Raw genomic sequence first — 57671 nt, 5'->3', positions numbered from 1 at the left:
TGTCCGATGCCATTCGCCGGTCTCGGGCTGGCCTGTCCGACCCCAACAAACCACTGGGCTCATTTCTGTTCCTCGGCCCCACGGGTGTGGGCAAAACCGAGTTGTGTAAGGCACTGGCGGGTTTTTTGTTTGACTCGGAAGATCACCTGATTCGCATCGACATGAGCGAATTCATGGAAAAGCACAGCGTGAGCCGTTTGGTGGGTGCGCCCCCAGGGTATGTCGGTTACGACGAAGGCGGCTACCTCACCGAGGCTGTGCGCCGCAAACCCTACAGCGTGATTTTGCTGGATGAGGTGGAGAAGGCCCACCCGGATGTGTTCAACATTCTGCTTCAGGTGCTGGACGATGGGCGACTGACGGATGGGCAGGGCCGAACTGTGGATTTCAAAAACACCGTGGTGGTGATGACGTCCAACCTCGGTTCCCATGAAATTCAGCGCTTGGCGGGGGAAGAGCCCGAAGTGATCAAGGACGCCGTGATGAACGAGGTTAAGCAGCACTTCCGCCCCGAGTTCATCAACCGTGTGGATGAGTTGGTGGTGTTTCATGCACTGGGCAATGCCCACATTGCCAACATCGCACGTATCCAACTTGAACGCCTGCAGGCCCGCTTGGCCGCGCGTGACATGCGGCTGGAAGTCAGCGATGCGGCCATCAATGAAGTGGTGAAGGCCGGTTTCGACCCGTTGTATGGTGCGCGGCCGCTGAAGCGGGCCATTCAACAGTTGATTGAAAACCCGGTGTCTCGCCTGATTCTGGAAGGCCGGTTTGGGCCCAATGATGTGGTGCCGGTGGATTTCAAAGAGGGTGCATTCACGTTCGAGCGTGTGGTGCATTGAGGACCTTTTTTGCCCAAGGTTGGCCGCTACAGCCCGAACGCCCTCCGAAAGGAAAGGGTTGCCCCGCGCGTATCGAACCGGCCAGACAACTCGCCACTGCGTGGCTCAAACAAGTCTGTCCGTGTGTTCGAACGCTGTGCGGGTCAAACCGATCGGAGGGCTGAACGTTCGGGCAGCAGCGGCCCACCTCGGGCGTCGCTCATCCTCCCCTTAGCGAGGGGAAAACCAATGGGCCGTCGCCAAGGGAGGTGACGGCGCCAAGCGACGCAAGGTCGATTAATGCGCCGCTGCGTACATGGCCTCACCCGCAGCCAGTGCATTGCCACCGGTCTCGTTGAAGGTGTTCAACCAAGCCTTGTAGTTGTGAACGGTTGGGTCCTGCCAAGGGTGGAACCCAGGCTTGTAGTAACTCAACAGTTTGGGGAACAGGCGGGTATACAAGCCACGTGGGCCAATTAGCCACCACAGGCCCTTGAAATACATCTTTGTGCGTGTCCAGCCCTTGAAGCCGTCTGTGCCCAGAATCACCCAAGTGAAAATCAGGGTGTGCATGGTGAAGTTGAAAGTGGCGTGGGCCATGGCCAGGCAACGCTTGAAGTAGCCCACCTTGGCCACTTTCTGCATCACGTCAAAAGCAACCGCTTTGTGTTCCATTTCTTCCACCGCATGCCACGCCAGCATGGCGCGCACTCGGGGGTCGGCGTCGGCCATCACTTCTTTGCGGGCGAAGAACATCTCCGCCATCATCGCGGTGAAGTGCTCAAGCGCGGCGGTCATGGCCACGTTGTACTCCTGAGACATGTTTTGCAGGCGGCCGTTCATGATCTTGTTGATCACGGCCAGCATTTTGTCCACGGGCACGCCTTGCTCTTTCAAGCGTTTGTTGAAATCGGTGTGCACCTTGCCGTGCTGGCCTTCCTGAAAGGAAAAATCCTTCACCGCTTTTTGCAGCTCAGGGTCAGTGATGCGGTCCTTGAAAAAGCGCACACTGGAAATGAAGTAGCGTTCCCCATCCGGGAAGCTCATTTGCACGCCATCAAACACGCGTGTCTTGAAGGGGTCTCCGCCCATCCAGTAACGGGGCAAATCAGCAGCGTCCAGACCAAAGTCCAGGTCTTTGCGCACCACGATCTCTTCTTTGTGTTCTTTCTTGCTCATGGGGTCCTCCTTGTACGGCTGGCTGCACTTTACCTCGGCAGCATGTGAACCAATGTACAAAAGTCAGGCGGGATCATCTATGATCGTGCATGACAAAAAAGGAATAGATCGCGACAACTGTCAGAATCGCGACACTCAGGGGACACCATGGAAACCATCAACTTTCAGATGCTTGCAAGCATGGCCAATGCCGCGCGCCGATGCGACATCGACTTGAACGAGGTGATGCAGGCGCTGAAGCTGGACATTGACATGACCGGCGACCCTCGCCGGCGGATGTCATTGCCCTGTTTTCGGGCCTTGTTTGAGCAGGTGCAGATGCGCAACCCGCGTTTGCATTTCCCCTTGGTGTTTGGCGACTCTTTCAATTTTGATGGCCTGCCTGAATTGGCCACCTTTGTCACCAGTGCCTCAACGCCGCAGGAAGCCATGCGGGTGTTGGAGTGGTCCCCCAAGCTGCTGCACCCCACCTTGTATTTCACCCCCGGCAACGACGGTGAGTTTGTCACCTTGGTGATTGATGTTCGTGACCCCACAGGCCAGCACAGCAACCTGCCGGGGTTTGTCGAGGCCACCACGGCGTCCGTGTTGAAGTTTGTCCGCCTGCTCAGCCCCATGGCCCACATGGTTGACCGGGTGGAATTCCAGCACAGCCCGTTGACCGAACCTGCCATGTATGAGGAGTTGCTCAACACCCGCGTGCTGTTCAACTGCCCCGTCAATCGCATTCTGGTGGATGCAAAAGCCATGGATGCGCCCTTGCCTGGAGGCATCCCATCGGCTCACCTGAAGGCACAAGCGGTGATTCTGTCGCGCTTGCTGCCCCAGGTTGAAGAGCAAACCTTGAACCGACAAATTGAGCGCCTGATGAAGTCTCGATTGAGTTTGCTTTCGGCCCCGCTGGAGGCCATTGCGTCCGAGATGAACCTGCACCCCAGAACCTTGCAGCGCAGGTTGAAGGACGAGGGGGTCAGTTTCGGGGATGTGCTGGTCCGCGTACGCCATGAGTTGGCTTGCGAAATGCTGACCGGCTCGGTGATGGACATTGAAACCATCGCGGACAAACTCGGCTTTTCAGACCGCCGAAGTTTCACCAGCGCCTTTCAACGCTGGGAAGGGGTCAGCCCGCGTGAGTTTCGACAGGCTAAAATGAAGCCCTAACCATTCAAACCATTTTTTACACATTGCTTGAGGACAACCATGAAACCGACCACTGATTTGTGCGACGCCAATGAAGACAAGATTGCCGCAGGCTCTCTGCGTGTCGTTGAACCCATGTTCAAGCCTTGGGGCAAGTCGGCTGCATTCACTGGCCAGGCCCACACCCTGAAAGTGTTTGAAGACAACACCTTGGTTCGCACCGCGCTGGAGCAACCGGGCCAGGGCAAAGTGCTGGTGATTGATGGCGGCGGCAGCAAGCGCTGCGCGCTGGTGGGTGGCAATCTGGGTGTGCTGGCCGACAAAAATGGCTGGGCTGGCATCGTGGTTTACGGCTGCGTGCGCGACACAATCGAGCTCAACGCCTGCCAGGTGGGCATTCGAGCGCTGGATTCACACCCCATGAAAAGCCAGAAACGCGGTGCGGGCCACGAGAACATTCCGGTCGCCTTGGGCCAGACGGTGGTTCGCCCCGGTGACTGGGTTTACGTGGATGAAGACGGTGTTCTGGTGTCGGACCAACCCTTGGCGTGAGTATGCCCAATACGGGTGAAACTAGCCCCTGCTCGTCAGGGGCTTTTTCGTATTCAAAATTTACCCCGCAGTGCGGGATTAGAGCACATACTCAATTTTACAAGAAGAAAATATATTTCATATCTCAAAATAAACTTCACAAGTCATTGATTTGTAAACATACTGGTTTAGGTCTTGTATAAGATATAACTCTTGTTGCCTTGCGAAATGAGTTGTACACTACGGCCATTCGCATGATCAGTCACTCTTCACAGTGAAACCCTGAACCAGCATCACCCGGGGTTTGGTCTGCTCCACCTTTTCTTTTCTACTCTCGGCTGAGGACACAACCATGAGCAAGACTTTTGAACAACAAGTTCAAGAACTGAAAAAAGACTGGGAAACCAACCCCCGCTGGAAAAACGTTAAGCGCGATTACACCGCTGAAGACGTTGTTCGCCTGCGTGGTTCCCTGGTTCCCGAGTACACATTCGCCAAGCGCGGTGCAGAAAAGCTGTGGGAAAAAGTGAACGGCTCCGCCAAGAAAGGCTACGTGAATGCCTTCGGCGCGATCACCGCTGGTCAAGCCATGCAACAAGCCAAAGCTGGCCTGGAAGCTGTGTACCTGTCTGGCTGGCAAGTTGCTGCTGACGGCAACACTTCCGAGACCATGTACCCAGACCAATCTCTGTACGCTTACGACTCAGTACCTACAATGGTTCGTCGTATCAACAACACCTTCAAGCGTGCTGACGAGATCCAGTGGAAAGCCATCTCCGAAGGCAAAATCAAGCCTGAAGATGCAATCGACTACTTCCTGCCCATCGTTGCTGACGGTGAAGCCGGTTTCGGTGGTGTTCTGAACGCCTACGAACTGATGAAGAACATGATCGCCGCTGGTGCTGCTGGCGTTCACTTCGAAGACCAACTGGCCGCTGTGAAGAAGTGTGGCCACATGGGCGGTAAAGTGCTGGTTCCTACACAGGAAGCCTGCCAAAAGCTGACCGCTGCTCGCCTGGCTGCTGACGTGATGGGTACCCCCACCATCGTTCTGGCCCGTACCGACGCTGAAGCTTCCAACCTGCTGACTTCTGACTTCGACGCCAACGACAAGCCTTTCCTGACTGGTGAGCGCACTGCCGAAGGTTTCTACCGCGTCAAGAACGGTCTGGAACAAGCCATCTCCCGCGGTATCGCCTACGCTCCTTACGCTGACCTCGTATGGTGTGAAACCGGTACGCCCGACATCGGCTTTGCCCGTGAGTTCGCGCAAGCTGTTCTGGCCAAGTGCCCAGGCAAACTGCTGTCCTACAACTGCTCGCCTTCCTTCAACTGGAAGAAGAACCTGAACGACAGCCAGATCGCTTCCTTCCAGGAAGAACTGTCCGCACTGGGCTACAAGTACCAGTTCATCACACTGGCCGGTATCCACGTCAACTGGTACAACACATTCCAGTTCGCACACGCTTACGCCCGCGGCGAAGGCATGAAGCACTACGTGAACATGGTTCAGGAACCCGAATTCGCAGCTCGCGACAAGGGTTACACTTTCGTATCTCACCAGCAGGAAGTTGGTGCAGGTTACTTCGACGACGTGACCACCGTGATTCAAGGTGGTGCTTCCTCCGTGACAGCCCTGACAGGCTCCACAGAAGAAGAGCAGTTCCACTGATTGGAACTGGCCGAGTCGAAACGGCATTGCTGACGTCGCCCCGTGCAGTCTCAAGCAACCCTTGGTGGGGTTGAGGGGCGAGTCAGTGGAAGAGGGGGAGAGGAGACAAGCTCGACAAAAAACAAATGAGTATTTTTCCCCTTGCTGAGCTTTTACAAAAGGCTCAACAGCAGGCGCTGAAACCCGATGAGAAACTCATCGGGTTTTTTATTTTGTGGGCACTTGGGTGATTTCGCGCTGAAATACTTCCGTGAATTGGGGTGGTTCGTAGTCAAACTGTAACAGTTCAAATATACTATTATTCCGTAATCATCGAAATATAAAATCATGAACACGCTTGATGTCGTCAAGTGCCTGTCTGCATTGGCTCAAGAGACCAGGCTTCAAATTTTTCGAGCCTTGGTTGTTGCGGGTCCTGACGGACTTACACCAGGGCTTATCGCCGAGCGGCTGGGTTTGCCTGCGGCAACGCTGTCGTTCCATCTCAAGGAATTGACCAATGCGGGCCTCATCGGGCAGCGACGGGAAAGCCGAAACCTGTTTTACAGCGCGAATTTCGAGCAGATGAATCACCTGCTTTCTTTCCTCACCGAGAACTGCTGCGCAGGCCAACCCTGTGCAGCCGAAGTCGCCAACCAATGCGATTGCTGAACCCAAGGAGAACCCAATGAAGCGATTTCACGTGCACATCAGCGTAGAAGACTTGGACAAGAGCATTGCCTTTTACTCAAAGCTCTTTGGCACTGAACCAACGCGCACCGAGACCGATTATGCCAAGTGGATGCTGGAAGACCCCCGGATCAACTTCGCAATCTCAACCCGCGCTGGCAAAGTGGGTTTGGACCATCTGGGCTTTCAGGTGGATGCCGAGTCTGAATTGGATGACATGAAGGAACGCGCCAAGGCCGCGGACATGGCACTGATCAACGAAGGCGAAACAACCTGCTGCTACGCCGCCAGCGACAAATATTGGCTCACCGACCCTCAGGGGATCGCGTGGGAGCAATTCCACACGCTGGGCAACATTCCGGTGTTCTCGGAAAAGCAAGCCAACAGTGCCAGCGCGTGCTGCGCACCCAAAGCGGCTGAGCCTATCAAGGTTGAGTTGCCCAAGAAGACCATCCCCATCAAAGGCAGTTGCTGCTAAGCCAAGAGGAGCGAGCCACCATGTCAGACCGCACTTTCAATATTCTGTTCATCTGCACAGGTAACTCGGCCCGGTCGATCCTTGCCGAGGCACTTTTGAATCACATGGCCCGTGGGCCGTTCAAAGCGTATTCGGCGGGAAGCCACCCTGCTGGAGTAGTCAACCCCTATGCCCTCAAGACGCTTGAGAAGTTCGGTGTTGATGCAAGCGCGGCGCGGAGCAAAAGCTGGAATGAGTTTGCCAAGCCTGATGCGCCAGCGTTGGACTTCGTGATCACGGTTTGTGACCAAGCCGCCGGCGAAGTTTGTCCCGTGTGGCCCGGTCAACCAATTTTGGCCCATTGGGGCGCACCCGATCCCGCCAAGGCAACGGGCACCGACGAGGAAATCATGTCTCAATTTGCCAAGGTGGCGGCATTGCTCCGGCACCGCATTGATCTTTTCCTTTCCTTACCAATTTCAAAACTTGAACGGCTGGCCTTGGACCAAGCTGTTAAACACATCGGACAAACTGCACCATGACAACCCGCGTACTCATTCTTTGCACCCACAACTCTGCCCGTAGCGTACTGGGCGAAACCATGCTTAATCATCTGGCAGCCAAGCTGGGTAAAGATGTCAAAGCCTACAGTGCTGGAAGCTCACCCAAAGGTCAGGTCAATCCATTCGCCTTGAAGGTGTTGGATGCAGCAGGACTTGACACGAGCTACGTTCGCAGCAAAAGCTGGGATGAGTTTTCAGCGGCAGATTCCCCCAAGATGGATATCGTCATCACGGTGTGCGACAGCGCAGCAGCAGAAACTTGCCCGTATTGGCCAGGCGCTCCTGTCAAAGCGCATTGGGGCTTTCCTGATCCATCCAACGCGGAAGGTGGCGATGCCAGCAAGGCCACTGCATTTGAAATCACCCGTCAAGCCATTGGCTACAAGCTCCTGCAGCTTTTGGCCTTGCCCTTGGAAGAACTGAACAGCAGTGAGCTGCAAGCTGCGCTGAACGAAATTTCCAAATCGTAATCACCATGAATTCTCACTTTCGGCTTCGCCTGTTGAGCGAATTGGTGGGCACCGCGCTGCTGCTGTGCATTGTGATTGGCTCAGGCATCATGGGCGTTAACCTGTCACAGGGCAATGACGCGATTGCTTTGCTGGCCAACACCATGGCCACTGTGTTTGGGCTGTATGTGCTCATTGAGCTTTTCGGGCCGATTGGCGGTGCCCACTTCAACCCGGTGGTCACTGCTATCATGGTGCTGCTCAAACGTCAGCCCAAGCCGGAGTTTCTGCCTTACCTGCTGGCGCAGTTGATTGGCGCTGCCCTGGGGGCCTGGCTGGCCAACCTGATGTTCGGCTTGGAACCGATTCAAGCATCGACGAAGGTGCGAGAGGGCTTGGGAATCTGGGTGGGCGAAGTAACGGCGACGTTCGGTCTAATCACTGTAATCCTTCTGGGCAACGCACAACGGGTTTCATCGCTGGTGGCCGCGTACATTGGCGCAGCCTACTGGTTTACCTCGTCCACGTCGTTTGCGAACCCAGCGGCCGTGTTTGGCCGTATGTTCTCCGACACCTTTGCCGGGATAGCTCCTGAAAGTTCAATGTCCTTTGTGATGGCCGAGTGTTTGGGTGGACTGCTGGCTTTGGGCTTCTTTCAGTTGATTGCCAAACCCAACGAAAAAGTGACTTAACCCGTATCGACGTCCGTTGGAGTGTGTTGGCGCTAGTGCTTGACGGCGCCAGACTCCATGGCATTGAGCGTGGCAACCATCTGCTCTGCCAGAATGTCTTCCGCCCGGTACACATGCACCTGTGGGTTGTGCGCGAGGTTGTCGGCTTCTTCTTTGGAATAGACCTGCACATGAATGTGCACAGCCGGATTCAACAGCAGGGCATGCTCGATGATTTGCGTCAATTCAGGGGTGTTGGCACTGGCAACCACCAAATGATGGGCATTGGTGATGTGGGCTTGAACCAGCACCACAGGGTCAGCCAATTCCCCGGCAATCGCCGCCTTGCCCTCGTTGCGTAACTTGGCCACCAGTTCCCGGCTGGTGTCGACCACAACCACCGCATGCTGTTGTTGTTCCAGCGCCTTGATCACCCGTCGGCCCAAGGCGGTGTAGCCCATCACCACCACGTGCAGGCCCAGAAAGCGCGAATCGGTTTGAAGCGGCAGTGCTTCGGTGACATGGCTACGCGCATTCAAGGCCCGCAGCCCTGCAAAGCGGTTCAGCAACACGTCATTCACCTTGGGAATCATGGAAAACACGACCGGGTTCAAACCGATCGACAGAATGGCCCCAGCCACAACGAGGCTTTGTACTTGCAGGTCCACCAGTTTCAGGTGCAGCCCAAGGCCAACCAGAATGAAGCTGAATTCCCCAATTTGTGCCAAGCTGGCCGCAATCACCAACGCACTTTTCAGGGGGTACTTGAACAGCAGCACCAGCGCCGCCGCCGCCAATGACTTGCCAAACACGATGATCAGTACCACGGCCAGCACGCGCAACGGGTAGTCGATCACCACCTGCGGGTCAAACAACATGCCCACTGACACAAAGAACAGCACGGCGAAGGCATCGCGCAGGGGCAGTGACTCTTCCGCAGCGCGGTGGCTGAGTTCGCTTTCCCGCATCACCATGCCGGCAAAAAACGCACCCAAGGCAAAGGACACACCAAACAGTTTGGCCGCCACAAACGCCAGTGTCACGGCCATCGCAATCACCGACAGCGTGAACAGTTCTCGCGATCCGGTCTTGGCAATCTGCCACAACACCTTGGGGAAAATCCGCTTGCCCACAATCAGCATCAGGGCCACAAAACCAGCCACTTTCAGAAGTGTCAGGCCGATCTCCAGCGCCACTTGTCTAGCCCCGCCTTCCAGCTCGCCGCCCAGCAACACGCTGGACAATGGGGGCAGCAACACCAGCACCAAGACCATGGCCAAGTCTTCAACCACCAGCCAGCCCACGGCAATTTGGCCGTTCACACTGGCCAGCATATTGCGGGCCTCAAGTGCCTTGAGCAGCACCACCGTACTGGCCACTGACAAAGCCAGGCCAAACACCAAGGCCTGTCCAATGGGCCAATTCCAGAATTGGGCCACACCCACGCCCAAAGCGGTGGCCACACCCATTTGCACCACAGCACCTGGCAGCGCGATGTTTTTGACGGCCATCAGGTCTTTCAGCGAGAAGTGCATGCCCACGCCGAACATCAACAGCATCACGCCGACTTCAGCCAACTGGTTGGTCAGTTCAGGGTCTGCCACGAATCCTGGTGTGGCAGGGCCAATACAGAAACCGGCCACCAGATAACCCAGCAGGGCAGGGGCTTTAAGCCGTTCGGCAATAAAACCGAACACCAGTGCAAGCCCAAAGCCAAAGGCCAGGGCCGCGATCAGGGAAACGTCATGGGGCATGAGAGTATTTTTGTTCTAGGTCGTAAGGACGTGTTCTATTGAAACACACTCTCAAAGCAGACCCGCATTGTGAACAAAAGTTTCGTGAAATTCACAGCCTGTGGTTTATCCCGATCACACGGCCGTTTTGCTCAAGTCTTGAAGGATCTGAAGCAGGTCTTCTTTGCGGAAGGGTTTGATGACATGGTCGCACATGCCTGCGCGGAGAATGGCTTCGCGGTCCTTGGCGGTGGCTGATGCAGTGACCGCCACAATCTTTGGGGCGCGGGTGCCATGCTCAGCCAGAATTTGCCGGGTGGCTTCGTGGCCATCCATCTCAGGCATTTGCAGGTCCATCAACACCAACTCAAAGGTTTGTTCACGGCAGGCCTCTACCGCTTCAACGCCATTGGTGGCCAAGGTCACTTCGGCGCCCCATTTGCGCAGCATTTCTTGGGCCACCATGCGGTTCAGCTTGTGGTCATCCGCCACCAGTACCCGGACACCGGCCAACGGCGCTGTATCCGTGTCGGCGTTGCCGGGGGTCGCCGGTACAGGCGCTGGCAAGGCCAACTCCGGGCGCACGGTGAAGTCGGGTTCCAGGCAGGGTAGGGTGAAATGGAAGGTAGTGCCTTCTCCCAAAGTACTTTCAACCCAGATGGTGCCGCCCATCAGCTCAACCAGGTTCTTGCAGATGGACAGGCCCAGGCCCGCGCCGCCATATCGCCGTGAAGAACTGTCGTCCACTTGTGAGAACGGCTGGAAGAGGGCGCTGCACTGGTTGGGGCTCATGCCCATGCCGGTGTCGCGAACCGAAAACAGTAAATCGTTGCCCTGCCAAGGTTTCACATTCAGGTGAATGTGGCCATGCTCAGTGAATTTCAGCGCATTGGACAACAAGTTATTCAGCACCTGCGCAAGGCGCAGCCTGTCGCCCACCAAGCTGCTTGGGCAACTTGGGTCTTTGGTACAGAACAGGCGAATCTGTTTTTCTTCAGCGCGGTAGGAGAACAGGTCCACACTTTTGCTCAGCAGCGTGTCCAGTTCAAACCTGGCCATGTCCAGTTCCAGCTTGTTCGCTTCCACGCGGGAGATGTCCAGAATGTCATTCAGCACATTCAAGAGCACATCCGCTGCTGAACCAATTTTCTGGAGGTAGTCCCGCTGCAACGCGGGCAGTTCCATGTCCTGCATCAACTGCAACAGCCCCATGATGGCGTTCATGGGGGTGCGTATCTCATGGCTCATGTTGGCCAGGAATGCGCCCTTGGCCCTGTTCGCTGATTCGGCCTGTGCAGTGCGTTCCACCAACTCCACGTTGATGCGTTCCAGCTCCCTTTGCTGCGCCTTGAAGTCGGTGATGTTGGTTGAAATGGAAAAGAAGCCCTCAACCCGCCCATACAGCACATCGGGAATCAAGTGCACCAGCACATCGGCATAGCCCCCAGTGGGCAAGGCTTTGCGCACCTCAAAACGTTGTTTGGCACCACCCAGCACCTGCTGGTAATGGTGGGCGTGGGTCTTGAAGTTCTCTTCACCAAGCACACGCTTCAGGTGCAATCCCCTGACTTTGTCGCTGGGCAGTCCAATCCATTTTTCATGATTGCGGTTGGCAAAATGGCACCGCAGGTCAGTACTCCAGTACGACACCAGCCCCGGCAGACATTCCGACAGGGTGCGCAGGAAGTGTTCCCGCTCGATCAGCGCGGCTTCTTGCCGTTTTCTTTCGGTGATGTCTTGAACCTGCGCAATGAAGTACGCCACCCGGTCCTCGGGTTCGCGCACCGCAGAGACCGACAACGTGACCCACACCACATGGCCTTCCTTGTGCCGGTACCGTTTTTCCAGTTGGTAGCTGTTGCGCTCGCGGTGAAACACGGCCTTCACCAAATGCAAGTGTTGTTGCGTGTCTTGCGGGTGAGTGATGTCTTCATAGCTCATGCTCAGCATCTCATCCCGGCTGTAGCCGACGATGCCGCACAAGGCATTGTTCACCTGAATGAAGTGGCCCTTGGCCGAGAGTATGGCCATCCCAATGGCTGCCCATTCGAACGAGGAGCGGAAGCGCTCTTCTGCATCGCGCAAAGCGCCTTCGAATTGACGCTGCTGGGTAATGTCCACACTCACGCCAATCAGGCGCAGGGCTTGTCCCTCACTGTCGGCGTGTACCTTGGCCCGGCTTTGAATGTTGCGCGTGGCTTGGTCATGCTGCCGGTGTATGTCGAAATGCAACTCCACCATGCTGTGGTGAAGTGGCGCGCGGCGAATCAACTCCTGCAGGCGGTGTTGATGCTCCGGCACAATCAAGGCCAACCATTCCCGCACATTCAATTCATGGCGCTCTTGCGGTACACCGTGAATCTGGCACATCGCACTGTCCCAGCGAATGTGGTGCGCGCTCAGGTCGTATTCCCACACTCCAATCCCCGCACTTTGGGTGGCCAGGTGAAAACGTTCTTGCTGGTAGGCCTCTTGAGCGCGGGCCTCGCGTTCCAGGTTGCTTTGTAAACGCCGCTGTTCATTGGCCTGACGAATGGCCCATGCAGCCACCAACGAGAACAGCAGAAAGCCCATGATGAGCAGCAACGTGTCGCTGACCCAGGCCGTGTGGGCTGGCGCATAGTCCACCCAAGTCACCACGTTCACGGGCCAGTGGTCCGATTTGGCTTGGGCTGGGTAAAGCGTGGTGCTGCCTTGGTAGTGGTGGGGGAAGGCCGCGTTACTGGCTGGCACAACAGTGGCTTGAGTATTGGGCGAAATGGCTTGCCGAAGCGCCGCATGGTACTGCTCATCCAGTTGCGCGTCGCTTCTGCCCGGGCTGCTGGCCAGCAGTTCGCCTAACGGGTCCACCAGTGCCGACTCCACATCCGCGCCCAAATGCAAACTGGCCAATAAGCGGGACATGTTCTGGAAGTCCATGTGCGCCATCAGCAGCCCCACCGTGCGGCCCTCAGGGGTCAGAAGGCGGTAGCGCAAGTAGAGCCCCGAAGGCCCCTCGGTATCCCGACGTGCGATTCTTTCTTCTCTGTCCGGCCAGGATTCCGGTGCTGTTGGGCCATAGTCCCGAGGGGTTTTAAGCGTTGGGCTGGCCTCGCCCCGCCTGGCTTGGGCAACAACTTGGCCTTGGGTGTTGAGCACCACCAGTTCGTCAACCGTGTTCATGGCCTGGATCAATTCACCAAGGCGACGACTTAAATCAGATTGGGTTGCACCCTGAAGCGCGTCAATCAAAAAAGAGCGGCTGGCGGTCAATGTCCGTTCTTCAGCAGCAATTTGGTCTCGAATGCCATCGTGAAGCAGTCGCAACTGCTGTTGCGTCCTGATCAGGGTCTGATCATGCATCCGCTGATAATCGAAAAAGGCTTTCCCAATCAGCAACAAGGCCAACACGCAAAGCAGACCGGAGGCCAGTCTGCGGGGTTGTTGTTCTATGGCATGGGACAGGGGCATACAAGGTGCATTGGGATGGAATGACCGCAGCAAAAGGCTGTCGCCGTGGACATGGAAACTCACGAACATTGTGCCAAGCCGCGCCTGTGTTGATTGCCGGAACAGCGCCTTGTTTGTCCCCCTTTTGTGCCGCTAAGTGTGGCCGTCTGGAGCAATTCCGTCTTTAAAAATCAGACGCTTGCAAGCCTTCCCTCCAAATGATTAGGGGAACGGAGTGGTTTTGGTGATGTGCAGTAAATGTGTCAAATTCGTGACAAATATAAGCTTATAAGCAACCTGCTGTTTCACCTCCACTCAACAGGTCCGATGGAGTAGACATTCAGTGTTCACAACCAGCGCCCTTGGCGCCAACACCGTTGGCACACCCGAAAAAGTGGATTCCACTCCGTTCAAGGAACTGGACCGCCCCTGGGATGCGACCAAAGCATGGACCTACGTCATCGGTAAGGCCGACTGCAAGTATGTGGATGGTCAAGTGGTTCGTCTTAGCCGGTGGGCCAAAATCAAGCAGGTCATTGAAGGTGGCACTGGTGTCAGGCGTTATCACAAAGCCAAGTGTGAAGGGCTTCACATTGAAGCGTCAGCAGCCATCCGCGCCAAGTACGAGGCCAAGCAGATGTATCCCTCTGCCAAGGCCGATGAATTGGACAAGATCGTCGCAACCGATGCGGCTGTGCGCAGCCATCATTCCCGAGTCGACGCGCGACGTTACAGGGCCCCCGCCAAAAACAAAGCCGATGCCACAGGTCGCTCACGCTTCGCCCGTAATCTGAGCCGCATGGCGCATCACATTGCCGGTTTTGGCGAATTGGCCGTGGCACCTACTTCGCTGGTGTTGGCCGTGTCGGAACGCGTATTCACGCCCAAGTTGCCATCCACGTCGGGTAAAGCGTTTGCAAGGGCGTTCGGAACTCTGTTCGCTGCGGGCGCCGCGGTGTACTTCTTGATTTGGGGCATTGGCAGGGCCGTCCGTGATGTCGGGCTTCACAGCGCACTGCGTTTGGTCGTGACCAACTACAGCGTCTTCACCTTGAGTTTCTACGGGGCGTCCTTGCTGGCAGAGGGCGTCGCCACCTTGGTCGATGACCAGGCCGAGCTGAGTAAAGACGACGTCAAAATCGTCAACAGCAATGCAGACATGATTGTGCGTCGGATTGCTGACATGGTGCGTGCGTCCATTGACGACCCAGTCAAGCGGCAGGTGTTGTGTGTGGCGCTGTGCCGCAAGATCGCCCCGGAGTTTTGTAACCCGGGAGTGAACGGAGGGGCACCAGAGCCCAAGTTGCTGACCTTTCTGTATGACAACATTAATGCCAAAACAAGCGACGAAGAGGCCCACGCAATCGTCGGTGAGATTCTCGGCCGATACCTGACGCAGGGTTCATTGCTTGACGAAGGCGTAACCCTGGACCTCAGCAAACCTCTAGACGACAACGACCGAGTGAAGTCCAGTGTGAATTCCCGTTCCCGCATGACTCGAGAAAAGCATGTTGCAGCGTTTGCTCAGTTGATCGACAACCACGCTCTTTACACCGAACCTGAGGCCACATTGAGCCATGGCTTGCTTCAGGATGCCCGGGCCATTATTGTCGAATCTGCAGGTCGATTGGCAGACAAAGTAGCTTACAAAATGGGCTCAAAAGCGGCCCGTCAAGCCATCGACTCCGACGAAACCCCGTTGTACAAGCGTTTGGATTTGCGCGGTGCGGAGATGAAAGACCCTGCCAGAGCCCACTTGGTTAAGGGGAGGCTTGACCATATTTTGTCTCACCACCACCAATACGGTGCGTTCACCGTGGGTTTGGCGCGCGTGTGCGAGGGGTTCCGTATTCTTAACTACTCAGGCTTTTTGTCGACCAACATGCAGGTGTGTCGGCCATTTGCGTGGGTGGCTGCCAAAGTCCGGGAGAACGCGCCAGGACAGCTCAAAGGCCACGCCTCACAAGCGGTCAGTTGGGGTGTCGGCCGGGTGATTTCCAGTGCAATATGGGCTGTTCTGGAAGTGCTGATGATTTTGCCCGCCGGAAATGGGGTGCCACAGGCCAACGTGCTCAACCTGCCGAGCACCACGACGCCAGGAACAACACCGACCTTCCCCTTGAATGGTGGTAACACCAACCTGCCATTCGGTTTGTCGTTGATTTCAACGGCCGCGCACATGTTGGTGGTTGGTATTCTGCAGGCCCCCTTCATCGCCTTGACTCAACTGGCCTTCCAAATTGAGGGCTGGCAGGGCAACACTCGTCGCCAATATTCTGCCGACAGGATTGTTGGAAGAACAGCCATTTGACCGCTGTTTGCTTCAGGTTGTTGATGAACAGGCAATAAAAAAGCCCGCTTGCGCGGGCTTTTTCACATGCAATCTGCTGAGGTATTTACAGCGCGTTCACATTTTCGGCTTGTGGGCCTTTTTGACCTTGTGTCACGGTGAACGACACTTCCTGGCCTTCGGTCAAAGTCCGGAAACCTTTTCCTTGGATGGCGCTGAAGTGTACAAACACGTCAGGACCGCCTTCGCGGGAAATGAAACCAAAACCTTTGGTTTCGTTGAAAAACTTGACTTTGCCTTTGATGGTCTCAGACATAACGAATTCCTGATCTCTTGATTAAATGAACTAGCTAAAAAACTGGAGATCGCTTGAGAAACAGACACAATGAAGAACGGAAATCGTCCTGACTTGAACTGACCTGAAGTAGCGCCAAATTTTTTTTGCTATCAGCAGTTTAGGGTATTTCCAGTATCTGTCAAGCGATCTTTTCCGATCAGGTCATTTTTTCTTCACAAAAGCGTTATTCCTCTGTCACACACGCCTCTTAGATTTCATGTCATCGAAATGAAAAGAGGACAATCCCATGCTGATGAATGCCTTGCGTGATGTACATCAAGCCCTGTATCTGAAAGCCAGTTCAAAAGACGCTGGCCCCAGTCTGGAAGTTGTACTGGCCAAAACACCCGAGGAAGTTCTGGAAGCCCAGCGTTTGCGTTTTGCCATTTTCTCGGAAGAATATGGTGCAGCCTTGGGCAATACCGGCATTGATCAGGATGTGTTTGATCGCTATTGCGACCACTTGCTGGTGCGTAATGCAGACACGGGTGAAGTGGTGGGCACTTACCGCATTCTGCCGCCCCATGCCGCGGCCCAACTGAAGTGCTGGTATTCCGAAACCGAGTTTTTCATGAACCGCATCGAACGACTGCGCAAATCGACCGTGGAAGTGGGGCGCTCGTGTGTTCACCCGGATTACCGTAACGGCTCGGCCATCATGTTGCTGTGGAGCGGTTTGGCGCAGTACATGAAATTGGGTGGGTATCAGCACCTGATTGGTTGTGCCAGCGTCAGCCTGCGCGATGGTGGGCACCAAGCGGCCAGCTTGTTCAAGCAACTGGAACCCCATCTGGCCGAGGCCAGCTTGCAGGTGTTCCCCAAGAACCGGCTGCCGATTGAAAAGCTGCAGTGCGATGTTGAAATTGAACCACCCCCTTTGGTGAAAGGTTATCTTCGCCTTGGGGCGGTGGTGTGCGGTGAGCCCGCCTGGGACCCCGACTTCAACACCGCAGACTTCATGATGTTGTTGTCCATCGACAAGATGAACCCCCGGTACGCCCGCCACTTCGGGTTCATTTGAACCAGCCGCAGGTCAGGACCGCCGGGCTTGCAACTGCAAGTCCAGGCCAATCCTGGCCCACTGGTCGACCTCTGTTTCAAGGCCGTACTGGGTGAGCGGGTGCGTTTTCAGGTAACTTTGCGGCAGGTTCAGCACCAGCCCTTTGTCTTGCAGGGTTAACCGCGCTGCGGGCAGCGCCTCAATGTCGCGCCGGCGAAGCAGCAGCGTGGCCAGCCTCAAGCACATTGGGGCAGCCCAGTGCACCGGCGTGTCAGCCAGGTTTTCCACTTTCCCCAACTTGCCGTTGTGAGCCAGCACCCACGTGGCCAATTGTTGTTGCTCGCGTTTGGAAAAGCCGGGCATGTCCGCGTTCGCCAGAATGTACGCCGCGTGCTTGTGATGGCCGTTGTGGCCAATGGACAAACCAATTTCATGCAGATTGGCTGCCCAACCCAAATGGGTGGTTTGTTCTTTCAGCACCGGTAACTGCTTCACCAGTTGCTTAAAAAGCCCCTCGGTCAGTTCACGAACGCGTTGTGCATGCACCGGGTCGATGTTGTAGCGCTTGATGAATTGGGCCACGGTGACTTCCCGCATGTCGTCTTCATGTTCACGGCCCAACAGGTCGTAAAGCAAGCCCTGTCGCAATGCGCCGTCAGTCACTTCCATCTGGGTAATGCCCAGTTCTTCAAAAACGGCAATCATCACGGCCAGCCCGCCGGGCATCATCGGCAAGCGGTCGTTTTTCAAGCCCTGAAGGGTGATGGCATCCAAATGCCCAACTTCAACCGCATGGGCCCGAATTTTTTCAAGGCCGTCGGCTGAAATGCCATGCTCAGTGAACCCGTTGCTGACGCAGATTTCGGCCAGTGCGCGGGCGGTGCCCGACGAGCCTACCGCATGTGTCCAGCCCTGAGTCATGTCCCGGCGCAGCACAGCCACCTCTTTGCGGGCGCTCAGAATGGCGCTGCGCATGGCCTTGGCCGTGATGCTGCCATCGGCAAAGTAGGCCTGTGCGGTGCTGACACAACCGATGTACAGGCTTTCCATGGCGTGGGCGTTGTAATCCTCTCCGATGATGAACTCGGTTGAGCCACCACCAATGTCCACCACCAGCCGTTTGCCCTGGTTCAAGGGCAGTTGGTGGGCCACGCCGCAATACACCAGGCGTGCTTCTTCAACGCCGGAAATGACGTCAATCGGAAAGCCCAGGGCCGCTTCGGCTTTGGCAATGAACTCTGCGCCGTTGCGGGCCACACGCACCGCGTTGGTGGCCACAGCCCGAACCTGGGCGGCATCGAAGGAGCGCAGCCGTTCACCAAAACGCTGCAAGGCGCTGATGCCCCGCTGTTGGGAGGCCTCATCCAGCATTTTGTTGCTGTCCAGGCCTGCACCCAAACGGACTGGTTCGCGCAGCGAGTCGATGATGTAAATTTGGGAGCGTCCATCCAGTTCCTCAACGCGGGCCACAATCATTCGGAAACTGGTTGAACCCATGTCGACTGAGGCGATCAGCGGGTGTTTAGTGGCCATGGCGGTGAACAGGTCTGGGTTGATGGAAGGCGCCTAGCATGCCACAAATGTGGCGCTGCATCCTGAAGATTGGCGTGGCTGTGGCTGCGGGTCCACAACGGTCACGGGAATGTCATGGAACATCACTATCATGTCAATATTTTGTCATGTTCGCGCTTGAGTGGCGCGTGGAGCCCTAATTTTGAAGACCGTTGTTGAACAGCCCCAAGTGGCCCCCAACAAAGACTTGTACCTGAACCGCGAACTCGGTGTGCTGGGCTTCAACCGACGGGTCTTGGCCATGGCAGAAGACGACACGGTGCCACTCCTTGAGCGCCTTAAGTATTTGTGCATTGTGTCCAGCAATCTGGACGAGTTTTTTGAAATCAGGGTTTCTGGCCTGAAAGAACAGATTCGCCAAACCCCGGGCTACACCGAGTGTGACGGGTTGAGTGCGCTCGAAACCATGCACCGGGTGTCGCAGGTGGCCAAAGAGTTGGTGAACCGGCAATACGAGCTGTTCAATGACGCCATACTGCCGGCCTTGCGTCAGGAAGGCATTTCCTTGCTGACCATCAATGGCTGGACTGATGAGCAGGCGCACTGGGCGCGGCAATACTTTCGAAGCGAAGTGTTACCCGTGTTGACGCCCATTGGCCTGGACCCGGCCCACCCGTTTCCCCGTGTGCTCAACAAGTCGCTGAACTTTGCGGTGGAGCTGTCAGGCCAGGATGCGTTTGGCCGCATGTCCAATGTGGCCATTGTGCAAGCGCCACGAGCCTTGCCGCGCCTGATCCGCATGCCGTCTAACCTGTCGGGTGTTGAGCATGGCTTTGTGATGTTGACCTCCATCATGCAGGCGTTCATTCCCGAGTTGTTTCCGGGGATGGAGGTGCGTGGTGTGTACCAGTTCCGCGTGACACGCAACAGTGACCTGTATGTGGACGAGGAAGAAATCACCAACCTGCGTGTGGCCTTGCAGGGCGAGCTGTCGCAACGCCACTTTGGCGATGCGGTTCGTCTGGAAGTGTCTGACCAATGCTCCGAGGTGATGATTGCCAGGTTGCTGAAGGAGTTTGGGCTGGGTGAGGATGCCTTGTACCGGGTCAATGGCCCTGTTAACTTGGTTCGCCTGATGCAGTTGCCCGACTGGGTTGAGCGTCCAGACCTGAAATTCAAGCCCTTTGTCCCCGGTTTGCCGGAGGTGTTTCGCAAAGAGCAAAACCTGTTCAAGGCCATTCAGAAGGGCGATGTCCTATTGCATCACCCCTATCAGTCGTTCAACCCGGTGCTTGATTTTCTCAAGCAGGCGGCGGCTGACCCCGATGTGGTGGCCATCAAACAAACCATTTACCGCACCGGCACCGATTCCGCGTTGATGGAAAGTCTGTTGGCTGCAGCACGCAGTGGCAAGGAAGTCACAGTGGTGCTGGAGTTGATGGCGCGTTTTGACGAAGAAGCCAATATTCAATGGGCCTCCAAACTGGAGCGGGTTGGGGCCCACGTGGTGTATGGGGTAGTGGGACAGAAAACCCACGCGAAAATGCTGTTGGTGGTTCGCCGCGAGAAAACGGAAACCGGCCGTGCGGTGCTTCGGCGATACGTGCATGTGGGCACTGGCAACTATCACCCGCGCACAGCCAAGCTGTACACCGATTTTGGTTTGTTCACGGCGGATGAGTCCCTCGGTCATGATGTGCATGAAGTGTTCAATCACTTGACCGGCTTGGGCCGTGCCCGCAAGCTCAGCAAAATCTGGAATTCGCCCTTCAACCTGCATGGCAATGTGGTGGAGGCTGTTCGCCACGAGGCTGAACTGGCGCGAGCCGGCAAGAAAACCCGAATCATGGCCCGCATGAACGCCTTGCTGGAACCCGCCCTGATTGCAGAACTGTATGCTGCCTCGCAAGCGGGTGTGCGCATCGACTTGATTGTGCGCGGGGTGTGCGCGCTTCGGCCTGGGGTACCGGGTTTGAGTGAGAACATCACCGTTCGGTCAGTGGTTGGGCGTTTGCTGGAACACAGCCGCGTGTTCTATTTTCTGAACGACGGCGCAGAGGACGTGTTCATTTCCAGTGCAGACTGGATGGACAGAAACTTTTTCCGCCGGGTCGAGTTGGCCATTCCCATCACCGACAAGAAGCTGAAAAAACGGGTGATTGACGAAGGCTTGAAGGCTTTGCTCGCTGACAACTTGTTGGCTTGGGCCATGGATTCCGACGGCCAATACACCCGCAAGCGCCCGACAGGCGCGCGGCGTGTGAATGCGCACAACCAATTGTTGAGCCAGTTGGCGGTGAATTACACGCCGGATGAACCCAGCGCATTGGTTGAGCCTGAAGAGGGCTGATGCCGCAAGTGTGCAGTTAACGGCGGCGCACTTCAAACACCCCATCAATTTCCAGAAGGTGGGTCAGGGCCTGGCGCAATTGTTCGCCATTGTTGACTTCAGCGGTGAACTGCATTTTGGCGACGCCGCGCTGGCTTTCTGTGTTCACGCCGATCACATTGATCTTGTCCCGCGAAAACACCTCGGTGATGTCTCGAAGCAGCCCTTGCCGGTCGTTGGCGGTGATCGAAATGTCCACCGGGTAATGCAAGCCACCCGATTCACCCCACGTGGTTTCAATCAGCCTTTCCGGGTGCCTGCGCATCACTTCAGCCAGGTTTGAACAACCCAGCCGATGGATGGACACCCCCTTGCCCCGGGTGACGAAACCGATGATGGGGTCGGGTGGGGCAGGGCGGCAGCAGCGGGCCAGGTTGGTCATCAGGGTGCTAACCCCGACCACCAACACCCCACTTTGCTGGGTGTCTGCGTTGCCTTTGCGGCGCTTGATGATTTCAATCTGTTCATCGTCGCCAGTCGGGGTGTCTGTGGGTGGCGCTTCCCGCAAGGCGTGTTCGATGGCCCTCGGGCGAATCTCTTCCCGCGCAAGCGCCACGTAAAGGTCTTCAGGTTTGTCGTAACCCAGTTTTTGGGCCAGCAGGTCCTGATTCTGGGAGGTTTGGCCGATGCGTTGCAACTCGCGGTCTGCAATTGCCTTGCCGCGTTCCAGCGTTTCACGGCGCTCTTGTTGCGCAAACCACTGTTTCACCTTTTGGCGGGCACGGTGGCTGACCAGATATTTCTGATGGGGGTTGAGCCAGTCGCGCGAAGGGCCGGAAGGCGCATCACCACGGGCGCTGATCACTTCCACGGTTTGGCCGTTTTCAAGCGGGGTATTCAACTGGATCATCTGGCCGTTAACCCGCGCGCCTCGGCAGCGGTGCCCCAACTCAGTGTGCACATGGTAGGCAAAGTCCAATGGGGTGCTGCCGGTGGGCAGCTCCACAATGCGGGCCTGCGGTGTAAACACATAGACATGGTCGTTCAGGGCCGACACCTTCATTTCCTGGGCCCAGTCACTGGCTTCACCCATGGTGTCAGTCACGTCTTTTTGCCAAGCCAAAAGCTGTCGCAGCAGGGCAATGCGTTCTTCAAAGTCGCCTTCGGCGCGGCTTTCTCCGCCGTACCCGTCACGCCCGGCCTCCTTGTAGCGCCAGTGCGCAGCCACACCGTATTCAGCGAACTGGTGCATTTCTTCGGTGCGAATTTGCACTTCCAGCGCTTTGCCGGTGGCGTCCTGAACCACGGTGTGCAGGCTTTGGTAGCCGTTGGGCTTGGGTTTGCTGATGTAATCGTCGAACTCTTCAGCAATGGGTTGCCACAGGCTGTGGACGATGCTCAAGGCCTGATAGCACTCAGCCACGCTGCTTACAATGACGCGGCAGGCGCGCACATCGTACAGCTTGTCAAAGCTGACCCCTTTGCCGCGCATCTTGTTCCAGATGCTGTAAATGTGTTTGGGCCGGCCACTGATTTCGCAGGCAATGCCCGCCTTGTTCAGCGCAGTACGAATGGCCTCCATGGCTGATTCGATGAACGCCTCGCGCTCAGTGCGCTTCTCGTCCAGCATCTTGGCCACGTTTTTGTACACGCCCGGTTGAAGCAGGCGAAACGACAAATCTTCCAGTTCCCACTTCAATTGCCACAAGCCCAGCCGGTTGGCCAGGGGGGCGTAGAGCTCCAATGTTTCCTGCGCGTGGGATTGGGCATACCGCCACAGCGGGCCTTCCTCACGTTTGATTTCATCCAGCGAGGTGAAATGCCGGAGGGTTTGCAGCCGTGAACACAAGCGGATCAGAATGACGCGGATGTCGGTGGCCATGGCCAGCAACATCTTGCGCAGGGTTTCCATTTGGTCCGCCAGGCGCAGGGTTTCAATGGCGGTGTTGGCCATGCTGGGGCCCACCATGGATCGCATTTTGAACAACTTGCGCAAAGCCGCCAGCATGCGGCCCACCTCGGCACCAAACCGGTTTTCCATCCGGTTTTCAAGCTGTTTGTCAAAGAACACCAAGGGGCCCAAACAACCGGCGATGCGGGTGTCTGCATCGGTGCGCAATTCAGCCAGCAGGTCCGCAACGGCCAGCATGTGCTGAAGCGCTGGTTCCTGTGTGTCCAGAACATGACCATGGGCGTGTTCGCGGGCGTAGTCCAGGGCTTGGGATACACGGCTGGCGTCACTTTTGCTCAAGAGCGCAAGTGCAGGCAATCCTGATTCGCTGTGCCCTTCCTGGGCCAATGTGGAGGTGACTGAAACCATGCGTGTAGGGTGTGTGAAACGGCTTCACCGACTGTCAAGTTTACGCCAAAAAGCGGCGGATGATGTCGATCTGGTCATCCTGCATGAATGTGGGGGCATGCCCCACGCCAGGGATTTCAACACACTCCGCTTTGGGCCCCCGGCTTTGCATCGCTTGGCAGGTGGCTTTGCTGAGCAGGTCTGAATGCTCGCCGCGGATGACCAGTGTTTTGGCGGTGATGGCATCCCAAGCAGCCCACAGCATCGCCTCGCTGGCTGCCACAGTTTCCGCCGTGATGGTTTGAAAGGCTTCACCAATTTTTGGATCGTAGTGGGTGGTCCAACCACCGTCCCGTTGCACCAACACGGAATCGCACAATTGGTTCCACTGGGCCTCGCTGTGGGGGCCAAAGGGGGTGGAAATGCTACGTATGGCTGCACGCGCGCTGGCCTTGTCCAGAAACACGGGCGATTTGCCGACGTATTGGCCGATCCGTTGAAGGGCTGCAAGGTCCAGGCTTGGGCCGACATCATTCAGCATCAGCGTTTTGATGGGGCAGCCGGGCATGCTGGCGTAGGCCATGCCAATCAAGCCACCCATCGATGTGCCCAGCCAATCCAGGTGCTCGGCATTGGCCCGTGCAACCAAGGCCACGCAAGCACTCACGTAGGTTGGCACTGCGTACAGTGCGCCTTGTTCAAGCCAGTCAGAGCGGCCACGGCCCGGCATGTCAGCGGCAATCACCCGGTGGGTCGCCGACAGGGCTTGGGCCAGGGTGTCGAAGTCCTCACTGACCCGGGTCAGGCCGTGTACACACAGTAGAACCCGTGGGTTGTCCTCGTCGCCCCATTCGCGGTAGCCTAGTTGTTTAAGCCCTGTGGGGCTTAGCCATTGAACGGTGCGCAAGCGGGCTGTCAGCATGGTCCACTAGTCTCCTTCATGAAGGTGGTCGTTGTTCTGTGACCAGTATTTCAGGTTTTTCTGACCAGATTTTTTCCTTGGGGTCTTTTTGTGAGCATTCAAAACAAAATTGCTTTGGTCACCGGGTCCACCAGTGGCATTGGTTTGGGTGTGGCCCAGCGCTTGGCCGCCCAAGGTTGTCACATCATGCTCAATGGTTTTGGAACACCAGAGCAGATTGATGCTGCCAAGGCGGCTGTGGCGGCTTTTGGGGTGAAGGTGGGATATCACGGCGCTGATTTGTCCAAACCGGAGGAGGTGCAGGCCTTGGTGTCGGCCACTGAGGCACAACTCGGCTCGGTCGATATTCTGGTGAACAATGCAGGCATTCAGCATGTGTCGCCCGTGGAGTCGTTTGATGTGGCCCGTTGGGATGCGGTGATCGCCATCAACCTGTCAGCAGCGTTCCACACCACACGCCTCACCTTGCCCGGCATGAAGGCCCGCAATTGGGGGCGGATTGTGAACATTGCTTCGGCGCATGGTTTGGTGGCTTCGGCCAACAAATCGGCGTATGTGGCAGCCAAACATGGCATTGTGGGGCTGACCAAGGTGGTGGCGCTGGAAACAGCCACTACAGGGGTGACGTGCAATGCAGTGTGCCCGGGCTGGGTGCTTACCCCGCTGGTGCAGGCGCAAGTGGATGCCCGCGCTCAACGTGAGGGGGTGAGTGTTGAGCAGGCCAAGATTGGGTTACTCAGTGAAAAGCAGCCTTCCCAAGAGTTTGTGACGCCTGAGCAGTTAGGGGGCTTGGTGGTGTTTCTGTGTTCCGAAGACGCGTCTCAGGTTCGCGGTGCGGCGTGGAACATGGACGGCGGTTGGGTGGCCCAATAACACCGGGCTGATGGTTTCGGAAAAGGCCCCCACGTGTACCACGGGGGCCGTTCCGGGTTCAGTTCAAGGGCACTAGGAAGTCTTTACTGATGCGGTTGCCCAGGTCGTTCACACGTTCCAGAAAGTTGGTCAGATAGGCGTGCAGGCCCATTTGCAGAATGTCATCAATCTGGCTGTACAAAAGCTCGGCACGCAGCTTGCCCGCGCGGCGTTCGGTGTCTGCTGAATAGCTGTTGCGCACGTGGCTGAGGTTAAGCACCACTTCGTTCATCGATGCAATCAGCGACCTTGGCATGTCATCACGCAGAATCAGCAGTTCGCACACGCGTTCAGGGGTGATCACGTCCCGATACACCTTCCGGTAAATTTCAAAAGCCGACACCGAGCGCAGAATGGCCGCCCAGTGGTAATAGTCGGCGTGTGGGTCTGCAGACACCACTGAATTGGCCAGCGGGTTGAAGGGTACGTTGTGGAACTTCACATCCAGCAGCCGCGCGGTGTTGTCTGCGCGTTCGAGGAAGGTCCCCAGCCGCGTGAAGCGGAAGGCGTCGTCTTTCAACATGGTGCCAATGGTCACCCCGCGTGACAGATGGCTGCGAAACTTGACCCACTCAAAAAATGCAGAGGGGTCGCGTTCCACCAAACCTTCTTCAATCAGCTTGCGCAATTCAAGCCAGGTGGTGTTGTTGGTTTCCCAAACCTCGGTGGTCAGGGCACCGCGCACAGCGCGTGCATTTTCGCGGGCCGCTTGCAGGCAGCAGTAGATGCTGGACGGGTTGTTCGGGTCTTTCACCATGAAATCAATCACGGCTTCGGCCGTCACAGCGGAATGCCGCTTGGAGAAGGCTTCCTGCAACTCGCAAATGGACAGCATGGCGCGCCAACCCTGTTCGGCGTTGTCAGCGTCCTGCGGCAGCAGGGCAGTTTGTACATTCACATCCAGCATGCGTGCTGTGTTCTCGGCCCGTTCAATGTATCGGGCCATCCAGAACAGGTGGTCGGCGGTGCGGCTCAACATGGCTCAATCCTTCATTCTTGTGTGTTTATCGTTCCAGCACCCAGGTGTCCTTGGTGCCGCCACCCTGGCTGCTGTTCACCACCAGCGACCCTTCACGCAAGGCCACGCGGCTCAAGCCACCGGGGATCATGGACACTTTGCTGCCCGACAGTACAAAGGGGCGAAGGTCGATGTGGCGGGGTGCCAGGCCTGACTCTACAAAGGTGGGGCAGGTGGACAGTGCCAGCGTGGGTTGGGCAATGAACTTGGCTGGGTCTGAAATCAGCTTGGCGCGGAATTCTTCGATTTGGGCCTTGGTGGACGCCGGGCCGACCAGCATGCCGTAACCGCCTGCACCGTGAACTTCCTTGACCACCAGCTCGGGCAGGCGGGCCAGTACTTCTTTCAAGTGCTCCGGTTTGCGACACATCCAGGTCGGTACGTTGTTGATGATGGGTTCTTCGCTCAGGTAGAACCGGATCATGTCGGGCACGTAGGGGTAGATCGATTTGTCGTCGGCTACACCGGTGCCGATGGCGTTACACAGGGTCACGTTGCCCGCGCGGTACACGTCCAGCAGGCCGGGAACACCGAGTTGGGAATCAGCACGGAAAACTTTGGGGTCGAGGAAGTCATCGTCCAGACGTCGGTAGATCACATCGACCCGTTTGGGGCCCAAGGTGGTCCGCATGTAGAGCACGTCGTCTTCTACAAACATGTCCTTGCCTTCCACCAGTTCAACACCCATCTGTTGGGCCAGAAAGGCATGCTCGAAATAAGCGGAGTTGTACATGCCCGGGGTGAGCACCACGACAGTCGGGTCGGTGTGGTTCTGCGGTGAGACTGACCGAAGGTTCTCCAGCAGATTGTCGGGGTAATGTTCGACAGGGGCCACGCGGTTGCGCACAAACAGTTCAGGGAACAGCCGCATCATCATTTTGCGGTTTTCCAGCATGTAGCTGACACCTGAGGGCACGCGAAGGTTGTCCTCCAGCACGTAGAATTCGCCTTCGCCGGCCCGCACCACATCCACGCCAGCGATGTGGGCGTAAATGTCGCCAGCGACTTTGACGCCTTGCATTTCGCGGCGATATTGTTCGTTCTCGAAAATCTGTTCCGGCGGAATCAGCCCTGTTTTCAGGATGTGCTGTTCGTTGTAAATGTCCTTCAGGAACATGTTCAACGCGGTCACCCGTTGGCGCAACCCGGCTTCAAGTGTTTTCCATTCCGCGGCTGGAATGATGCGCGGAACAATGTCGAAGGGGATCAGGCGTTCGGTGCCAGCATCATCGCCGTACACGGCAAAGGTAATGCCGACTCGGCGAAATATGAGGTCAGCCTCAGCCCGCTTGTTCTGAAGGCGGTCGGCTGGCTGGGCAGTCAGCCAGCGGTCAAAATCCTGGTAGTGGGCGCGCAGTTCACCAGAGGCGGTGTGCATTTCATCGAAGGCTTTTACAGGCATACGGCGAGTCCTTGTTCAATATAAAGAATGAATAACAAGAAGCGTGCCAGCAAATGTTTGCAGGGCCTTGCACAAATTAACAGTGTTCGTCGGGGTGTGCACCTGATTTGTGCATGTGCCAATACTGCCCCCTGAACCTCACTGCGGTGCAGGTGCTTGCAGGCATTTGATTTGATGGGAACTTCATCTGGATTGCACCAACTTGGGCTGTGTTGAGCACGTTAATGCCGCGTGAAGTGTATCTGGCCATCACCTCGGGGTGTGGGTGGCCGTAGCTGTTTTTCCAGCCCGACTGAATGATGGCGGTGCTTGGTTGCACGGCATCCAGAAAAGCCGGGGTTGAGGAGGTTTTTGAGCCATGGTGAGGCACCACCAACACGGTGCTGCGCAACACCTTGGCGGGCCAATACTCGGTCAGTCTCTTCTCGGCGCGCAATTCAATGTCGCCAGTCAGCAGCACACTGTGCGCGTGGTTGCTGACCTTCAAGACACAGCTTTGGTCGTTGTCAGAGTCGCCTTGTTGAACCGGTGTGGTCAGTGGTTCAAAGCGTATGCCCTCCCAGGTCCAGGCCTTCATGGTGCTGCAGGGCTGGTGATTCATGTCGCTGCCTTGTTGTTGCGCGGTATGTTTCAAGGTGCGCATCAGGGGCAGGTCATCGGGCATTGGGCTGACCCAACGTTGGGTTGGATGCAGGCTCAAAAGGCTGGCTGCACCACCCGTGTGGTCTCCATCGGCATGGGACAACCACAGCACGTCAATGCGCTCATGGCCTTGGGCTTGCAGCCAGGGGTGAATGGTGCGCAGCCCTTGGTCGCTGCGCGGAGTTTTGGCCGCCCCAGTGTCGTACACCAGCAGATGATGACGTGTTTGAATCGCAACCGCTGTGCCTTGGCCAACGTCCAGCGCGGTCAACCAGAATTCGCCTTCTGCGGGGCGAGGTGGGGGCCACAGCAAAAGGCTAAGCAAGGCGATACAAAACCACCGCGGCAGCACTCCCTTGGGCAGGCACAAACCGATGCACCCTACCAAGGCCAAGGTGTAAACCCACCAGGGTTGGGCTGGCACCGCCCAGGCATTGGGAGCCCATGCCGACAGCCAAACCAGCCAGCCGTGATGCCAATCCAGCGTTTTGGCGGCCAAAGCAATGGCCCAGGACTGATTGAACAAACCGCCCAGCAGCGCCAGCGGCGTGCTGACCCAACTGACCCAGGGAATGGAGAGGGCGTTGGCGATGGGGCTGAGCAGACTTTGTTGGTTGAACAGCACCGCCGTAGGCACCAGCATGCCCAAGGTGACCACCCACTGGGCTTGCAGAGCCGAGGCCAACCACGCGGGCAGGCAGGGTTGCAGATGAATGCGGTTGTGATGGCCCAGAATCAACACACCAACAGCGCCAAACGACAGTTGAAAGCCGAGGTCCCACCAGGCAAACGGGTCCAGCCATACACAGACCAGTATTGATTTGACCCAGATGTCCCATGGGCTGGTGTGTCGGCCCAGCAGGCGGTGCAATTGCCACAGCCCCAGCATCACCACAGTGCGCTGTGCGGGGGCTGACCACCCTGTGAACAGGGCGTAGCCAAGGGCGGCCAGAAACCCGAGGCTGTGCCCAATCGCTTGAGCGCTGATTGGGCTGGAAGGGTTGCGAACCCGTTTCATGCCCGCAATCAGCAGGGCACTGACCAAGAACGCCAGCAGCGTGATGTGCAAGCCTGAAATGGCCAAGAGGTGAGCCACGCCAGTGAGTGCGTACAACTGTCGGTCTTCGACGGAGATCTGCCCTTGGTCGCCGGTCACCAGCGCAATCAGCGTGGCTTTGGAAGAGCCGGTCCACGGGTGGGCATTGATGCGCCGGGTAACCGCCCAGCGCGCCTGTTCAGCCCAATAGCCGGGCATCCACCCTGGCCGCTGGTCGGTCAACAGCATGGGGCCTTTGGGGCGTCCGTGGCCAGCCCGTCCTTCGGTCAGCCCATGCCATTGGGCATCAAAGCCCTGCAAGGGCAGGGCATAGTGGGGGGCGGCCAAACCCAGTGGCACAGCCAGCGTGTCACCGGGTTTGGCGTTGGCTGGCAAAGCCGAAACTGGGCTGGTCACCGACACAAGCGCGCCTGGTTTCAGGCAGGGTGTGGTGTCACCCATCGCCCTCAGACTCAGCCTGACCTCATCCGTGGCTGTTAGCGTCTGTGCTTCCCACTGGCCGGTGAAGTTGACCTGTTGTCCGTGACATTCCTCGGTGATGCGTGTGTGCAGGGCTTGGGTCAGTGGCACGGTCAGTTGCAAAGCGCCTGCCACGGCTGCCGTAACAAAGCCCAGCCAGCATGGCCCGCCCAAACGTTTGCACAATCCAAGGCCTAGCGGCAGGGCCAGGGTTGCCAGTGCCTGCGCCCACATTGACCCACATAAGCCCGGTGAGCAGACGGGTTGCCAGCCCTTGACCAGCACAGCCGACAGCCACAAGCCTGCGGCCATGGCGATGAAGGTATTCAAGGGCATGGGGCTGAAGCGTGATTAAACCCTCATCTTCGCCGCGCGCCGGTGTGTAAACCTCATCGAATTAACCAGAAGGAAGTAACCGGTTCACCAAAGGGGTATGGCTGTGCAGTAGTCGGCTTTTGGCGCATAAGATCATCAAAAACAAAAGGTTATGTCCACCATGTTCCAGTCCGTTCAATGTACGCCCAGTAGCCCGCCGGCCTTGCCCGTGGCCCCCGATGCCTTGTCTGACGACGGCTTGCCCGCCTCGCCCCGGCCTGCCGAAACCAACTGCCTCAACACTGAATGGCATGCGCTGTTGCAGTCGAAGTGTTTCAGTCAGGCGTTTCATCGGCAACTCTCTTTGCCTCAATGTCTTCAGGCCCTTCAAGACGCCTGGAAAGACCGGGGCGGGGTGGGGTTGTACGGCAAGCGTAACCAGCATCTGACGGTGGGTGACCGTGCGGTGGTTGTTCGTAACGGTGCGAACGATGTTCGGGACCTGAGCCCCCAAAACCCGGCGGAGCCATCAAAGCCAAAGGCCAGAGACGATGAACTCTCATACTTGCAGTACGTACCTTCAAGCATAGACAAGGGCTGCGTTTTTTTCAGTGTGCTTCAGCCCAGCTTAAATGCGGTACCTGCCTTGGCTGTGGCCCTGTGCATGGATCATGAACACCGCGCCTTTTCCTGCGGCAATCCAACCAAACAGTCAAATCACGGCCCGCGATACCTCTTCCACCGGCAATTCAGCCATTGGCTCAAGGACATGAAATACAACGAGAGGTATCAGCGCCACACCGTGGAGGTGGCCACTGGCGTGTGGATGGCCATGGCCCAGCAACTTGTTTCCGACGATTCGGACCGTTGGCTGGGGGCAGCTCTGGCCCGGCAACTGCGCAGTGTCCACCGAAGTGAAGCACAGTCCTCGACTGCGCTGTTCGCCTCAGCCTTGGTTGGGCCGGGGCCTGCAAAGCCGGAGCACCTCGAGCTGGCCACAGTGGTTCGTTGCTCAAAAGAGCTTGCTGGTTTGGAGTACAGCACCATGAAGGCAGCGGGCACGAATTACGACGTCCAAAGCCCGGTTTTTGAATCCTGGCTGGGGCTTTGGCGTTCAGCGGTGGCGCAACACCTGGGCCTTGCAGATCTACTGAATTGTTCTGCCTTTGACCGTATGTGCGACATCGAGCGATTGTGTTTGATGAGTGAGTCAGAGCGGTACGATGCGCTACCAGGTCGTTATTCCGCGTTGTCGCAAAACCCCCTCACGTTGTTGGGGGTACATCATCAGCCCTCAGACACCGAGGTTCACAGCCATTCCATGGCCCTGTTTCAGTCCATGAACAAGTACAACAAGCGTGCCTTGTTGGATTTGTCGAAACGCTCGGACCGCATATTCCCTTTCGATGATTTCTAGGTGTGTGCCGCCAGCGCGGGCAACGCCGCCCAAGCGTTGTTGCGCATCGCTTGGGCCAAGTCCGCCACAGCCATGCCTCGAAGCTGCGCCAACGCTTCGCCTATTCTCGGCAAGTGGAATGGCTCATTGCGTTGACGGTTAATCCATTCCGGAGGAATGTCGGGCCCATCGGTTTCAGTCACTAACGCATCCAGTGGCAATTCGACGGCCAGTCGGCGTATCTGCAGCGCGCGGGTGAAGGTGCTGGCACCTCCAAAACCCAGCTTCATGTGAGCATTCAAAAACTGTGTGGCTTGTTGAACACTGCCGTTAAAGGCATGGGCAATACCGCTGCGTGGTTTGAACTGGCGTAACCCTTTAAGGATGCTGTCTTGTGATTTGCGCACATGCAGCACCACTGGCAAGTCGAAGTCACGGGCCAGCTTTAACTGCGCGTGGTAAAACTCAACTTGCCGGTTCCAGTCCAGGCCCGGCACAAAGCCATCCAGGCCGATCTCGCCCACGCCGGCCAGCAAGGGGTCATCTCGGTGTTGCTCCAGGGCGAGTCGCAGTGTGTGAAGGTCTTCAATGGTGGATTGCCCCACATACAGTGGATGTATCCCCAAGCAATACACCGCACCGGGCGTGTTGTGGGCCAGTGTGCGAACCACGTCAAAATTACTCACGTGCACGGCAGGCAATACAAACGCGTTAACATCAACAGACCGCGCACGCGCCACCACGTCGCCCCTGTCAGGGTTGTACTCGGCGGCGTCCAGATGCAAGTGCGTATCGATCCACATGACTGAAGTTTGCCATGATTCGCCGCTGGATACGCCAACACCTGCCGACCCCTGAACACTTCGAACGCTTGCCGGTCATTCACCGTTTTCGGCATCACTTGTCCCAACCCAACCTGTGGGCCTTGAACCGCCGCAGCGTGGCGGGTGGCGTTGCGCTGGGCCTGTTTTGTGGTTTGATTCCCGGCCCCTTGCAGATCGCCGGGGCCGTCTTGTTGGCCGTTGTGTTTCGGGTGAATCTGGCGGTGGCCTCTGTGGTAACCCTGTACACCAACCCCTTGACGATTGTGCCCCTGTACCTAGTTGCGGTCGCTTATGGCGAATGGTTGTTGGGCAGCGCAGGGCAGGGCCATACGGCGCCTGCCCCGGAATGGGTTTGGTCGAACCTGTCAGGTTCCGCGTCGGCGTTGCTGGACTGGATGCTGGGCTTGGGGCCCGCTTTGGCGGTGGGTTTGCCTGCCCTCATGCTGACATTGGCCGCGGCAGGTTATGCGGTGGTGCGGCTGGCCTGGGCTGTGGGTGTGCGCATTCAATGGGCGCGCCGAACCCGGTAAGCGTCAGCCCTCACTCAGAGTGCTTTCAGTTCACCTTTGTCCAGCCGCATCACGCGTTCACAACGGCGTGCCAGGTCCATGGAATGAGTCACCATCACCAGCGCTGCTTGGTGGGTTCCCCGCGCGCGAAGCAGGGCCTCGAACACTTGGTCGGCGGTGGATTGATCCAAATTCCCCGTGGGCTCGTCAGCGAGAATCGCTTTGGGGTTGGTCACCAGTGCACGGGCAATCGCCACGCGCTGGCGTTCACCACCCGACAGCTCAGCCGGCTTGTGGTTCAAGCGGTGGCTCAAGCCCATTTCATCCAGCACTGCGGCGGCTTGCGCCCGGGCTGCGCCTTTCGCCGCCCCGCCGATACGCAGGGCCATGGCCACGTTGTCCTGCGCGGTGAATTCCGGCAACAGGTGATGAAACTGGTACACAAAGCCCAGTGTCTTGTTGCGTTCCTGCCCCAGTTTTTTGACTGACCAAGGCTCGATCGCTTGGCCCATCCATTGCACTGAACCGGAATCGGCTTGTTCCAAGCCACCGAGCACATGCAACAGCGTACTTTTGCCAGCACCCGAGGCCCCTACGATGGCGACCGACTCCCCAGCCTGCACAGAAAAGTTCAGGTTGCGGATGATGGCTGTGCCCGCATCGCCGGGTGTAATGCCTTCAAATGATTTGGACAGGTTGGTGGTGCCCAGCACCGCAACGGCATTATTCATAACGCAGGGCCTCTGCAGGCTGCGCACGGGAGGCACGCCAGCTTGGATAGATCGTCGACAACACGCTCAGGACCAAGGCGACCACGGCAATCGTGACGATGTCGCTGGCGCGTGGGTCCGAAGGCAATTGGCTGATGAAATAGATCGACTTGGGCAGAAACTCCACGCCCAGCGTGCGTTCAATGGCCGGAACAATCACGCCAAGGTTGATGGCAATCAGCCAGCCAAAGGTGATACCGAGGAAGGTGCCGATCCAGCCCACGAGTGCGCCTTGCATCATGAAAATGCGTTGAATGGACATGGGGCTGGCACCTAAGGTGCGCAAAATGGCGATCTCACCGCGTTTGTCTTTCACGGTCATCACCAACATGGACACGAGGTTAAAGGCCGCCACCGCAATGATGAGGGTCAAGATGATGAACATCATGCGTTTTTCGGTTTGTACCGCGGCAAACCAGGTGCGGTTCTGCACTGACCAATCCCGCACCCACACGGTGGGTGGCAGGCTTTGTTCCAGTTCGCGGGCCACCTGTGGGGCGGTGTTCATGTCCTGCAATTTCACACGCAGGCCAGTGGGGCCGTTGCTGCGGTAAAAGCGGGCTGCATCCTCGAGGTTCATCAACACCAGCCCACTGTCGTATTCATAGTGGCCAGTGCTGACCAAGGCTGCAATTTCAAAGGCTCGCAGCCGGGGAATCATGCCGGCAGGGGTCATTTGGCCAGACGGTGCGATCAGCGTAATTCTGTCGCCCACGCTCACTCCAATTTGCCGAGCCAAGTCGGTGCCAATCACCACGCGGAATTGCCCAGCCTGCAACAAATCCAGACTGCCGCCGATGACTTGCTCAAAGTGGCTGACCTGCGTTTCCAGGGCCGGGTCGATGCCCCTCACAATGGCAGGCCGTAGCAGGTCACCGTAGGCCAGCATGCTTTCACCGGCCACGTAGGGGGCCACGCCGGTCACCCTTGGGTCGGCCGCCTTGATTTGTTGCCGCAATTCATCCGCGTCGAAAAAGCCTTCTTGTGGGGCGAGAATTTCAATGTGGGCAATCACGCTGAGCATGCGGTCACGCACTTCTTTCTGGAAGCCGTTCATGACCGACAGCACCACAATCAGTGCCGCCACACCCAAGCCAATGCCCGCCATGGACAAGCCCGAGATGAAGGAAATGAACTTGTCCCGACTGCGGCCACCACCCCCGCGCACATAGCGCAGTGCAATCTCGACATCAAAGGGTAAACTAATCACAAAATCATCCGACTGTAGTTATTCGGTGCTGGCCTGGCTGGCGAGCGCCCTCATTGTAGTGTGAATACCAACGTGACCACCCCAACCCGTGCCCCTTTGTGGGTTCTGATTCCCGATGCCTTGCTGCCTGAGCCTCATGCGCAACGGTTCCTGTCTGCCAAGGCGGACGCGGTTGTCTCCGCCCTGCCCAAGCCCCTGAAGCAGGCCTTGGCCCGAACCGGCGATGCACCATACCACCACGTAGACGGGCTTGATGTGGTGGAGGCTTGGTTGTTACGCCACTTCGACCCTGAACAACAGGCGAAGTTCGATGTGTATCCCGCTTGGGCCATGATCAACGCCGACGGTGTGCCCGCATTCACCCGTTTCATGGGCACAGTGGGCTGCCTTGAGATTCAGCGCGATGGCGTGGAGTTCACGCCGCCCGAGGCTTTGGCCATCACGCCAGAGGAACTCGGCGCCTTCTGGGCGGTGGTTCGCCCGGTGCTTGTTGAGCATGGCTGGCAATGTCCAAACGACGCATTGCTGCACTCGGTATTGAATCGGGAAGAGGCCTTGCCCATGGAGCAAGCCTCACCCTGGTCCATTCAGGGGGTGCGCTTGACCGACTATCTGCCCCGCAGTGCAGAGACAGCCCAATGGCGAAAAATGTGGTTGAACCTACAGGTTGAACTGCATCAAGCGCCATTCAATCAGCAGCGGCAGGAACGTGGCCTGAAGCCCCTCAATGCCTTGTGGTTCTGGGGGGCGGGCCATGCTTGGGCAGCCCGCTGGGCCATGCCCTTGGTTAAATCAGTCTCCAGCGAAGGCGTGTTTGACGCTGTGGTTATGCGGGGTGAGGCCAACCCAGCCTTGAACCGCCTGATTTTCTGGAACCGTGTCCTCGGCCCCTTGTTCATTGAACAGGCGCTGGCCCCCAGTGCTGTCTATTGCGTGGACTTTGAGGGTTGGGGTGGGCCATCACCCAGCCTTCACGTGCTGAACGACGATGTACTGGCCAGCCTGTCTCAGGTTGGGGTGCAGGTGGATTGGGCGCTGATGGGGCAGGGCGGCTGGGTGGAACTGCACCCACGCTGGCCAGAACGCCTGAAGTTTTGGCAAAACACGCCCAAGTTGAACCACTTGATAGAGCCAAGCGATGGGCAGGAGCTGACTGAAGCAGAGCTTGCCCAGGCGCACCGGCAGGCGGCTTTGGAACAGGTGCAACTGCAAACCCTGATGCAGGCCGATGAACCCCGGGCCTATGGCCCAATTGACCACGGGGGCAAGCCATGAGCGCCGCTGTGAATTGGCGGGTACGCCCGGCTGACCCCGCTGTTGAAGCAGGCTTGATCCGTGATGGCCTGTCGCCCTTATTGGCCCGTTTGATGGCCGCCCGCGGTGTGGCCCAGGCCCAGGAAGTTCAAAGCCGCCTGGCCGATTTGCTTAGCCCCATGGCCTTGAAAGGCATGGATGAAGCTGCAGAGCTGTTGGCCAATGCACTGGAAGCAGGCGCCCGCTTGGTGGTGGTGGGTGATTACGATTGTGACGGCGCCACAGCCACCGCTGTGGCGGTGAGGGGCCTGCGCATGTTGCTCAATGCCTTGGGTGCAGGCCATGACGAATGCGAACAGCAAGTGCAGTTCATCGTGCCCAACCGGTTTGAATTCGGGTACGGGTTGAGCCCGGAAATTGTTCAGTTGGCTGCGGCCCAGTTTGAGCCAGACTTGTTGATTACCGTGGACAACGGCATTGCCAGTGTGGAGGGTGTGCGCGAGGCCCAGGACTTGGGCATCGAAGTGCTCATCACCGACCACCACCTGCCCGGCGACACATTGCCACCCGCAGCGGCCATCGTGAACCCCAACCAGCCCGGCTGTAGTTTTCCCAGCAAGTCGATTGCTGGCGTGGGCGTCGTGTTTTATGTGCTGTTGGCTGCACGGGCCGCCCTGCGTGAACGAGGGCATTTCGACGCCGCCACGCAACCCCGCCTCGATAGCCTGTTGGATTTGGTGGCCCTGGGTACTGTGGCCGACGTGGTGCGGCTGGATGCCAACAACCGCAGACTGGTGGCGCAGGGGCTTCAACGCATACGCGCCGGGCGGGCCCAGCCCGGCTTGCTGGCCCTGTTTCACGAGGCGGGCAAAGACCACCGCAAAGCGGCCGCCAGCGACTTGGGTTTTGCCATTGGCCCACGCCTGAATGCGGCAGGCCGTTTGTCGGACATGTCGATTGGCATCCGTGCCCTGATCACTGACGATGCCCAGCAGGCCAGCGCTTTGGCCGCTGAGCTTGGGCGGATGAACGAAGAGCGCAAGCGCATCGAAGAATCCATGAAACGCGATGCCATGGAAGACATCGAACAATTGTTGGCCGACCTGGATCAGGTGTCTGGCGTGGTGGTGTCCAACCCGGGCTGGCATCAGGGCGTGATTGGCATTCTGGCCTCCCGCATCAAGGAACGCCTGCACCGCCCAACCATCGTGCTGGCCCCTGGGGACGACGGTTACTGGAAGGGCAGTGGCCGTTCCATCGCTGGTGTGCACCTTCGTGATGTGCTTGACTTGGTCTGCAAGCGTTTGCCCGACGGGGCCATGCCCAAGTTTGGCGGCCATGCCATGGCCGCGGGCTTAACGCTGCACGGCGAAGCCCTCAATCAATTTAAGCTGGAGTTCGACCGGGCGGTGAATGAGGTGGTTGACGACACCGTACTCACCCAGACTGTCGACACGGATGGCTCTTTGCCCGCCGCCTATATCAGCGGACAAACCGCTGATTTACTGGATGCGCAGGTGTGGGGGCAGGGCTTTCCAGCCCCCCTGTTTGTGGATGAGTTTGAGGTGCTGGAGCACCGCCTCTTGAAAAACGCCCACAGCAAATTCACCTTGCGCCGCGACGGCAAAACCTACACCGCCTTGCGCTGGCGCAGTGTAGAACCCCTGCCTGCAAGAGCCTTGCTGGCTTACCGGTTTGAACGCGACACCTTCAATGGGGGTGATGCGGTGCAACTGGTGGTGGATTATGTGCTGCCCCGAGAAGCAGCCTGACTCTGTACGGCGGCGCTTTCGGAGTAAAATAGAGGGTTACGCACATTTCGCAGAAAAACCATGGAAGCCGAACGCTTAAATGCCCTGATCAACGCCCTGACTGACCTTGCCGACCGTGCAGGCCAGTTGCGGAGGTATCTTTGACGTCGATCGCAAAGCCGAGCGCCTTGCGGTAGTGGATGCCGAGCTTGAGTCGCCAGACGTCTGGAACGACCCCAAGCACGCCCAGGAACTGGGCAAAGAGAAAAAATCGCTGGATGCCGTGGTCACCACCATGAATTCCGTTCAGGGCAACTTGAAAGACGCGCAGGAACTGGCCGAGATGGCCCAGTCCGAGGGTGATTTCGACACCCTCACCGCGATTGAAGCCGATGTGGCCGAATACGAGAAGGTGATTGCTGACCTGGAGTTCCGCCGGATGTTCAGCAACCCCGCCGACCCTGCCAACTGCTTTGTGGACATCACCGCAGGTGCTGGCGGCACCGAAGCGCAGGACTGGGCGTCCATTCTGCAGCGCCAGTACATCAAGTACTGCGAACGCAAGGGCTTCAAAGTTGAAATCATGGAACAGTCCGACGGTGAAGTGGCTGGCATCAAATCCACCACCTTGAAGGTGGAGGGCGAGTACGCCTTTGGTTACCTGCGCACAGAAACAGGCGTTCACCGCTTGGTGCGCAAATCGCCGTTCGATTCATCCGGCGGCCGCCACACCTCGTTTGCCTCACTGTTTGTGTATCCCGAGGTGGATGACTCCTTCGAGATCGAGATTAACCCGGCCGATGTGCGCACCGACACCTTCCGTGCCAGTGGTGCGGGCGGTCAGCACATCAACAAAACCGACTCAGCCGTGCGTTTGACCCACATCCCCACCGGCATTGTGGTGCAGTGTCAGAACGACCGTTCCCAACACCGCAACCGCGATGAGGCCTGGGGCATGTTGCGCGCCCGCCTGTATGAATTGGAGCTGCGCAAGCGCATGGCTGAGCAGCAGGCGCTGGAAGACACCAAGACCGATGTGGGTTGGGGTCACCAGATCCGCAGCTACGTGCTGGACAACAGCCGCATCAAAGACTTGCGCACCAACGTGGAAGTGGCCAACACCCAGCGTGTATTGGACGGCGACCTGGATGTCTTCATCGAAGCCAGCCTGAAGCAGGGCATTTGACCCTCCACCCCAACGCACCAAAGACCCGGCAATAGAGGCCTGACATGAACGACAAGACACAGCAAGTTGGCGCCGACGAGCAGCCATTGGATGAAAACCAGATCATCGCCGAGCGCCGTGGCAAGCTGGCCCGCCTGCGCGAGCAGGGCGTAGCCTTCCCCAACGGCTTCAAGCCCACCCACAAAGCCGCTGACCTGCACGCCCAGTACGGCGAGTTGAGCAAAGAAGTGCTCGACCCCCAGGGCATTGAAGTCAGTGTGTCGGGCCGCATGATGCTAAAGCGCGTGATGGGTAAGGCCAGTTTTGCCACCGTGCAGGATGGCAGTGGGCGCATTCAGTTCTACATCAACAACGACGGCGTTGGCGAAGAGGCCCATGGTGCATTCAAACACTGGGACTTGGGCGACATCATTGCTGCCAAAGGCAAACTGTTCAAAACCATGAAGGGTGAACTCAGTGTGCATTGCACTGAAATCCACCTGCTGGCTAAAAGCCTGCGCCCTTTGCCTGACAAGTTCCACGGCTTGGCCGATCAGGAAATGAAGTACCGTCAGCGGTATGTGGACCTGATCGTGACTGAGGAAACCCGAAGCACCTTTGTGGCCCGTTCCAAGGCGATGTCGTCCATTCGCAGTTTCATGGCGGACAGTGGCTTTCTGGAAGTGGAAACCCCCATGTTGCACCCCATCCCCGGTGGTGCGTCAGCCAAGCCTTTTGTGACGCATCACAATGCGCTGGACATGGAAATGTTCCTGCGCATCGCCCCTGAGCTGTACCTCAAGCGTTTGATTGTGGGCGGGTTCGAGCGGGTGTTCGAGATTAACCGCAACTTCCGCAATGAAGGTGTCAGCCCACGCCACAACCCCGAATTCACGATGATGGAATTCTATGCGGCGTATTGGGACTACCGTGACCTGATGGACTTCACCGAGAAGGTGATTCAGCACGCCGCCACACAGGCCCGAGGTTCTGCCACGCTGACTTACCAAGGCCGCGAGCTGGACCTGTCCAAGCCGTTTGCCCGCTTGACCATTGTTCAAGCCATTCAGAAATACTTCCCCGAGTACACCACTGAAGCACTCAACGATGTTGCGGCGCTGAAGGCTGCCCTGTTGAAAAAGGGTGTGAACACCGACAAAGAGCCCGCCTTGAAAAATGCGGGTGTGGGTGCCCTGCAGTTGGCCCTGTTCGAAGAAACTTCGGAAAGCCTGTTGTGGGAACCGACGTTCATTGTGGATTACCCGGTTGAAGTGTCTCCACTGGCCCGCGCCTCGGACAGCAACGCCAGCATTACCGAGCGTTTTGAGCTGTTTATCACCGGGCGGGAAATTGCCAACGGTTTTTCCGAGTTGAACGACCCCGAAGACCAAGCCGACCGTTTCCGCAAACAAGTGGAAGCCAAAGAGGCGGGTGATGACGAGGCCATGTTCTTTGACGCCGATTACATCCGCGCACTGGAATACGGCATGCCCCCAACTGGCGGCTGTGGCATCGGCATTGACCGCTTGATGATGCTGATCACCGACAGCCCCAATATTCGGGACGTCATCCTGTTCCCGCACCTGCGCCGGGAAGACTGAAGCCAGAAAAAAAGCCCGGTTTGAAGACCGGGCTTTTTTGTGGGGCCTGGGCCGGTTTTACGCCGCTGCGAACTGGAACACCCGCTTGCGCAGCACTTCCAGCAATCCTGTACAACTGTCTTCGATGTAGTTCAGCACTGTGTCAAAGCCGTCCGGGCCACCGTAGTACGGGTCTGGCACAGTGGCTTCGTCATGCTCGGTGGCATACCGCATCATCAACTGGATTTTGTGCGCGTACTGGCGGGGGGCCTGCTGCTGCAGCAGGCTCATGTTGTCCCAATCCATGGCCAAAATCACATCGCTGTCCCGGAAATCGTCGGCCGTCACCTGCCTGGACACCAGGCTTGTGAGGTCATAACCCCGTTTGGCGGCGGCTGCCACGGCGCGGGGGTCCGGGCTGTTGCCCAGGTGGTAGGCATGTGTACCGGCAGAATCCACAGTAATTTCATGGTCCAAGCCTGCGTCTTTCACCATTTTGCGAAACACGCCTTCTGCGGTGGGCGAACGGCAAATGTTTCCCATACACACAAACAAGACTTTGCTTTTCATAGTGGTTTCCTATCACTGAGCCTAACTTAAATTGGGCCGCGCATCATTATTTCAAGATTTGGTCTGAAAATAAAGCTATGCGCGTTTTGCATCCAGGGCGGTGACGTTGCTGTCGCCCCGGCTGCCAAACATCTGTTCTTTCAACAAACCCAGCTGATCGCGAACCTGGGCGGCTTTCTCGAACTCCAGGTTTTTGGCGTGTTCCAGCATGAGTTTTTCCAAGCGTTTGATTTCCTTGGACAAGTTCTTTTCGCTGACGGGGGCTTGCTCCAGTGCTTTGTCGGCTTTTCTGGCCTTGGAAGCGTTTGGATCGAAAACCCCGTCAATGAGTTCCTTGACTTGTTTGTTAACGCCCCGGGGCGTGATGCCGTTGTCCAGGTTGAACTGAATCTGCTTGTCACGCCGCCTTTGGGTTTCCGAAATCGCCAAATTCATGGAATCGGTCACTTTGTCGGCGTACAGGATGGCTTTTCCGTTCAAATTGCGCGCAGCGCGGCCAATGGTCTGAATCAGGCTGCGTTCGCTGCGCAGGAACCCTTCCTTGTCGGCATCCAGAATGGCCACCAAGGAAACCTCAGGAATATCAAGGCCTTCCCGAAGCAAGTTAATGCCTACCAGCACATCAAACTCGCCCAATCGCAGGTCACGGATGATCTCAACCCGCTCCACGGTGTCGATGTCCGAGTGCAGATAACGCACCTTCACCCCGTTGTCGCTGAGGTAATCCGTCAGGTCTTCGGCCATGCGTTTGGTCAGGGTGGTGACCAGAACCCGGTCGCCAGCCTTGGTCCGTTCATGAATTTCGCTTAACAAATCATCTACTTGGGATGTTGCGGGTCGAACTTCGATGATTGGGTCGATCAGGCCCGTGGGGCGCACCAATTGCTCCACCACCTGCCCGGCATGTTCTTTTTCATAGGTGGAGGGGGTGGCCGACACAAAGATGGTTTGACGCATCTTGGCCTCGAACTCCTCGAACTTCAGCGGTCGGTTGTCCATGGCTGAGGGCAAGCGGAACCCGAAGCTGACCAGCGTTTCCTTGCGGGACCGGTCGCCCCGGTACATCGCGCCCAACTGGCCGATGGTCACGTGGCTTTCATCAATCACCAGCAGGGCATCCTTGGGCAGGTAATCGATGAGGGTAGGGGGTGGGTCCCCGGGGGCTGCGCCGCTCATGTGTCGGGAATAGTTTTCGATCCCCTTGCAAAACCCGAGTTCCTGCAGCATTTCCAGGTCGAAACGGGTGCGCTGCTCCAGCCGTTGGGCCTCTACCAGCTTGCCTTCCTTCACGAAAAAGTCCACTTGCTGGCGCAACTCTTCCTTGATGGTTTCAATGGCCCGCAACACCGTGGTTCTGGGCGTGACGTAATGGCTGCTTGGGTAAATCGTGAAGCGCGGTATTTTTTGCCGGATTTTCCCGGTCAGGGGGTCGAACAGTTGAATGCCGTCGATTTCATCGTCGAACAGGTCGATGCGTACGGCCAACTCGGAATGTTCGGCAGGGTACACGTCAATCGTGTCGCCCCTCACCCGAAAGGTACCCCGAGTGAAGTCCAGGTCGTTGCGCTTGTACTGCATGGCAATCAGGCGCTTGAGGATGTCCCTCTGGCTGAATTTGTCTCCGTGCCGCAACTGGAGAATCATGGCGTGGTAGTCGCTGGGGTCGCCAATGCCGTAGATGCAGCTCACGGTGCCCACGATAATGGTGTCGCGCCGCTCCAGCAGGCTCTTGGTGGCCGACAAGCGCATTTGCTCAATGTGCTCGTTGATGGAGCTGTCCTTTTCAATGAACAGGTCCCGGCTGGGCACGTAGGCCTCTGGCTGGTAGTAATCGTAGTAGCTGACGAAGTATTCCACCGCGTTCTTGGGGAAAAACTCCCGCATTTCTGCGTACAACTGGGCCGCCAGCGTCTTGTTGGGGGCCAGAATGAGGGCAGGGCGGCCAGTGCGGGCAATCACATTGGCCATGGTGTAGGTTTTGCCGGACCCGGTCACACCCAGCAGGGTCTGAAAGAATTCCCCGTCCTGCACACCCTCAACCAGCTTGCCAATGGCAGCAGGCTGGTCCCCAGCGGGGGGGTAGGGTTGGTACAGCTGGAAGGGGCTGTCGGGGAACTGGACGAAACCTTGGGTCATGCTCTTGTTTGGTTGTTGGCTTGCCACATGTCAGCAAATGCCTGCTCGGTGCGTTGTTAATTGGGGTAGGCAGGCCGTTGCGCTTCCTTTAAAATCAGGCTTTTGCGCGGTTGCGGTGTTGCAGCTTGAACAAAACCGAAACGCTACGGGCCGAACGTCACCAATTTGTGATAGGCCAATCGCGCATTATGGTCTGAAATAGAATTTATTTCCAGACTTGACTTTTCCAATTTCCACTTGTCATAGACACAAATCATGCTTTCAAAACGCGCACTTACGATCAAACCCTCTCCCACACTGGCTGTAACAGCCAAGGCCGCACAACTGAAGGCCGAAGGCAAAGACATCATTGGCTTGGGTGTGGGTGAACCCGACTTCGACACGCCACAGCACATCAAGGACGCTGCCAAGAAGGCCATCGACGCTGGTTTCACCAAGTACACCAACGTGGGCGGTACACCTGGTCTGAAGAACGCGGTGATCACCAAACTGAAGCGTGACAACGGCTTGGACTACAAGCCCAATGAAGTGGTTGTGGGCGTGGGTGGCAAGCAATGTATTTTTAACCTGGCCCTGGCCACCATTGATGAGGGCGATGAGGTCATTATTCCAGCACCCTTTTGGGTGAGCTATGCGGACATTATTGAAATCGCGGGCGGCACGCCAGTGATTGTGTTCGCTGGTATTGAGCAGGGCTTCAAAATCACCCCAGCCCAATTGGAAGCGGCCATTACCCCCGCCACCAAGATGTTCATGATCAACAGCCCCAGCAACCCGACCGGCGCTGTGTACACGCTGGAAGAGCTGAAGGCGCTGGGCGAAGTGCTGCTCAAGCACCCCAAAATTTTGGTGGCCACTGATGACATGTACGAGCACATCAACCTGAATGATTCCAAATTTGTGAATATTCTGAATGCGTGCCCTGAACTGAAAGACCGCACCATCGTGCTGAACGGCGTGTCCAAGGCCTACAGCATGACTGGCTGGCGTATTGGTTTTGCCGCTGGCCCAGCCAAGCTGATCGACACCATGACCAACCTGCAAAGCCAGTCCACGTCCAACCCCACCTCCATTTCCCAAGTGGCAGCCGAAGTGGCGTTGACCGGCGACCAGGAATGCCTCAAGCCCATGGTGAAGGCTTTCCGCGAGCGCAATGAGTTTGTGTACAACGCGCTGAATGCTTGCCCCACCATCAGCTCGTTGAAAGCTGAAGGCGCTTTCTACGCGTTTGTGGATGCGCGCAAGGCCATCACCAAACTGGCTGCTGAAGGCAAAATCAAAGCCGCCAACGACATTGAACTGACTGCGTACCTGTTGGATGCTGGTGTGGCTGTGGTGCCCGGTTCTGCATTTGGTGCTGAAGGTTACTTCCGCATTTCCATTGCCACATCGATGGAAAACCTGGAAAAAGCCTGTGACCGCATCACCAAAGCTCTGGGCTAAGGCCTGTTGCGCAAGGGTTTGAACGGGGTTGTATCGGTGCCTGAAACTTTTTTGCAAAAAAGTGCCCGATTGGGTGTGAAACCCGGTGTTTGCACTTGCGGAAAATTTTTTCGCTGATATAATCTCGGCTCTTTCCCCGATAGCTCAGTCGGTAGAGCGACGGACTGTTAATCCGCAGGTCCCTGGTTCGAGTCCAGGTCGGGGAGCCAAATACAGAAGCGCAAAGCCCAGGAACACTCTAGTTCCTGGGCTTTTTTGCTTTTTGGTTCTCCTGAACTTGAAAGTCTAGAAGTTCAAAAACTGGCCTTTGCCGGAAATCTGCCGGAATGTAACCATCGAACGAAGCGATTTCGATTTCGACTTTAAAGGTGATTGCATTTATGGCTTATATCAGTCAACGAGGTGATTTTTGGAGGGTAGAAGTTCGACGTAAAGGTCACAAGCCCATTTACCGGACTTTTGATACAAGAAAGCAGGCCCAGCAGTGGGCGAGCAAGGTCGAGCTGGAGATTCAATCAGGCGCATATATAGATAATTCACTGGCTGAAAAAATGACCTTTAGGGATGCCCTGCAAAAGTACCTTGATGAAATTGTTCCAGAGAAGAGGCATCCATATCAAGAGGAACGACGCGTCAGGAGATGGATGGAGCATGATTTAGCTCACAGGATGCTTGCCAGTTTGAGAGGTGTGGATTTCGCAAAATATCGGGATCAGAGGCGGATGGACGGTAGGGCCGAAAACACCATTCGCCTTGAGTTGCAGTTGATTTCTCATCTCTATGAAATGGCAAGAAAGGAATGGGGTATGGAGGCACTAATAAACCCCCTAAACAGCATAAGAAAGCCCTCGGGTAGTTCGGCCCGAGATAGGCGTTTGATGCCTGGTGAGTATGACCGCATCAAAGATGAATTATCAGTATCAAGAAACCCTTTTGTTGTCCCTGCGTTTGATTTGGCGATTGAGACGGGCCTTCGCCAAGGTACTTTGTTTAGTTTGCAGTGGGAATGGGTGGATCTTGATAAAAGGTTAGTTACTTTCCCCAATTCTGTGCTGAACATAAAAAATAAGGGCGTACCGCCAATCCTGCCACTGTCGATTAAGGCTTCTCAGGTTATGGAGGGCCTTCTATTGAAGCGTCGGGAAATTGATGAAAACGATGGTTGGCATGAAGTCTTGCCCACCACTGCCAATGCGGTCATTTGTGTTTGGAAGGAGGCTTTGAAGCGGTTGGGTATTGCTGATCTCAGGTGGCATGATCTTAGGCATGAGGCAACGTCTAGGCTTTTCGAAAAAGGTTTGCATCCACTTGAGGTGGCGAGTATCACGGGTCACCGAAGTATGCAGATGTTGAAAAGGTACACTCATTTGCAACCATCAGACCTTTTATTAAAGTTGGGATAGTTGGCATGAACTTTTCCTGATGGTCTCAAATTAAGCCGTCTCCGACCAGGCATCCTAGAGCAGGTCGGGACGGTGAAGTTTTAATTGGATTGCTGACCCGCCTTCATAATTTTGTCGGCACAAGCGAAAATCTTGCGAATGGACTGGTCGGTGATGGGCTCAGAACCAAGCCAACCTTGGATATAGGCCCTGGAAGATTCCTGGCCAGGTGTCCCTAGAATAGAAGTCACAATGTATGCAACGGCCTCGGCTTCCACCTCCGCGATGTTTCGGGGGGTTAGCTCACTGTCGGCGCAATCAGCCTCTGTGGTGTGACCCAAAAGAACGTGGGCCATTTCATGGATGGCTGTTTTTAAGGGGAAAGCCGCCACTGGGTTCACCGCGATTTTTCGAGCCGTGGCGTAGCCTTGGCAATTGCCGTTCATCATTTCAAAATCAACTTTTTCCACATCCAAAAACTCAAGGGCGCAGCTCAAGTTCCAAGCGGGCAGGGCGGGGAATTCCGCCTCATTACCTTCGGTCTGGCTCAACACGAACCAATGGGGCTTCAAAGCAAAGAAAGTACGGCTCTTTTCCTCGGTTTTGCCTTGCTCGGTTTCCGCTTCAATTTTTTTGGTCAAGGGCATAAAAAGACTGATTGCCTTCTGGCCTTTTTGAACCATCCGTCCTTTTTCTTTCCATGAATTAAAGCTCGCCAGTGGGGAAACCTGTAAACCACGCTCCAAGCACTGCTTGAACGCAAGCGCCTGGTTCAGGATTGAAAAGTTGTGAAACGCCTTGTAAGCCGTGCTCAGTTGGCCTGGCTGGGTAAGTGCCTGAGTTAACAAGGCTTGAAAATCCACTGTGTCTTTCTTGAAATTTGCTTTTTGGTGTGCCTCGGAGGGTGCGGGGGGAAAACCCGCTTGGGTTTTGGCTTTTTGAGTTGTAGTGGTGCTTGCGTTCATCATGTTTTCCTCACTTTGTCGTACAAAATTTGCTCTTCGGAGCCGCCTCACCGATGAACAAAAGTGAGGCCAGAGGAAACATCAAGGTCCTGAGCGCAAGTCGCAGTCTCGCAAGGCGAGAACCGAGTGAGCACAGGCCAAAGGGCAACCTTGAGGGAGAGGAGGGCGGAACGCTGAATCGGGGAAAAGGGGCGGCTTAGAGGGGCAAATGTACGAAAGGAAAACTGATGTAGCCACCTCACTGGAAATGAATAAAGCGGTTTACCTATATGTTTTTCACAATAGGCTTGCACCAGCCGGAGAAATACTGTAATGTAATTTTTATTCGTACTGTACTGTAATATTATGAATAATTCTCGAATTCAATACAAAGACGTTGAAGCCGCCATCGCCGCCCTGCTAGCAGACGGTCAGAAAGTGACCAATGACACCATCCTCGCCAAGTTGGGCAGGGGCTCGAAAAGTACCATCCACAAACATTTTCGCGCCTGGCAAGAATCCCAGCCTCAGCCCAAGGCAGAGGAGCGCAAACTACCCGAGTCGATTTTCAAGGCCATCGTTAAAGAAATTGATGAGGTAGAGACCAGAGCAGTTGCCACGCTGAAAGCAGAACTGGCAGAAGTTCAGCACAACGCCGACGAACTCGCGAGCGCAGGCGAACAGTTGGAGGAGCGAGTACTCGACCTAGAGACTCAACTGTCAACAGTCAACGAAGAAAAAGCCAAGCTCTCGGCCGTACTTGAAGAAAAAGAGAACGGCATCAAAAAACTCGAAGCTGACAAATTGACCCTACAAACCGCAATCGACAGGCTGACAACAGACCTGGCCAAGGCAGAACTGAAGCTGGAAGGTTTTGGTGAACTCAAAGCCGAACACAAAGAAACACTAGCGAAGCTCCAAGCCGCGTTAATTGAGGCAGCAGAGCTCCGTGGGAAAAACCAGCCCAAAAAAGCATAAAAAGAGCCAGCACAATGACCGCGCTGATTTTTAGCCTTGCACCATCGCAAGTAACCATCGCGATGGATACCCTCGTAACTGACACCGAAGGCACCCCCATCGGATACACATCAAAGTTTTTCCCCTTGATGCATTTGGGTGGGATCATGTGTGTAACTGGTTTATCTAATCTGGCAACAGATTGGCACACCAGGCTGATGCGATTCGTAGCAAAAGACATTCATCATCTTGATGAATTCACAACGGAGCAGCTACAAGGAATTTGGTCCCAATACGAAGACCAAGTTTCCTTTACATCCACGGTGTACCACTTCGGTTTCAGCCAACAGGAAAACCAGTACCTTGGCTATGCGTATCGGTCAGCAAATGAATTCACCTCAGAACGACTGCCTTACGCAATGGGCATCAAGCCCCCGATTCAGGATGTGCAGATTGAGACCCTCCCTGATTTTATCGACACCATGCAAAGGCAGCGAAATATCGAGGACTCCAAATCCAGCGGTGAACGCCTTTACATAGGCGGAGAAATTCAACTCGCAGTACTGGAAAATCGCTGCATGAGTCTTGCCACGGTTCACCGCTGGGAAGACTACGAAGAAATGTACACCACCATGTGTCGCCAATTCCCCATTGCATAAGCCACCCTCGGCCAGCAGCTCAGCCGCCACGGGCGGGACAAGCAATTTTCAGCCACGGGTGCAACGCACCCCAAGCTGAAAAGTCTTGCGCAGTCCCCTGAGCATCGTCCACCCCAGTGGACCCAGCGAAGGGCAGGGGGGAGCCAAAAACAATTTTTGCGCCCACGCAAAAAAGGGTCCCCAGACCCGTTTGGTTTTGGGGGGCTTGCCCCGCCCGTGTGCGCCTTGCGGCGCATCACCCCCCGTTGCTGGGTGAGACAAAGACCGCGGTCGGGCAAGCAAAGCGAGCCTGGCCGACTGGTCGTCTTGTCGAATCCGCCGCGCAAGCAAGGACGAGCAAATGCAGATCCCGTTCACGGGTCCTCGCATGCTGCGAAGCCCACGGAACGGGGGGTGATGCGCCGCAAGGCGCACACGGGCCAATGTTTGATGAGCGAACAGCCCCTAGGCTGAAGTGCAGACTTGCCCTGCCGTCCAGGCTGGGTGGGGCTTTCAAGCCACATCTGCGCGACGCGCAATAAAAGTCATCTCGCTTTTCGGCGACGCCGCTCGAGGATTATTTTCGATGACCATCCGAGCCCGAAATGAGCCATCGACAAAATTCGACATAGTTACTTTTATTGTCGGGCATAATCAAGGGCATCCAAGTTTATTTTCCCATTAGAGATTATGAGTGGAGTATTGATCCGCCGACCCAGAACCATTCAAATTTACCTGCCCTCTGGTGACCCTTCTGGGATTCGCCAAGCTGAGCTAACTACTTCTATTGTGAGGGTATTTGAGGTTCCCAGAAATCAGGTTTCTGAGTTTTTGTCTATGCCTGAATCTTCCCAAGTGGGACTGTACTTTTTGGTGGGCGGTGAAGACCTCTCAGAACTGTACATCGGCCAGTCGGGCAATGTAGGTCACCGTCTTGGTCAGCACAATAAGGATTCCAATAAAGAATGGGACCGCGCCCTGGTGGTGGTCTCATTGACTCAAAACCTTACTCAGACCCATGTCCTGTATCTTGAGTCCGTCAGTATTGAAAAGGCTAAACGGTATGAACGATATAAACTGATAAACGGGAACTCTGGTTCGTTACCGCACACCCCCAAGCCTTTACAGGCGGATTGTGAAGACATCCACGAAACCGCTGCGTTGTTGCTGACCACGTTGGGATATCCCATTTTCGAACCGCTGATTGCGGATGAAAAGCGAAGCGATGCTGAAAAGCTCTTTTGTACGCGAGCGGGTACGAAAGGGGAGGGGTACTACACAAATGAAGGGATGGTGGTTTTGAAAGGGTCTGAGGGCCGTCTGCACCCAGGCGGAAAGATTCGGGATGACATTGTTCGAGCTCGTGACCGTTTAATTGATGCAGGGGTGATGAGTGTTGAAGGGGAAAGGACCGTCATGCTAAAGGACCACTTGTTCAAGACACCGAGTGCTGCTTCTTGTGCATTGCTTGCCGCTGCTTCAAACGGATGGATTGACTGGAAAACCTCTAGTGGTCGAACCTTGAGTGATATTGAACGAACGGAATAGACAATAAATACCGTATATACGAAATATAAAGTATTAAAATGATGTGTACATCTGCGTTACAAAATCTTCTGCATTCCCTAAGTGAAAGCTCCAAGTTCGGATGTTTGGGCAATGGGTTACTTTTCAAGGCTTATGAAGGAATGATGTTGGCAGTGATTTGTTTGCCACTACGCTCACAGGATTCGTGAAGACCAGGGGAAAAAGTCGGTTGGCTTTAAAAAATCAAATTCAGAATTGCCATTAATATGGTTTTATGGATTTTGTTATCAGTAACATTAAATAGAAAACTACAAGAGAGACACGGTTGCATATGCCCTCAAAGCAGACAGTAAATAAGTTAGATAGGGAGCCCGCTCCTATATTAGCGAGACCTTTGTTGAAGTGGGCGGGCGGGAAAGGGCAGCTGCTAGATAAAATCCTGCCCAAATTTCCTAAGACCTACAACAAGTACATTGAGCCATTCTTTGGGGGAGGCGCTGTGTTTTTTGGACTGGCGCCAGAACACAGCCTTATCGCTGATAGCAATCCTGAATTGATTAACCTTTACCGATGTATCGCCGAAAATCCAGAAGGGGTCATGCATTTTTTGAAGGGTTTTCAGAACTCAAAAGAAGCTTTCTATGAGATGAGGGCGTTGGACCCAACTAACTTGGACCCGCTACATGCGGCGGCGCGTACCATTTATCTGAATAAAACCTGTTTCAACGGCCTCTACCCTACTCTCTGTCCTTCAATAGTCACTCGAACGGCTCGATTGTCATGCGGATTGGAGTCCTCCAAGTAAAGGATGGCCTCTGTCACATACTCGGCGCCGTCCTCTGAGCGACCGCCACTGATGGCACAGCATGCACTCCTCCACAATGGCCCTGGTGGTGTGCCAGTCATTTGAGGCCGCATTCCAGCGAATTATCTCGTCGGGTGTGGTGTACGCCTCCCACACCCGTTCAATCGGGGCTCGTACGTTCGTCTCGACGGTGAGTTGCATAGCGGCTCTCTCCAGTTTGGTGGCAGCGGGTTGTTCACTGCCATTTGCGGGGTGAACTGCAGATATTACCGTGCAAAGGCCTATTGTGACGTAGGCAGAAAGCGACACGGGCGGCGCTTACCAGGCGCTGCGACCATCCTTCTGTGTTGCATTCCGCGTCCCGCTGTCATGCCTATGTCATACCGACGATCTACCATCCTTTCATGATCGATCTGTAGATCAAAGTAACTTATTGATTGCATAGTCGAAACAAACATGCCGGAAGGAGCCGCAGTTTGCCCTCCCGATTATTCGTTGGAAGACCTAGGAGCATCACCATGTTTGCAGAGCAGCAACGCGAATATCTCGACAAGGGATATACGAAGATTGAAAGCTTTTTCTCCGCGGAGGAAGTAGCGAAGATTCTTGAAGACGTCAAGCAAATTGAATTGGGAGCTATTGGCGTAGCTTCGGACAATGAGACTTACCAGTTCGAAAAGAAGAATGGCGAGACGACGAAGCTACTGCGTCGCGTCGAGAATCCTCACCTTTATTTCGATGCAATAGATTCTTTGGTCAGGTCGGAAAAAGTCGTCGATTTGCTTCGGCATTTCCTGGGCGAAAACATCCGTTTGCACAATAGCAAAATCAACTTCAAGCCGCCATCAGGCGCGCCAGTCCAGTGGCATCAGGACTGGGCATTCTATCCCCACACAAACGATGATTTTCTTACTCTCGGAATTTTCCTCGACGAGACAAGTGAGAAAAATGGCGCGATGGCATGCTTGCCAGGCTCCCACAAAGGAAAAGTGTACGACCACCGGAACGTCGAGACGGGCGAGTTTTGCCACGCGATCTCTCGCTCCAACTGGGACGAAGCGCTCGACCCGACAGAAGGGGAGTTACTAACGGGACCCGTAGGAACTGTCACGTTGCATCACGTCCGGACCCTTCATGGTTCAGGCCCAAACCACTCAACGATCAGGCGGCGTTTTCTGCTCATCGGCTATGCCGCGGCTGATGCTTGGCCACTTCTGGGCTGTGGCAACTATGGGGATTATGAAAGCCTCATGGTCTCTGGCCGATCCACCGTATTCCCGCGCATGGTGGAACTCCCTTTGACTATCCCGTATCCGTTGTCGATGTACGGTGATCGCATCTTTGAAAGTCAACGAGCTTTGACTCAAAAGTACTACTGAAGTCTTTAACTCACTGAGGTCATAATGCAAGTTTTTACTCTGTTTTCGAAATTCAAGAAGGCGTTAACGCGCGCCATTCTTGCCTTTATCGCCACAATCATAGTGTGCACACCCGCGCAGGCAGCTGAGGTTGTCAATGGGAAACTTCACCTGCGTTTTGCAATTGCGCCGGTGCGTCCAACGCCTAGCCAGACCATCAAAGAGTTTGAGCCGATATTCAAGTATCTCGCCGACCAGCTCGGCGCGACCTATGAAATCGTCTCCCCGGAAAGCTGGGCGGCAATATCTGTGGCAATGACAAATGGCCATGTCGATGTGGGCTGGCTCGGACCCTGGGGCTATGTCTTGTCGAATAAAAAGGCCGGCACCGAAGTGCTTGCAACGGTCAAGTACCGCGGGGAGCCGTTCTACAAAGCCCTCATTGTCGGTCGCGCCGATCTGCCGATCAAAAAATGGCCCGAGGACGCGAAGGGTTTGAAGCTGTCACTCAGTGATCAGGGCAACACTTCTGGCTGGCTCATCCCGATGGCGTACTTCAAGAGCATCGGCATCGACCCTAAGAGCTATTTTGAATATCGTGAAGGTGCCACGTTTGGCCAGAACGAATCACAGATTCAGCACGGACTGATCGACCTCGGATCCGATATGGATCGGGGCCGGAACGGGATGATCGAAGCGGGTCAAATCGATCCTTCGAAGTCCAAGATCGTGTGGGAATCCAGCAAGCTGCCGAACGACGCGATATCCGTGCCGAAGGATTTTGATCCTGCTCTGAAAGCGCGCATCACGGAAATACTGACGTCCTTGTCCGAAGAGAAAGCACAGTCGCTGATGGGCTCGGGCTATAACGGCTTCGTGAAGGCAAAGCACAGCGATTACAAGGTAATCGAAGACGCCGGCCGCATCCTGGGAAAACTGTAAAGCACGAGGGGTCCGTTCTTGGATGAGGGCAGCGGACGACAAGGTGGACTGACGCACGCCAGCTCCTTGTCTCCGCTGCACGAACATACGGGCGCGCATCGCAATACCACAGAGGATGAACCAATGAATCAGCGAATCGAAGAAGTCATGCTGGCTAATGTCAAGAGGGACGTAGCCAGGAGAAAGCGGCATTTTGCAACGTCGGTCGTAGTACTCAGTTTGCTGGCAGTGGCCTGGTACGTGTGTCAGATAGAATTCCAGAAGCTAGGCGCCGGTTTACCGAGACTATGGTCATTCGTCGTGCAGATGTTTCCACCCGACCTGAGCGACCTGGACGTCATTCTAAAAGGGGCTGGCGAGACGCTCGCCATGGCGACGATTGGCACGATATTCGCCACAATCATTGCATTTCCGCTGGCACTCATGGCTGCGCGTAATACCTGTCCGAACAAGTGGACCTATCGGGTATCCCGCGCCATCCTGAACGCCAGCCGCGGCACGGAGACATTTGTCTTTGCACTTGTATTTGTAGCAGCAGTGGGCTTCGGTCCGTTCTCCGGCGTACTGGCCATTACTTTCCACATGGTAGGGGCAATCGGCAAAATGTTTGCTGAAGCCATCGAGCCCGTTGACCAAGGGCCGTTGGATGCGCTCGCCTTGACCGGTGCCAGCAGGGCAAAGATTATCCGCTACGGTCTGATCCCGGATGTTATGCCGCACCTGATCGCGAGCGTTCTATACATTTGGGAATTCAGTGTCAGAACGTCCACAGTACTGGGCATCGTAGGCGCAGGTGGAATTGGGCAGACCCTGAAAGATACTGTGGACTTGTTGGAATTCAACAAGATGATTACGGTACTGGCGGTTGTATTGCTGATGGTGTCGGCAATCGATTTCATCAGTGACCGGCTCAGGTACTTGATATTGGACACAAAACGCGAGGGATTCGAAACTCTCCCTGCGAATAACTGATTGCTTCACGTATTACTGGAAGGGAGGTTCGCAATGAAAGATGTAGCGTTGCAGTTAAAGAATGTCGGTAAGTCATACGGCAATAAAGTTGTCCTGGAATCGATTGACTTCGAAGTACGTCACGGCTCAATGGTTGCCTTGCTCGGCACAAGCGGGGCAGGGAAGTCGACGCTTTTCCGATGTCTCACTGGCCTTGAGCCGATTGACTCCGGTTCTATCGTGGCGCTCGGAGAATCCATACATGAACTGTCTCCGGCGCGTCTGCGGGCAGTACGTGGCCAGATCGGGTTCGTGTTCCAACAACTGCACCTGGTGAAAAGGTTCTCAGCACTCGAGAATGTATTGGGTGCGCGTCTGGCAGAGATGCCCATTTGGCGCGTCACATTGAAAAGCTTCAGCCGGGCTGACAAAGTGCTCGCGTTCGAATGTCTGGACCGGGTCGGCATGCTCGATTATGCAAACACGCCTACGCAACTGCTGTCAGGCGGTCAGCAACAGCGTATTGCGATAGCGCGAGCCTTGGCGCAGAAGCCCAAGATTATTATTGCGGACGAACCCGTCTCCAGCCTCGATCCGCTGACGGCGCGCTCGGTTCTGCAAACGCTGAAAGCCGCGGCTACAGATCTTAATGTCGCGGTCCTGTGCAGCTTGCACCAGGTAGACCTGGCACTTGAAGTGTCTGATCGAGTCGTGGGATTGCGGGATGGGCGAATCAGTTTGAATATGGCTAACCAACCGAATGATCAAGGCATGATGCAAAAGATACGATCCATTTATCAGCAGCGTGCCGTACACAGCGACAGAGACGAGCCGTTGCAGCGGCATGTCGCGTAGTTCGTTCCTCAGAGGTCCCATGAAACCAAGAATCGTAACAACGCATCGAATCCACCCCGACACGCTGGCCCTCCTTGAGACCGCCGCTGAAGTAATTTCCAATCAGTCCGATTCAACCATGTCGCGGGAAGAGGTACTGTTGCGCACCAATGATGCGGACGCGATGATGGTGTTTATGCCGGATAGCATAGATGCGGATTTCCTATCCGCGTGCCCCAATCTGAAGGTCATCGGCGCCGCGCTTAAAGGATATGACAACTTTGATGTCGAGGCATGTACCCGCCATGGGATTTGGTTTACGATTGTTCCTGATTTGCTTACGATTCCCACAGCTGAACTAACGATTGGCCTGTTGCTGAGCATCACACGGAATATGCTGCAAGGTGATAATTACATTCGATCACGCCAGTTCAATGGTTGGACCCCGCGGTTTTATGGCACAGGTTTGACGGGTAAAACCGCCGGCATCATTGGGATGGGAGCGGTCGGGCGGGCGGTCGCAAAGCGGCTGGCCGCCTTCGATATGCAAATTCAGTACACGGATCCGCAGCCTTTGCCGCAAGAGTCGGAAAGGGCGTGGAATGCAAGCAGAACATCGCTGGACCAGCTATTGGCGACAAGCGATTTCATCATTCCCATGCTGCCGATGTCGTCAGATACCCACCACACCATAAATGCTCGGGCATTAGACCGCATGAAGCCCGGTGCGTACCTCGTCAATGCCTGTCGCGGCTCCATCGTAGATGAGCGGGCCGTGGTGCATGCGCTTCGGACGGGGCATCTGGGCGGTTACGCCGCAGACGTCTTCGAGATGGAGGAATGGGCGCGTCCCGACAGGCCGCATTCTATTCCTGACGAATTGCTTGATCCTGCTTTACCCACATTCTTTACGCCTCACCTGGGTTCGGCGGTCAAATCGGTACGGATGGAAATCGAGCGTGAAGCCGCCCTCAGTATCCTCGAAGCGTTGCAAGGGCGCATTCCACGCGGAGCGGTCAACCATGTTGGAGCGGGGAGATGACTGAGTGATCAATCTCGATCACGTTGAGAGTTTTCTGGCCGTAGCCGCAGCCGGAGGCTTCCGCGACGCCGCAAAACAACTCGACATTTCGCAGTCGACGGTGACGCAGCATATCAAGCAGCTTGAAGAGTCGCTTAAGACGGAAGTAATCGTGCGAAGCAATGCCGGTTGCAGTTTGACAGCCGAGGGTGAAACTTTTTTGCCGTATGCGCAACAGCTTGTCAACCTGGCGTGTAAAGCCGGAACTCTATTTGAAAAGAAAGATGAAATCACGATTGGGGCGAGTTCTAACACGGGCATATACTTGCTTCAGCCATATATAAAAAAGTTTAAAGAGCGAACGCCATTTTCGGTCAAGGTGGTCATCGATAGAAACGAGGCGATAGCGCGGACCATAGAGAATTACGACGTGGACATCGCTGTCGTCGAAAGATGGGACGAGCGCCCGGGATTCGCTGCCAAGCTGTGGCGACGAGAAGAGCTGGTACTCATCGTACCGCTGGGGCATCCGTGGGCGGGCATGCGGAGTGTTGGGCCGAACCAGCTTGAAAACCAAGTCTTGATCGGAGGCGAGGCGGGCTCGGGCACCGGACGGGTCCTTCGGCGGTATCTTGGTACACGGGCAAATACGCTGGGGTTTTCCTTGCAACTGGGCAGTACCGCCGCTGTAAAAAGCGCTGTGCAGGCAGGACTGGGGATATCAGTCGTGATGAAAGCGTCCGTCGCGAACGAGTCCCGACTTGTCTTGTTTTCAACGGTTCCCTTTGAGGGCGATCCGCCCCGGAAGGAGATCTACATCGTGTTTCGGAATGGCATGCTGAAGCATCCGTCCATCGCTGCTTTCGTCGACATACTTTTGAGCCGTCCGCACTGAATTGGCTTGTGGAGCTCGGCTTGTAACGCCGCCGACCCTGGGCGCCGAAGTTCGGGCTGTCGCGTCGCCACGCCGATTCTTGCCACGGCAGCTTCGGCTACGGCGGAGTGATAGATATGGGCTAGGACAATCGGCATAGGGGGCAGCTCTTCTGAGCCGCACCCCTGCCACACCACCCGGCATGCGGGTCCGCACCGGGCGGTTCGAGAAGTTGAGGTTATGAGAGGCGAGGCAGACCCAGGTTATCGAACCACGCGATCGTCAGCACACTATTCAGGAGTTTGCCACTGTTGCGCCACCAGCGACGGCTGTTGGCCGCCACGCGGTGTGCCACTGTGACGCTGGCTCCCAAGGCTCGCAGTTCTCGGAACATGGTGGCGCCGCGTTTCCACTGTTTGAGCTGGATTGCCCGTAACCGGTGACGTATCCATTCATCCAGCGTTTGCCAGAGTCTTTGGGATTGCGCCAGCCGGAAGTAGCCCTTCCAACCCAACATGTAGGCACGCAACCTGCCTTCGCTCGCGCCTCTGCATTCGCGACGCCTGCAAGCATCGGCAGCAGGGCCACGTTGTCGGTGACATCGAGAAACGGAATCAGGTACGGCGATTGGAAGACAAAACCAATTTTGTCGCGCCGCAATGGAAGAGGAAAGTTGAGGAAGTGGTTAATGAAAAAGCAGAAACTCTTTAGTTTTACGAGAAATGCCGTCTGTGATTACAGACTTGAAAAATGCCAGTAAATAGTATATACAGTTAATATCATAATAATGGTATTAATCATGGCTGTTGGCAAATCAAAAATGACATTGCAGGTCAAAAAGAGAACATCTTCCGAAGGGCTCTTGGACGAAGAAATCGAGGCGTTTGGTAACCAGGCGGAAACTGAGGTAAAGAAGCCTGTACCGAAATCAAAAGTGATTCAAGCGCCCGTGAAAAAAGTCGTTCGGGATAGCTTTTCAATGCCTGAAGATGACTACTCTTTGATAGCCGTCATGCGGAGTA

Annotated in this window: 49 protein-coding genes, 1 tRNA gene and 2 pseudogenes (2 of these 52 only partly in view); 33 read left to right on the top strand and 19 right to left on the bottom strand. The window is 56.0% G+C overall.

Annotation, left to right across the window (positions count from 1 at the left end):
- Window positions 1-842, top strand: partial view of an ATP-dependent chaperone ClpB gene (clpB, locus tag ACK4FF_RS06900; protein ID WP_409706388.1) — the final stretch only. 1747 nt of this gene lie to the left of the window's left edge; only the last 842 of its 2589 coding nucleotides appear in the window; its start codon lies off the left edge, out of view; it ends in the stop codon at window positions 840-842.
- Between the two features lie 276 nt (window positions 843-1118).
- Here the strand turns inward: clpB and ACK4FF_RS06895 are convergent, their stop codons facing one another.
- Window positions 1119-2000 carry a metal-dependent hydrolase gene (locus ACK4FF_RS06895; protein ID WP_409706385.1) on the bottom strand — a complete coding sequence of 294 codons (882 nt, stop codon included), beginning with the start codon at window positions 1998-2000 and terminating at the stop codon, window positions 1119-1121.
- A gap of 147 nt (window positions 2001-2147) precedes the next feature.
- Here ACK4FF_RS06895 and ACK4FF_RS06890 point away from each other — a divergent pair, with 147 nt between their 5' ends.
- The 8 genes from ACK4FF_RS06890 (at window position 2148) to ACK4FF_RS06855 (ending at window position 8173) form a co-directional block, all read left to right on the top strand.
- A complete protein-coding gene (locus ACK4FF_RS06890; protein WP_409706382.1) occupies window positions 2148-3161 on the top strand; it encodes an AraC family transcriptional regulator ligand-binding domain-containing protein in 1014 nt (337 codons plus the stop codon).
- A gap of 39 nt (window positions 3162-3200) precedes the next feature.
- Window positions 3201-3692 carry a ribonuclease E activity regulator RraA gene (gene rraA / locus ACK4FF_RS06885; protein WP_409706379.1) on the top strand — a complete coding sequence of 164 codons (492 nt, stop codon included), beginning with the start codon at window positions 3201-3203 and terminating at the stop codon, window positions 3690-3692.
- A 331-nt stretch (window positions 3693-4023) separates the two neighbouring features.
- A complete protein-coding gene (gene aceA, locus ACK4FF_RS06880; protein ID WP_409706376.1) occupies window positions 4024-5343 on the top strand; it encodes an isocitrate lyase in 1320 nt (439 codons plus the stop codon).
- Between the two features lie 327 nt (window positions 5344-5670).
- Window positions 5671-5994: an ArsR/SmtB family transcription factor gene (locus ACK4FF_RS06875; protein ID WP_409706373.1), complete on the top strand. Its 324-nt coding sequence runs from the start codon at window positions 5671-5673 to the stop codon at window positions 5992-5994.
- Window positions 5995-6010: 16 nt separating this feature from the next.
- On the top strand, window positions 6011-6490 hold the full coding sequence (locus tag ACK4FF_RS06870) for an ArsI/CadI family heavy metal resistance metalloenzyme (RefSeq protein ID WP_409706370.1): 480 nt from the start codon (window positions 6011-6013) through the stop codon (window positions 6488-6490).
- Window positions 6491-6510: 20 nt separating this feature from the next.
- Window positions 6511-7011: an arsenate reductase ArsC gene (locus tag ACK4FF_RS06865; RefSeq protein ID WP_409706367.1), complete on the top strand. Its 501-nt coding sequence runs from the start codon at window positions 6511-6513 to the stop codon at window positions 7009-7011.
- Window positions 7008-7502 (top strand): arsenate reductase ArsC, encoded by a 495-nt coding sequence (locus ACK4FF_RS06860; RefSeq protein WP_409706364.1) that lies wholly within the window; start codon window positions 7008-7010, stop codon window positions 7500-7502. The genes ACK4FF_RS06865 and ACK4FF_RS06860 overlap by 4 nt, the downstream gene beginning before the upstream one ends.
- Window positions 7503-7507: 5 nt before the next feature.
- Window positions 7508-8173, top strand: a complete 666-nt coding sequence (locus ACK4FF_RS06855; RefSeq protein WP_409706361.1) for an aquaporin — start codon at window positions 7508-7510, stop codon at window positions 8171-8173.
- Between the two features lie 32 nt (window positions 8174-8205).
- Here ACK4FF_RS06855 and ACK4FF_RS06850 read toward each other — a convergent pair whose 3' ends face one another.
- Entirely contained in the window at window positions 8206-9906 is a 1701-nt protein-coding gene (locus tag ACK4FF_RS06850; RefSeq protein ID WP_409706358.1) for a cation:proton antiporter, read from the bottom strand.
- 114 nt (window positions 9907-10020) lie between these two features.
- On the bottom strand, window positions 10021-13335 hold the full coding sequence (locus tag ACK4FF_RS06845; protein ID WP_409706355.1) for a PAS domain S-box protein: 3315 nt from the start codon (window positions 13333-13335) through the stop codon (window positions 10021-10023).
- Window positions 13336-13657: 322 nt separating this feature from the next.
- Here ACK4FF_RS06845 and ACK4FF_RS06840 point away from each other — a divergent pair, with 322 nt between their 5' ends.
- On the top strand, window positions 13658-15625 hold the full coding sequence (locus ACK4FF_RS06840) for a hypothetical protein (protein ID WP_409706352.1): 1968 nt from the start codon (window positions 13658-13660) through the stop codon (window positions 15623-15625).
- Between the two features lie 85 nt (window positions 15626-15710).
- Here ACK4FF_RS06840 and ACK4FF_RS06835 read toward each other — a convergent pair whose 3' ends face one another.
- Window positions 15711-15920: a cold-shock protein gene (locus ACK4FF_RS06835; RefSeq protein ID WP_409706349.1), complete on the bottom strand. Its 210-nt coding sequence runs from the start codon at window positions 15918-15920 to the stop codon at window positions 15711-15713.
- A 268-nt stretch (window positions 15921-16188) separates the two neighbouring features.
- Here ACK4FF_RS06835 and ACK4FF_RS06830 point away from each other — a divergent pair, with 268 nt between their 5' ends.
- Window positions 16189-16962 carry a GNAT family N-acetyltransferase gene (locus tag ACK4FF_RS06830; protein ID WP_409706345.1) on the top strand — a complete coding sequence of 258 codons (774 nt, stop codon included), beginning with the start codon at window positions 16189-16191 and terminating at the stop codon, window positions 16960-16962.
- A 12-nt stretch (window positions 16963-16974) separates the two neighbouring features.
- Here ACK4FF_RS06830 and ppx read toward each other — a convergent pair whose 3' ends face one another.
- Window positions 16975-18474: an exopolyphosphatase gene (gene ppx, locus ACK4FF_RS06825; RefSeq protein ID WP_409706342.1), complete on the bottom strand. Its 1500-nt coding sequence runs from the start codon at window positions 18472-18474 to the stop codon at window positions 16975-16977.
- Window positions 18475-18655: 181 nt separating this feature from the next.
- Between ppx and ppk1 the strand changes: the two genes are divergently transcribed.
- Window positions 18656-20803, top strand: a complete 2148-nt coding sequence (gene ppk1 / locus ACK4FF_RS06820; protein ID WP_409706339.1) for a polyphosphate kinase 1 — start codon at window positions 18656-18658, stop codon at window positions 20801-20803.
- Window positions 20804-20819: 16 nt separating this feature from the next.
- Here the strand turns inward: ppk1 and ACK4FF_RS06815 are convergent, their stop codons facing one another.
- Together ACK4FF_RS06815 and ACK4FF_RS06810 are read right to left on the bottom strand one after the other, a co-directional pair.
- Window positions 20820-23102 (bottom strand): RelA/SpoT family protein, encoded by a 2283-nt coding sequence (locus tag ACK4FF_RS06815; protein WP_409706336.1) that lies wholly within the window; start codon window positions 23100-23102, stop codon window positions 20820-20822.
- 40 nt (window positions 23103-23142) lie between these two features.
- Entirely contained in the window at window positions 23143-24003 is an 861-nt protein-coding gene (locus ACK4FF_RS06810; protein ID WP_409706333.1) for an alpha/beta fold hydrolase, read from the bottom strand.
- A 90-nt stretch (window positions 24004-24093) separates the two neighbouring features.
- Here ACK4FF_RS06810 and ACK4FF_RS06805 point away from each other — a divergent pair, with 90 nt between their 5' ends.
- A complete protein-coding gene (locus ACK4FF_RS06805) occupies window positions 24094-24876 on the top strand; it encodes a 3-hydroxybutyrate dehydrogenase (RefSeq protein WP_409706330.1) in 783 nt (260 codons plus the stop codon).
- Between the two features lie 58 nt (window positions 24877-24934).
- On the opposite strand, the gene ACK4FF_RS06800 is transcribed toward ACK4FF_RS06805, so the two are convergent.
- From ACK4FF_RS06800 to ACK4FF_RS06790, 3 genes are all read right to left on the bottom strand, one after another.
- On the bottom strand, window positions 24935-25894 hold the full coding sequence (locus tag ACK4FF_RS06800; RefSeq protein ID WP_409706327.1) for an alpha-E domain-containing protein: 960 nt from the start codon (window positions 25892-25894) through the stop codon (window positions 24935-24937).
- A 25-nt stretch (window positions 25895-25919) separates the two neighbouring features.
- Entirely contained in the window at window positions 25920-27335 is a 1416-nt protein-coding gene (locus tag ACK4FF_RS06795) for a circularly permuted type 2 ATP-grasp protein (RefSeq protein ID WP_409706324.1), read from the bottom strand.
- Window positions 27336-27411: 76 nt separating this feature from the next.
- Window positions 27412-29829: a DNA internalization-related competence protein ComEC/Rec2 gene (locus tag ACK4FF_RS06790; RefSeq protein WP_409706321.1), complete on the bottom strand. Its 2418-nt coding sequence runs from the start codon at window positions 29827-29829 to the stop codon at window positions 27412-27414.
- A 160-nt stretch (window positions 29830-29989) separates the two neighbouring features.
- On the opposite strand from ACK4FF_RS06790, the gene ACK4FF_RS06785 reads away from it, so the two are divergent.
- Window positions 29990-31225 carry a hypothetical protein gene (locus tag ACK4FF_RS06785; RefSeq protein WP_409706318.1) on the top strand — a complete coding sequence of 412 codons (1236 nt, stop codon included), beginning with the start codon at window positions 29990-29992 and terminating at the stop codon, window positions 31223-31225.
- Here ACK4FF_RS06785 and ACK4FF_RS06780 read toward each other — a convergent pair.
- Entirely contained in the window at window positions 31222-32007 is a 786-nt protein-coding gene (locus ACK4FF_RS06780) for a TatD family hydrolase (RefSeq protein ID WP_409706315.1), read from the bottom strand. The genes ACK4FF_RS06785 and ACK4FF_RS06780 overlap by 4 nt on opposite strands.
- Window positions 32008-32021: 14 nt before the next feature.
- On the opposite strand from ACK4FF_RS06780, the gene ACK4FF_RS06775 reads away from it, so the two are divergent.
- Window positions 32022-32558, top strand: coding sequence for a DUF2062 domain-containing protein (locus ACK4FF_RS06775; RefSeq protein WP_409706312.1), 537 nt, complete (start codon window positions 32022-32024; stop codon window positions 32556-32558).
- A gap of 14 nt (window positions 32559-32572) precedes the next feature.
- Here the strand turns inward: ACK4FF_RS06775 and ACK4FF_RS06770 are convergent, their stop codons facing one another.
- Window positions 32573-33268, bottom strand: a complete 696-nt coding sequence (locus ACK4FF_RS06770) for an ABC transporter ATP-binding protein (protein WP_409706310.1) — start codon at window positions 33266-33268, stop codon at window positions 32573-32575.
- Window positions 33261-34514: a lipoprotein-releasing ABC transporter permease subunit gene (locus ACK4FF_RS06765; protein ID WP_409706618.1), complete on the bottom strand. Its 1254-nt coding sequence runs from the start codon at window positions 34512-34514 to the stop codon at window positions 33261-33263. Before ACK4FF_RS06765 ends, ACK4FF_RS06770 begins: the two co-directional genes overlap by 8 nt.
- Window positions 34515-34589: 75 nt before the next feature.
- Here ACK4FF_RS06765 and ACK4FF_RS06760 point away from each other — a divergent pair, with 75 nt between their 5' ends.
- From ACK4FF_RS06760 to lysS, 4 genes are all read left to right on the top strand, one after another.
- On the top strand, window positions 34590-35792 hold the full coding sequence (locus ACK4FF_RS06760) for a hypothetical protein (protein WP_409706307.1): 1203 nt from the start codon (window positions 34590-34592) through the stop codon (window positions 35790-35792).
- Window positions 35789-37543 (top strand): single-stranded-DNA-specific exonuclease RecJ, encoded by a 1755-nt coding sequence (gene recJ, locus ACK4FF_RS06755; protein ID WP_409706304.1) that lies wholly within the window; start codon window positions 35789-35791, stop codon window positions 37541-37543. Before ACK4FF_RS06760 ends, recJ begins: the two co-directional genes overlap by 4 nt.
- 60 nt (window positions 37544-37603) lie before the next feature.
- A protein-coding gene (gene prfB / locus ACK4FF_RS06750; protein WP_409706301.1) for a peptide chain release factor 2 occupies window positions 37604-38708 on the top strand; the annotation gives its coding sequence in 2 pieces (ribosomal slippage) (window positions 37604-37684 and window positions 37686-38708; 1104 coding nt in all).
- Between the two features lie 44 nt (window positions 38709-38752).
- Window positions 38753-40288, top strand: coding sequence for a lysine--tRNA ligase (gene lysS, locus ACK4FF_RS06745; protein WP_409706298.1), 1536 nt, complete (start codon window positions 38753-38755; stop codon window positions 40286-40288).
- Between the two features lie 57 nt (window positions 40289-40345).
- Here the strand turns inward: lysS and ACK4FF_RS06740 are convergent, their stop codons facing one another.
- Both ACK4FF_RS06740 and uvrB read right to left on the bottom strand, forming a co-directional pair.
- A complete protein-coding gene (locus tag ACK4FF_RS06740) occupies window positions 40346-40837 on the bottom strand; it encodes a low molecular weight protein-tyrosine-phosphatase (protein ID WP_409706295.1) in 492 nt (163 codons plus the stop codon).
- Window positions 40838-40912: 75 nt separating this feature from the next.
- Window positions 40913-42973, bottom strand: coding sequence for an excinuclease ABC subunit UvrB (uvrB, locus tag ACK4FF_RS06735; protein ID WP_409706292.1), 2061 nt, complete (start codon window positions 42971-42973; stop codon window positions 40913-40915).
- A 255-nt stretch (window positions 42974-43228) separates the two neighbouring features.
- Between uvrB and ACK4FF_RS06730 the strand changes: the two genes are divergently transcribed.
- The 3 genes from ACK4FF_RS06730 (at window position 43229) to ACK4FF_RS06720 (ending at window position 45819) form a co-directional block, all read left to right on the top strand.
- Complete coding sequence (locus tag ACK4FF_RS06730) at window positions 43229-44416, top strand: pyridoxal phosphate-dependent aminotransferase (protein ID WP_409706289.1); 1188 nt, start codon at window positions 43229-43231, stop codon at window positions 44414-44416.
- 133 nt (window positions 44417-44549) lie between these two features.
- Window positions 44550-44625: transfer RNA gene (locus tag ACK4FF_RS06725), tRNA-Asn, on the top strand.
- A 159-nt stretch (window positions 44626-44784) separates the two neighbouring features.
- Complete coding sequence (locus ACK4FF_RS06720) at window positions 44785-45819, top strand: tyrosine-type recombinase/integrase (protein WP_409706286.1); 1035 nt, start codon at window positions 44785-44787, stop codon at window positions 45817-45819.
- An 80-nt stretch (window positions 45820-45899) separates the two neighbouring features.
- On the opposite strand, the gene ACK4FF_RS06715 is transcribed toward ACK4FF_RS06720, so the two are convergent.
- Window positions 45900-46766: an ArdC-like ssDNA-binding domain-containing protein gene (locus ACK4FF_RS06715; RefSeq protein WP_409706283.1), complete on the bottom strand. Its 867-nt coding sequence runs from the start codon at window positions 46764-46766 to the stop codon at window positions 45900-45902.
- Between the two features lie 342 nt (window positions 46767-47108).
- On the opposite strand from ACK4FF_RS06715, the gene ACK4FF_RS06710 reads away from it, so the two are divergent.
- The 4 genes from ACK4FF_RS06710 to ACK4FF_RS06695 all read left to right on the top strand — a co-directional run bounded on the left by ACK4FF_RS06710 (window position 47109) and on the right by ACK4FF_RS06695 (window position 50669).
- The gene (locus ACK4FF_RS06710) at window positions 47109-47720 is read left to right on the top strand and encodes a DNA-binding protein (RefSeq protein ID WP_409706280.1); all 612 of its coding nucleotides are present in this window, start codon (window positions 47109-47111) and stop codon (window positions 47718-47720) included.
- A 14-nt stretch (window positions 47721-47734) separates the two neighbouring features.
- Window positions 47735-48358, top strand: coding sequence for a hypothetical protein (locus tag ACK4FF_RS06705; protein WP_409706277.1), 624 nt, complete (start codon window positions 47735-47737; stop codon window positions 48356-48358).
- A gap of 669 nt (window positions 48359-49027) precedes the next feature.
- Window positions 49028-49885, top strand: coding sequence for a GIY-YIG nuclease family protein (locus tag ACK4FF_RS06700; RefSeq protein WP_409706274.1), 858 nt, complete (start codon window positions 49028-49030; stop codon window positions 49883-49885).
- Window positions 49886-50195: 310 nt separating this feature from the next.
- Entirely contained in the window at window positions 50196-50669 is a 474-nt protein-coding gene (locus ACK4FF_RS06695) for a Dam family site-specific DNA-(adenine-N6)-methyltransferase (protein WP_409706271.1), read from the top strand.
- On the opposite strand, the gene ACK4FF_RS06690 is transcribed toward ACK4FF_RS06695, so the two are convergent.
- Window positions 50643-50870 carry an SRPBCC domain-containing protein gene (locus tag ACK4FF_RS06690; RefSeq protein ID WP_409706268.1) on the bottom strand — a complete coding sequence of 76 codons (228 nt, stop codon included), beginning with the start codon at window positions 50868-50870 and terminating at the stop codon, window positions 50643-50645. The genes ACK4FF_RS06695 and ACK4FF_RS06690 overlap by 27 nt on opposite strands.
- 317 nt (window positions 50871-51187) lie before the next feature.
- Here ACK4FF_RS06690 and ACK4FF_RS06685 point away from each other — a divergent pair, with 317 nt between their 5' ends.
- The 6 genes from ACK4FF_RS06685 to ACK4FF_RS06660 all read left to right on the top strand — a co-directional run bounded on the left by ACK4FF_RS06685 (window position 51188) and on the right by ACK4FF_RS06660 (window position 56670).
- Window positions 51188-52048 carry a phytanoyl-CoA dioxygenase family protein gene (locus ACK4FF_RS06685; RefSeq protein WP_409706265.1) on the top strand — a complete coding sequence of 287 codons (861 nt, stop codon included), beginning with the start codon at window positions 51188-51190 and terminating at the stop codon, window positions 52046-52048.
- A gap of 24 nt (window positions 52049-52072) precedes the next feature.
- Window positions 52073-52969 (top strand): phosphate/phosphite/phosphonate ABC transporter substrate-binding protein, encoded by an 897-nt coding sequence (locus tag ACK4FF_RS06680; RefSeq protein WP_409706262.1) that lies wholly within the window; start codon window positions 52073-52075, stop codon window positions 52967-52969.
- Window positions 52970-53092: 123 nt separating this feature from the next.
- A complete protein-coding gene (gene phnE / locus ACK4FF_RS06675; protein WP_047219908.1) occupies window positions 53093-53941 on the top strand; it encodes a phosphonate ABC transporter, permease protein PhnE in 849 nt (282 codons plus the stop codon).
- Between the two features lie 33 nt (window positions 53942-53974).
- Window positions 53975-54775 (top strand): phosphonate ABC transporter ATP-binding protein, encoded by an 801-nt coding sequence (phnC, locus tag ACK4FF_RS06670; protein WP_041682765.1) that lies wholly within the window; start codon window positions 53975-53977, stop codon window positions 54773-54775.
- A 19-nt stretch (window positions 54776-54794) separates the two neighbouring features.
- The gene (locus ACK4FF_RS06665) at window positions 54795-55796 is read left to right on the top strand and encodes a phosphonate dehydrogenase (protein WP_045952931.1); all 1002 of its coding nucleotides are present in this window, start codon (window positions 54795-54797) and stop codon (window positions 55794-55796) included.
- A 4-nt stretch (window positions 55797-55800) separates the two neighbouring features.
- The gene (locus ACK4FF_RS06660) at window positions 55801-56670 is read left to right on the top strand and encodes a LysR substrate-binding domain-containing protein (protein WP_409706257.1); all 870 of its coding nucleotides are present in this window, start codon (window positions 55801-55803) and stop codon (window positions 56668-56670) included.
- 217 nt (window positions 56671-56887) lie between these two features.
- On the opposite strand, the pseudogene ACK4FF_RS06655 reads toward ACK4FF_RS06660, so the two are convergent.
- Together ACK4FF_RS06655 and ACK4FF_RS06650 are read right to left on the bottom strand one after the other, a co-directional pair.
- A pseudogene (locus ACK4FF_RS06655) lies at window positions 56888-57214 on the bottom strand (group II intron maturase-specific domain-containing protein); the annotation flags it as partial.
- Window positions 57181-57309 (bottom strand): annotated as a pseudogene (locus ACK4FF_RS06650) (ABC transporter ATP-binding protein); the annotation flags it as partial. The pseudogenes ACK4FF_RS06655 and ACK4FF_RS06650, both read right to left, overlap by 34 nt.
- A gap of 139 nt (window positions 57310-57448) precedes the next feature.
- On the opposite strand from ACK4FF_RS06650, the gene ACK4FF_RS06645 reads away from it, so the two are divergent.
- Window positions 57449-57671, top strand: the 5' portion of a protein-coding gene (locus tag ACK4FF_RS06645; RefSeq protein WP_409706254.1) for a hypothetical protein. It continues 143 nt past the right edge of the window; only the first 223 of its 366 coding nucleotides appear in the window; the start codon lies at window positions 57449-57451; its stop codon lies off the right edge, out of view.

This window comes from Limnobacter sp. (assembly GCF_046297615.1).
In the GTDB taxonomy this organism is placed as follows: Bacteria; Pseudomonadota; Gammaproteobacteria; order Burkholderiales; family Burkholderiaceae_B; genus Limnobacter.
Note: the sequence above shows the minus strand (reverse complement) of the source record. Positions and strands in the feature narration are given on the sequence as shown.

Bases quoted from the DNA above. Each gene is read 5' to 3' on its own strand.
- ACK4FF_RS06810 (WP_409706333.1), bottom strand. From the start codon at position 24,003: ATGCTGACAGCCCGCTTGCGCACCGTTCAATGGCTAAGCCCCACAGGG.
- ppx (WP_409706342.1), bottom strand. From the start codon at position 18,474: ATGGCCACTAAACACCCGCTGATCGCCTCAGTCGACATGGGTTCAACC.
- ACK4FF_RS06890 (WP_409706382.1), top strand. From the start codon at position 2,148: ATGGAAACCATCAACTTTCAGATGCTTGCAAGCATGGCCAATGCCGCG.
- ACK4FF_RS06800 (WP_409706327.1), bottom strand. From the start codon at position 25,894: ATGTTGAGCCGCACCGCCGACCACCTGTTCTGGATGGCCCGATACATT.
- ACK4FF_RS06855 (WP_409706361.1), top strand. From the start codon at position 7,508: ATGAATTCTCACTTTCGGCTTCGCCTGTTGAGCGAATTGGTGGGCACC.
- ACK4FF_RS06850 (WP_409706358.1), bottom strand. From the start codon at position 9,906: ATGCCCCATGACGTTTCCCTGATCGCGGCCCTGGCCTTTGGCTTTGGG.
- ACK4FF_RS06770 (WP_409706310.1), bottom strand. From the start codon at position 33,268: ATGAATAATGCCGTTGCGGTGCTGGGCACCACCAACCTGTCCAAATCA.
- ACK4FF_RS06845 (WP_409706355.1), bottom strand. From the start codon at position 13,335: ATGCCCCTGTCCCATGCCATAGAACAACAACCCCGCAGACTGGCCTCC.
- uvrB (WP_409706292.1), bottom strand. From the start codon at position 42,973: ATGACCCAAGGTTTCGTCCAGTTCCCCGACAGCCCCTTCCAGCTGTAC.
- ACK4FF_RS06895 (WP_409706385.1), bottom strand. From the start codon at position 2,000: ATGAGCAAGAAAGAACACAAAGAAGAGATCGTGGTGCGCAAAGACCTG.
- ACK4FF_RS06785 (WP_409706318.1), top strand. From the start codon at position 29,990: ATGTTCCAGTCCGTTCAATGTACGCCCAGTAGCCCGCCGGCCTTGCCC.
- ACK4FF_RS06685 (WP_409706265.1), top strand. From the start codon at position 51,188: ATGTTTGCAGAGCAGCAACGCGAATATCTCGACAAGGGATATACGAAG.
- ACK4FF_RS06830 (WP_409706345.1), top strand. From the start codon at position 16,189: ATGCTGATGAATGCCTTGCGTGATGTACATCAAGCCCTGTATCTGAAA.
- ACK4FF_RS06680 (WP_409706262.1), top strand. From the start codon at position 52,073: ATGCAAGTTTTTACTCTGTTTTCGAAATTCAAGAAGGCGTTAACGCGC.
- ACK4FF_RS06835 (WP_409706349.1), bottom strand. From the start codon at position 15,920: ATGTCTGAGACCATCAAAGGCAAAGTCAAGTTTTTCAACGAAACCAAA.
- ACK4FF_RS06795 (WP_409706324.1), bottom strand. From the start codon at position 27,335: ATGCCTGTAAAAGCCTTCGATGAAATGCACACCGCCTCTGGTGAACTG.
- ACK4FF_RS06865 (WP_409706367.1), top strand. From the start codon at position 6,511: ATGTCAGACCGCACTTTCAATATTCTGTTCATCTGCACAGGTAACTCG.
- rraA (WP_409706379.1), top strand. From the start codon at position 3,201: ATGAAACCGACCACTGATTTGTGCGACGCCAATGAAGACAAGATTGCC.
- ACK4FF_RS06790 (WP_409706321.1), bottom strand. From the start codon at position 29,829: ATGCCCTTGAATACCTTCATCGCCATGGCCGCAGGCTTGTGGCTGTCG.
- ACK4FF_RS06870 (WP_409706370.1), top strand. From the start codon at position 6,011: ATGAAGCGATTTCACGTGCACATCAGCGTAGAAGACTTGGACAAGAGC.
- ACK4FF_RS06700 (WP_409706274.1), top strand. From the start codon at position 49,028: ATGAGTGGAGTATTGATCCGCCGACCCAGAACCATTCAAATTTACCTG.
- ACK4FF_RS06875 (WP_409706373.1), top strand. From the start codon at position 5,671: ATGAACACGCTTGATGTCGTCAAGTGCCTGTCTGCATTGGCTCAAGAG.
- ACK4FF_RS06730 (WP_409706289.1), top strand. From the start codon at position 43,229: ATGCTTTCAAAACGCGCACTTACGATCAAACCCTCTCCCACACTGGCT.
- ACK4FF_RS06715 (WP_409706283.1), bottom strand. From the start codon at position 46,766: ATGATGAACGCAAGCACCACTACAACTCAAAAAGCCAAAACCCAAGCG.
- ACK4FF_RS06665 (WP_045952931.1), top strand. From the start codon at position 54,795: ATGAAACCAAGAATCGTAACAACGCATCGAATCCACCCCGACACGCTG.
- phnC (WP_041682765.1), top strand. From the start codon at position 53,975: ATGAAAGATGTAGCGTTGCAGTTAAAGAATGTCGGTAAGTCATACGGC.
- phnE (WP_047219908.1), top strand. From the start codon at position 53,093: ATGAATCAGCGAATCGAAGAAGTCATGCTGGCTAATGTCAAGAGGGAC.
- ACK4FF_RS06690 (WP_409706268.1), bottom strand. From the start codon at position 50,870: ATGCAACTCACCGTCGAGACGAACGTACGAGCCCCGATTGAACGGGTG.
- ACK4FF_RS06705 (WP_409706277.1), top strand. From the start codon at position 47,735: ATGACCGCGCTGATTTTTAGCCTTGCACCATCGCAAGTAACCATCGCG.
- ACK4FF_RS06815 (WP_409706336.1), bottom strand. From the start codon at position 23,102: ATGGTTTCAGTCACCTCCACATTGGCCCAGGAAGGGCACAGCGAATCA.
- ACK4FF_RS06710 (WP_409706280.1), top strand. From the start codon at position 47,109: ATGAATAATTCTCGAATTCAATACAAAGACGTTGAAGCCGCCATCGCC.
- recJ (WP_409706304.1), top strand. From the start codon at position 35,789: ATGAGCGCCGCTGTGAATTGGCGGGTACGCCCGGCTGACCCCGCTGTT.
- aceA (WP_409706376.1), top strand. From the start codon at position 4,024: ATGAGCAAGACTTTTGAACAACAAGTTCAAGAACTGAAAAAAGACTGG.
- ACK4FF_RS06740 (WP_409706295.1), bottom strand. From the start codon at position 40,837: ATGAAAAGCAAAGTCTTGTTTGTGTGTATGGGAAACATTTGCCGTTCG.
- ACK4FF_RS06775 (WP_409706312.1), top strand. From the start codon at position 32,022: ATGATTCGCCGCTGGATACGCCAACACCTGCCGACCCCTGAACACTTC.
- ACK4FF_RS06860 (WP_409706364.1), top strand. From the start codon at position 7,008: ATGACAACCCGCGTACTCATTCTTTGCACCCACAACTCTGCCCGTAGC.
- ACK4FF_RS06780 (WP_409706315.1), bottom strand. From the start codon at position 32,007: ATGTGGATCGATACGCACTTGCATCTGGACGCCGCCGAGTACAACCCT.
- ACK4FF_RS06695 (WP_409706271.1), top strand. From the start codon at position 50,196: ATGCCCTCAAAGCAGACAGTAAATAAGTTAGATAGGGAGCCCGCTCCT.
- lysS (WP_409706298.1), top strand. From the start codon at position 38,753: ATGAACGACAAGACACAGCAAGTTGGCGCCGACGAGCAGCCATTGGAT.